A 51007-nucleotide genomic window follows, 5' to 3' on the forward strand; every position below is an offset into this window, starting at 1 on the left:
CGGTGGCAGGGACGTTGGGAGGCGTCACACCATGCTCGTACTGACACGAAAGTCCAACCAGAGCATCATGATCGGTGACGACATCGAGGTGTCGGTGCTGTCCATCATGGGCGAGAAGGTGCGCATCGGGATCCAGGCCCCACGGGACATCCCGGTGTTCCGCAAGGAGGTCTACCTCGAGATCCAGCAGGAGCGCAACGGCGCCGCCGCCTCCGAGGATCCCCGCGGCGAAGTCAACGAAGCGCTGCGCAAGCTCGGCACCGCAGCCGAGTAGCCCTCCAGGCCTCGCGAAAATCGCCGCCCGGCGATTCTTCGCAAGGTGATCGCCCCCTGGGCGATCACCCCATGAGCCGGCCCGCCCGGGCCCGCGAAAATCGCCGCCAGGCGATTCTTCGCAAGGTGATCGCCCCCTGGGCGATCACCCCATGACGTAGTACAGCGTCTCGAACATCGCGACGGTGACCAGCACCGCCGTGGCGACGAGGATGAGGACGAGCAGTCCGAAGCGCATCGAGCCGCGCTTGTGGGTCTTGTCCAGCTGGCGCTTGCGCGCGCGCACGACCGCCTCGCGGTGCAGGCGCTCGGCCCGATCGCGGTCCTGTTCCATCTCGTCGACGAAGGCCCGTTCCAGCTGGGCCAGGCTCTGACGCATGCGCATCGGTTCCCAGCCTACCTCTCGCAGGCGCTCCATAACCCTCGCCGGGCCCGCTGCGCGTCGCGCGCGAGCGCCCGAAAGCGTGCGGCGTAGCGCACGTTCGGGGCGATCCTCAGTGGCCGGGCGTACCCGCGGCGCACCAGCTCCGCGTTGACGAACACGCCGTCGGAGGCCCGGTAGACGTAGGCGAGCATCCGGCCGTAGCGGTCGCGCGCCTCGGCGTCGGCCACCAGTCGCACGGCGCGCCCGTCCACGAGCTGCTCGTTGGCCGCGGAGGCCTTCTTGCCGAAGCACTGGACCGGCGCGCGCGGCTTGACCGTCTCGGGCGTGTCCATCCCGATGTAGCGCACGCGCTCGGTCTTCCCGCCGAGGGCGACGAGGATCGTGTCCCCGTCGACCACGCGCAGCACGCGCGCGGTCTGGGTCGAGCCGGCGCGCGAGTCCGGCGAGCCGCCCGCACCGCGCCCGAGGCCGTAGCCGGCGGCGAGGAGGACGACGAGGATCCAGGGAAGAGCGCGACGCATCGGCCCGTGACCCTAGGTCGTGCGACGGGCGCGACGGGCGCGCCGTTGCAGCTCCGTGACGGCGCCTGCGCGGAGCTGCGCGGCGCCGTCACGGTGACGGCACGGTTAGGGGTGCCGTAGGCGGCCGGCGAGGCCGAGCCCACGACGGCCAGCCGTCGCCGCCGGAGGTGGGTCCCCAGTCGCGATAGCGACACGGTCTCCTACGCGATGGTCACGTCCGGCGACAGGTACACGTCCTGGATGGCGTGCAGCAGCTCGACGCCCTCGTCGAGCGGGCGCTGGAACGCCTTGCGCCCGCTGATGAGGCCCGTGCCGCCCGCGCGCTTGTTGATGACCGCGGTGCGGACGGCCTCGGCGAGGTCGGTCGCGCCCGAGGAGGCGCCGCCGCTGTTGATCAGCGGGGAGCGCCCCATGTAGCAGTTGATCAGCTGGTAGCGGGTGAGATCGATCGGGTGGTCGGTCGTGAGCTGCTCGTAGACCAGCTTGCTCGTCTTGCCGTACGCCCCGTTGAGCTTGTTCAGCGCCAGGTAGCCGCCGTTGGTCTCCGGCAGCTTCTGCTTGATGATGTCGGCCTGCAGCGTGACGCCCAGGTGATTGGCCTGGCCCGTCAGGTCGGCCGCCAGGTGGTAGTCGGTGTCGCCCTGCTTGAACGCGTTGTTGCGCAGGTAGCACCAGAGCACGGTGAACATGCCGAGGCGGTGCGCCTCCTCGAACGCCCGCGAGACCTCCACGATCTGCCGGTCGCTCTGCTCGGAGCCGAAGTAGATCGTCGCGCCGACGCCCACCGCGCCCATGTCCGCCGCCCGCTGGGCCGAGGCGAACATGATCTGGTCGGCGCCGTTGGGGTAGGTCAGCAGCTCGTTGTGGTTGAGCTTGACGATGAACGGCAGCCGGTCGGCGTACTTGCGGCTGACCGCGCCGAGGACGCCGACCGTCGAGGCGATGGCGTTGCACCCGCCCTCGACGGCGAGCTCGACGAGGTTCTCGGGATCGAAGTACTTCGGGTTGGGCGCGAAGCTCGCGCCGCCCGAGTGCTCGATGCCCTGGTCGACGGGCAGGATCGAGACGTAGCCCGTCCCGCCGAGGCGGCCGTGGTCGAACAGCCACTGCAGGTTGCGCAGGACGGTCGGCGACCGGTCGGTGATGCTGAAGACCCGGTCGACGAAGTCCGGCCCGGGAAGATGAAGCAGGGAAGCGTCGATGGTGGTGCTGCGATGCTGCAGCAGCGACTCGGCCTCATCGCCGAGCAGCTCCTCGAGACGCGATCCGCTGAGCACGTCGGTGGTCACGGTCTGTCCTCCAAAGGGGTCATGGCAGGGACTACCGATCATAGAGCCGGAGCCGTGGCGGGCTTGCCCCGCGACAGGGCGTCAAACCCCCGGTAGGGTGCGGCGGCAGATGGAGCATCACTTCACCGGGCCGAGTTACACGATCGGCATCGAGGAGGAGCTCATGATCGTCGACGGCGAGTCGTTCGAGCTCGTCAACGCGATCGAGTCCCTCCTGGAGGACGCGCGGGCTCCGTCGACGAAGTCGATCGACGGTGAGATCAAGCCCGAGCTCATGGAGTCCGTGCTGGAGATCGCCACCAACCCCGCGGCCAACACCGCCGAGGCCGGCGCGCAGCTCCGTGCGCTGCGCCGGCAGGTCCGCGACACCGCCGGGCAGCGCGGGCTCACCGTCGGCTCCGCCGGCACGCACCCGTTCGCCCTCTGGGAGGACCAGCGCATCGCCGCGCGGTCGCGCTACCGCGAGCTGGTCAGCGCGCTGCGCTTCGTCGCGCGCCAGGAGCTCATCTTCGGCCTGCATGTCCACGTCGGCCTCGACGACCCCGACAAGGCGATCCACGTCGCCAACGGGATGCGCGTGCACCTGCCGGTGCTGCTGGCCCTCAGCGCCAACTCGCCGTTCTGGCGCGGCGACGGGACCGGGATGGCCTCGACGCGCCTGCCGATCTTCCGCGCGTTCCCGCGCGTGGGCGTGCCGCCGTCCTACCGCGACTGGGCCGACTACGAGCGCCAGATCGAGTTCATGGTGTCCAGCGGCGTGATGGAGGACTACACCTACCTCTGGTACGACGTCCGCCCGCACCCGAACCTCGGCACCGTCGAGATCCGTGCGTGCGACGCGCAGACGCGCGTGGAGCACACGCTCGGCCTCGCGGCGCTCATCCAGGCGATGGTCAAGGAGCTGGCCGAGCACTACGAGGCCGGGACGCACCTCGGCGAGTACCCGTGGCAGATGCTCGACGAGAACCGCTGGCTGGCGGCGCGGCACGGGCTCGAGGGCGAGCTGGTCGACCTGCCCTCCAACGAGCGGATCGCGACCAAGGCGCTGGCGCGCCGGCTGGTCGACCGCCTGCGCGAGCACGCGCAGGACCTCGGGTCGGCCGACGACCTGGCGGGCGTCGACGACCTCCTGTCGCGCGGCAACGGCGCTGCACGCCAGCTCATCGTCTACGAGGCCAACCACGACCTGCGCGAGGTCATGGCCGAGATCGTCGCCGCCACGTCGGGCGACGGCGAGTCCTAGGCGAAGCCTCGCCCAGGGGGCTCGTTTCGCTGCGGGTACTCGCCCAGGGGCTCGTACCCGCGGTCCCCTAGGGACCCGGCCTCCTACTCGTCGTCTGCGGGTCGCGACCGCGCCTTCGCCGCCGCGGCGGCGAACGCCTCGCGCGCCACGCGCTGGCGCACGGCGAAGATCAGCTGGTCGAGTTCCGCCTCGACGCCGGCGTCGAGGTCGCAGAACGTGACCGCGGTCCCGCCGTCCACGGCGCGCACCGCGCGCGCCTGGCAGCACACCGCTTGCGGCAGCCCGGGCACGGTCAGCTCGACGGCCATCATCGATCCCGCCGCCGCGTGGTGGCCGGCGATCCGGATGCCGCCGGCGCTGACGTCGAGCGTCACGAGCGGCGCCGGGAAGCCGGTCCGGCGTCCGTGCTCGTCCAGCGGCGTCACGCGGACCGACAGGTCGGCGTTCAACCGCGGGCGCAGGCGGAGCGGCCGGACGCCCACATCGTCGGTGACCCAGAAGCGGTGCGTGCCCGGAATCGGGCCCGCGTCGGCCATGCCCGACAGCAGCACGGGGTGGCGCTCGGTGTCGAAGCTCAGCGTCGCGCGGGCCGGCAGCCCCAGCGCTGCGGCGTGTTCCGGGACCTCGGGCTCGAGCACGACGTCCCCGCCGCCGACGGCCACGACGCGGCACGTCGCACCGCCGTTGGAGGCGCGGAGATCGACGATCTGGAAGTCCCGAAGACGCCGCACGATCAGATGATCGGCCCGCGGCTCGCGCACTGGAGCTCTGGGGTCCTAGAATCGAGGTGAGATGGCCGGGACGCCCGACCTGTTCGTTGTCTGCAAGAAGTGCGGGTCGGAGGTCAGCCCGTACATCACCGAGTGCCCGTACTGCGGGACCCGGCTGCGCAAGCGAGCCCCGAAGATCGACCGCCGATCCGGCGAGGCGTCTCCGCGCGCGCCGCGCCGCGGGGTGCGCCCGACGCTCACGCCGCTGCGCACGAACGAGATCCCGGGCATCCGCGGCGACCCGATGGGCCGGCCGAACGCGACGTACCTGCTGCTCGCGCTGTCGCTCATCGGCTTCCTCGTCCTGCCGTTCGTCACCGACGCCGATCTGGCGCTCGCCTCGCTGAGCGGCGACGCCTGGAAGTACGTCACCTCGGCCTTCGTCTATCCGAACAGCTGGTATCAGCTCGCGGTGCTGCTGCCGCTCGGCATCGCGGGCTGGCGCCTCGAGCTGCGCCACGGGCCGGTGCTGGTGATCGCCCTGTTCCTGGCGTGCGGGATCGGCGGCAACGCGATCGCCGTGGCACTCGGCGCCAACGACCTGGTCTTCGGCGCCCCGGGCGCCGCGCTGGGCATGCTCGCCGCCTGGGCGCTGCCCGACATCCTGCGCGCCCGCCACGACGTCGAGCACGACGGCGATCTGCTCGGCGCCCTCGTCCTCGGCGTGATGGTCGCCGCGATGCCGGCCGTCGTGCCGGGCGCGAGCGCCGTGGCCAGCGCCGCCGGCCTGGTCCTCGGCGCCCTCGCCGGACTGATGCTGCTCCGGGGCACCGACACGCGCCGCTAGAAGGCCCGGTCTTCTAGGCTGCGTTCGAGTGCCCGCCCGCCGATTCACCGCTGAACAGGTCGACGCCGCCGTCGCGGCCCTGACCGACGACGCCGACCGCTTCACGCACGCGCAGGAGATCGTCACGCACGCCGCGCCGGGCCTGCAGCGCGTGCTCAACGAGGCGCTCGCGGCCGGCGGCTGGTTCGGCGAGGCGCACGAGGCCCAGGTGACCAGCGTCGCCGAGACCGAGGAGGGCCCGGCCCGCCTCAACGCGCTGCGCACGCTGATCGCCGAGGAGACGCGGCTGAGCATGCTCGTCGGCGTCGCGGTGGGGCTGGAGCTGGCACGAGAGCTGTACGACGTCGACCCCTCAGAGGAGAGCTCCTAGATGAAGATCACGTTCCTGGGCCACGCAGCGTTCGCGCTCGAGCACGACGGCAAGACCGCCCTCGTCGACCCGTTCCTCACCGGCAACCCGAAGGCGACGGCCACCGCCGACGAGGTCGCCGCCGACGCGATCTTCCTCACCCACGGCCACAGCGACCATCTCGGGGACACGGTCGCGATCGCCGAGCGCACCGGCGCGACGGTCGTCGCGATCGTCGAGCTGGCCGGCGAGCTGTCCGAAGCCGGGGTCGAGAACGTCATCGACCCCAACATCGGCGGCACGGCCGACCTCGGCTGGGCCACCGTCCGCCTCACGCCGGCGTGGCACACCTCGACGACGCCGGCCGGCACGGTCAACACGCCCGCGGGCCTCGTCATCGAGATGGGCGACAAGCGCATCTACTTCGTGGGCGACTCGGCGCTGTTCAGCGACCTGGCGCTGCCGGCCCTGCGGGGTCACATCGACCTGGCGGTCGTGCCCATCGGCGGCCACTACACGATGGATCGCTTCGACGCCGTCGTCGCGGCCGACCTGATCAAGGCCGACCAGATCATCCCCGACCACTACAACACGTTCCCGGCGATCGAGACCGACGCGCAGGCGTTCAAGACCGACGTGCAGAACGCCGGCTACGCCGAGGTCATCGTCCTCGATCCGGGGCAGGCGCACGAGCTATGACCCACGCGGTCGTGCTCATCGAGGCCGATCGCGACGCGCTCACGACGCTCGGCAGCGAGCTCGCCGGCCTGGACGGGGTGGCCGAGGCCTACTCGGTGACAGGCGAGTGGGACTTCGTCGCGATCGTCCGCGTGCCGCACCACGAGCAGCTGGCCGAGGTCATCACCGGCCAGCTGGTCAAGCTGTCGGGGGTGAGCCGCACGCAGACGATGGTCGCGTTCGAGGCCTTCTCCGAGCACGACCTCGAGTCGATGTTCTCGATCGGCCAGTGACACGCGCGGCGCTACGCGGCAGCCGCCGGCGCGCGACGCTGCTCGCCGGGCTCGCGCTTTCGCTGACGGCGGCTGCCTGCGGCGGCGACGAGCGCACGGCGACGGTGGTCGGCGAGCCTCCCGCGTCGGTGACCAGCGAGGCGCCGTCCTCGACGCCGGCGACCGTGCCGACGGCCACCACGCCGACGGCCCCGCCCGCGTCGACCACGACGACGCCCACGGCGACCGCCGGCGTCCCGTCCGGCGGCGAGCAGGCGCCCGACGACAACGGCGGCACGCCCGCCGGGGGCGAGCAGGCGCCCGGCGGCGCCGGCGACGAGGAGGCCGCGCGCGTGCCGGCGAGCTTCACGCTGACCGACGCCACGATCTCCCCGCCGCAGATCACGGTGCCGGCGTTCCTGGCGATCGACCTCGCGCTGTCGGCGAAGGGCGGCGCGCAGACCGTCACCGTCGCCGTGCCCGGGGCCGGGCGCATCGACGTCGCCGCCGGCGGCACCGCACGCAAGCAGCTCCCGGGCCTGAAGCCCGGCGACTACGCGGTCAGCACCGCGGCCGGCGGCAAGGCGACGCTGCACGTGGTCAGCGGGGGCGATCCGGGGCCGTAGGGACCGTCCTTCCGCGAGCGCCGGGGCGCGCCGCTCGGGCGCCACGCCGGTGCAGCCCTGGTTCGAGGGCGATGACGACGGATGCGGCCGGCGGCGACGGGGTCTCCGCGACGCCCGGGACGCGGGTCACGAGTGGCGTTCAGCTCAGGCGCTGGACGGGCTGCGCGGCGTGGTCCGGCGGCGATGACGACGAGGCGCCGGCGGGGGCGCCGGCCAGGTCGGTCTGCCGTCGGCGCCGTGAGGGGATCGTTCGGGCGTGAATCGCAGCTTCGCGAGGTCGCCGGCGCCCATGAACGAAACGCATGTCGGATCGACCCCGCATATGGGGGTCGATCGCGCACGGATCGCGCGGGACGCCGGGATCCGAAAACGCATGTCGGATCGACCCCGCATATGGGGGTCAATCGCGCACGGATCGCGCGGATGCCGGCGATCGCGGAGGACCGGCGGCTCGACTGGCCAGCCAGCCAGGACCGCGCTACGCTCACGCCTCCCACCGAGTGCAAGGAGCTGACCCGTGACCGAGCAGGCGACCAAGCGCACCGACCGCGACGACTTCCGCGAGACCAGCGACCCGGCGCTGGACGAGCGCGCCGATCGCGGGGAGGCGCCGCTGCTCGGCCCGCGCGAGCTCTACCTGCTGTGGGAGCGCCAGCACTGGGCGACGCAGGACCTCGACTTCACGCAGGACCGCATCGACTGGCACGAGCGCATCGGCGAGGAGGAGCGCTTCCAGCGCATGTACGGCCTCAGCTCGTTCTTCATCGGCGAGCAGCGCGTCCAGAGCGAGCTGGCGCCGCTGATGCGCGCCGTGCCCGACGAGGACATGCGCATCTTCCTCTCCACGCAGATCGCCGACGAGGCGCGCCACGTCGCGTTCTTCGATCGCTTCTACACCGAGGTCGGAGTGCTGGAGAGCACGTCGCTGCAGGCGCGCCTGGAGGAGACCTCCGCGCACGTCAACCCCGAGTTCACCGTGCTCTTCGACGAGATGCTCAAGGGCAAGGCGGACCGTCTGGCGGTCGCGCCCGACGACCTCGAGTGCGCCTGCGAGTTCGTCACGATCTACCACATGATCGTCGAGGGGATGCTCGCCCTCACCGGTCAGCACTTCATCATCGACTACAACGAGCAGCAGGGCACGCTGCCCGCCTTCGTGGAGGGGTTCACGAACGTCGCCCGCGACGAGCACCGCCACGTCGCGTTCGGCGCCTGGTTCCTGCGCCACATGGCGCGCCGCGACGACCGCTACCGCGAGGCGATCCAGCGCACGCTGACCGAGGTCGCCCCGGTCGCCGACGGCGTGCTCAAGCCCAAGTGGATGGGCGACGCGGGCGACGACGCCCCGACGCTGTTCGGCGTGTCGGTCGACGAGACCCGCGCGTTCGCGATGCAGGCGCTGTCGCGCCGGCTGAAGGTCATCGGGCTGCTGGCGACGTAGGCGCGCGCTCCAGGCGCTCGGAGCCCGTCGAGGCGCGCGTCACCAGCTGCGCGGGGATGACCTCGCGCAGCGTCTCCTGCGGGCCGTCGGCCGCGATCGCCTGCAGCAGGAAGCTGGTCGCCAGCTCGGCGGCCAGCTCGACGTCCCAGAACGTCGAGGTCAGCGGGGGCGCCAGCAGCCGCGACATCGGATGGTCGCCGAAGCCGGCCACGGCGACGTCGCCGGGGATCGAGAGCCCGAGCTCGGCGCACGCGACGTACACGCCGTAGGCGATCGACTCCGACAGGCAGAAGACGGCGGTCGGGCGGTCCTCGCCGCGCAGCAGCTCGAGCGCGAGGGGCATGGAGCCGTCGAGCGAGTAGGCGCAGGCGACGACGTCGCAGGCGATCCCCAGCGCGCGGGCCTGCTCGGCGACGACACGCTCGGCCTGGCGGTCTGGCGAGGTCGTGACGGCCCATGAGAGGACGGTGACGCGGCGGTGGCCGAGCGCCCCGAGGTGGCGCAGCGTCTCGGCGACGCCGCCGACGTTGTCGAAGACGACCTCGCCGGCGGGCGCGACGCCGGGCAGCGCGTCGCCGATGGTGACCGTCGGGGTCTGCTCGGCGATCGAGGCCCAGCCACCCGAGCTGGGGCCGATCGGCACGACGACGAGGCCGTCGACGCGCTGGTCGACGAGGCGCTTGGCCATCTCCAGCTCGCGCGCGGGCTCGCCGTCGGCGTCGGCGACCAGCGTGCTGCGATCGGCGGTGTACAGCGAGCGCTGGACCGCTCGCACCAGCTCCTGGTTCCAGAAGTCCGCGAGGCTGCCCACGAGCAGGCCGACGACGCCGGTCTCGCCCCCGGCCAGGGCGCGCGCGATGGGATCGGCCTCGTAGCCCAGCTCGTCGGCGGCGCGGCGCACGCGCTCCTCGGTCTCGGCCGAGACGTGCATGCCGCGCAGCGCGTAGCTCACCGCAGCTGGGGACAGGCCCGTGTGCTCGGCGAGCTGCCGGATCGTCGTGCGCTGCCTCGGTCGTTCGGCCACCGCGCAGAGCGTACCCCTCTGGACCGGCAGGCCCTTGACTTCGGACCCGCCAGGTGACATACCTCTGAACCGGTTCACTGAACCGGTTCAGTGAACCGCATCACTGCCCGGACACCTCCTCGATCCAGGACGCACCGCATGATCACGCCGCTGATGGCCGAGCTGACGCAGGACCTCTCCCGCTCCGAGCTCAACGCCCTCGTCACCGCCATCGCCGCCCAGCCCGACCGCTGGCGCCACCTCGTCCGCACCGAGGGCGAGGACCGCCACTACGAGGAGCTGTGGCGCGACGCGCACGTCGACATCTGGGTGATCTCGTGGATGAGCGGCAACGACACGGGCTTCCACGACCACGACGTCTCCCAGGGCGCCGTGGCGGTCGTCGCCGGCGAGCTGGTCGAGGAGCAGCTGCGCATCGACGGCACCTCGGCCCGCAGGCGCCATCGCGCCGGCGAGGCGTTCGACTTCGACGCCTCGCACGTCCATCGCGTCCTCCAGGACGCCGACGCGCCGGCGGTCTCGATCCACGCCTACTCGCCGCCGCTGTCGCGCATGGGCGCCTACACGGTCGCCGAAGACGGGCTGCTGCGCCGCGCGTCGATCTCCTACGTCGAGGAGCTGCGGCCCGCCGCCGCGGCGGCCTAGGACCGGGCCGGGGCCGTGCCGGGCGCCGGGATCGGCCGGTCCACCGCGCGCCGTCCGGTGCCCGGCGTGGTGGTCGACGGGCGCCTGGGGCTGGACGCGCTGTGGGCGATCGCGCACGGCGCCGCGCGGGTCGAGCTCGCGCCGCTGACGCTCGCGGCGGTGGCGCGCAACCGCGCGTCGCTGGAGGAGGCCGTGGCCGCGGGCGCGCCGGTCTACGGGCTGACGACGGCCGTCGGCGCGCTGGTCACCGAGCCGGCCGACGTGGGGCGGACGCAGGAGGCGGCGCGGTCACTGCTGCGCAGCCACGCGGCGGGGGTCGGGCGCGACCTGGCGCCGGAGCTCGTGCGCGCGGCGCTGGCGGCGCGGCTGAGCACGCTGGCGTGCGCGCACTCGGGCGTGCGCCCAGAGCTGCTGCTGGCCATCGCCGCGTTGCTCAACGCCGACGTGGTGCCGCGCGTGCCGGCCGGGTCGCTCGGGCCGGTGGGCGAGCTGGCGCCGGCGGCGCACGCCTACCTGCCGCTGATCGGCGAGGGCGAGGTCCGCGACGCGCGCGGGCGGGTGGTCCGCGGCGCCGCGGGCCTGCGCTCGGTCGGGCTCGCCCCGCTGCCGCTCGACGGGCGCGAGGCGCTCGCGCTGTTGTCGGGCACCTCGTTCCCGGCGGCGATCGCGGCGCTGGCCGCCGTGCGGGTGCGCCACGTGCTGGCGGCGGCCGACGTCGCGGCCGCGGTGGCCTTCGACGTCCTCGACGGAGCACTGCCGGCGCTCGACGCGCGCGTCCACGCGCTCCATCACCTGCCGGGCCAGGCGCGCTCGGCACAGCACCTCCGGACGATGCTCGCGGGGCGCGACCGGCCGGCGCACGCCGCGGCGCCCCTGCGCCTGCAGGATCCCTACTCGCTGCGGTGCGCGCCGCAGATCCACGGCGCCGCGCGGACGGCCGGGAGCTTCTTCGCCACGATCGTCGAGGGCGAGCTGACGTCGGTCACCGACAACCCGCTGGTCTTCGACGACCCCGCCGAGGTGCTGTCGTCGGGCAACTTCCACGCGCAGGCGCTGGCGATGGCCTGCGACACGATGCGCGCCGCGCTGGCCGACCTGGGCTCCGTCTCGGAGCGCCGCACCTACCGGCTGGTCTCGCCGAGCACCAACGGCGCGCTGCCGCCGTTCCTGACCGAGCACCCGGGCGCCAGCGGCTACATGATCCTGCAGTACACGGCCGCCGGCCTGGTGAGCGAGCTGCGCCTGCTGGCCCATCCGGTGGCGTGCGACAGCGTGGTCGTCTCCGACAACCAGGAGGATCATGCCTCCAATGCGATGCTCGCCGCCAACACGCTGATGGAGTCGCTGGACCGGATCGAGACGATCGTGGCCGCCGAGCTGGTGTGCGGATGCCAGGCGGTGGACCTGCGCGCGCGCCGCGACGGCGGCCACGCCGGGCACGGCACGCTCGCCGCCCACGCGGCGGTGCGCACGGTCGTGGCGCCGCTGGACTGCGACCGCCCGCCGGCCGGCGACGTCGCGGCGGTCGCCGAGCTGGTGGCCGCCGGCACGTTCACCGCGCTGCTGGACGAGCTCCTCGCCGCGGCGCCCGAACCCACGAGAGGACCCTGACCGATGTCGGTGACCCACGGACCGGCGCTGCGCTGCCGCGGATGGCAGCAGGAGGCCGCGCTGCGGATGCTGGAGAACAACCTCCATCCCGACGTCGCGGAGAACCCCGACCAGCTGGTGGTCTACGGCGGCATCGGCAAGGCGGCGCGCGACCACCGGTCGCTGGCGGCGATCAAGGACGTCCTCCTGCGGCTGGCCGGCGACGAGACGCTGCTCGTGCAGTCCGGCAAGCCGGTCGCGGTCTTCGAGACGCACGACCGCGCGCCGCGCGTGCTGATCGCCAACTCCAACCTCGTCGGCGACTGGGCGACGTGGGAGCACTTCCGCAAGCTGGACGCCGCCGGGCTGATGATGTACGGCCAGATGACCGCCGGGTCGTGGATCTACATCGGCAGCCAGGGGATCCTGCAGGGCACCTACGAGACGTTCGCCGCGGTCGCGCGCAAGCGCTTCGGCGGCACGCTCGCCGGGCGGCTCGTCGTCACCGCGGGCCTGGGCGGGATGGGCGGCGCCCAGCCGCTGGCGGTGACGATGAACGGCGGCGTGGCGCTGTGCCTCGAGGTGGACCGCCACCGGATCGAGCGGCGGATCGAGACGGGCTACCTGGACGAGCGCGCCGCCGACCTCGACGACGCGCTGGCGCGCTGCGCCGCCGCGGTCGCCGAGGGCCGGCCGCTGTCGATCGGCCTGCTCGGCAACGCCGCCGAGGTGCTGCCCGAGCTCGTGCGCCGCGGCGCGCCAGTAGACGTCGTCACCGACCAGACCAGCGCGCACGACCCGCTGATCGGCTACCTGCCGGCGGGGCTGACGATCGAGCAGGCAGACGTGCTGCGCGCGCGCGACCAGGACGAGTACCTGCGACGCGTCGGGGAGAGCGCCCTGAGGCACGTCGCGGCGATCCGCGACCTCCAGGCCGCGGGCGCCGAGGCGTTCGACTACGGCAACGCGCTGCGGGGCCTCGCTGCGGCGCACGGCGACGCCGACGCGTTCGCCTACCCCGGCTTCGTCCCGGCCTACATCCGGCCGCTGTTCTGCGAGGGCAAGGGGCCGTTTCGCTGGGCCGCGCTGTCGGGCGATCCCGCCGACATCCACGCCACCGACGCCGCGATCCTCGAGCTCTTCGGCGACCAGGAGCACATCGCGCGCTGGATCCGCCTGGCCCAGGAGCACGTCCGGTTCCAGGGGCTGCCGGCGCGCATCTGCTGGCTCGGGGCCGGGGAGCGGCATCTGGCCGGGCTGCGGTTCAACGAGATGGTGGCGTCGGGCGAGCTGCGCGCGCCGATCGTGATCGGGCGCGACCACCTCGACGCGGGCTCGGTCGCCTCGCCCGAGCGCGAGACCGAGGCGATGCTCGACGGCTCGGACGCCGTGGCCGACTGGCCGCTGCTCAACGCCATGATCAACGTCGCGACCGGCGCGTCGTGGGTGTCGATCCACCAGGGCGGCGGCGTCGGGATGGGCAAGTCGATCCACGCCGGCCAGGTGGTGGTGGCCGACGGCACCGTCGAGGGCGCCGAGCGGGTGCGCCGCGTGCTGACCGCCGATCCCGGCATGGGCGTCGCCCGTCACGTCGACGCCGGCTATCCCGAGGCGCAGGACGCCGCGCGGCGCCTCGGGCTGGACATCCCGATGCTGGACGCTCCCGCCGCGTGACGCCGCTGAGCATCGAGGGCGCCGCGCAGGTCGTGCGGCCGCCCGAGGACGGGTTGCCGTATCTGCGGCTGGATCGCGCGGCGCAGCTGCGGGTCGAGCCCGGCGACGTCGTGGCCGACGGTGGGCGGATCGTGGGGTTCGAGGCCGCGGCGGCCGGCGTGGGCGTGAGGCGCATCGACGCCTCGGGCTGCGCGATCGTCCCAGGGTTCGTGGACGCCCACACGCATCTGCCGTTCGCCGGGTGGCGCGCGGACGAGTACGCGATGAAGGTCGCGGGGCGGCCGTACGAGGAGATCGCGCGGGCGGGGGGCGGGATCGCGGCGTCGGCGCGGGCGTTCGCCGACGCCGGCGACGAGGAGGTGCTCGAGCAGGCCGAGCTGCTGGCCGCCGAGATGCTCGCGCACGGCACCACGACGTTCGAGGGCAAGTCCGGCTACGGGCTCAGCGAGGCCGGCGAGCTGCGCGCGCTGGCGCTGGCCGCCGAGCTCGGCGAGCGCGTGGTCCAGACGACGACCTCGACGGCGCTGCTGGCCCACGCGGTCCCGCCGGGCCGGGACGCGGACGGGTGGATGGACGCCGTCGAGGCGCTCGTGCCGCAGACGGTGGCGACCGCGCTGGACATCTACGTGGAGTCGGTGGCGTTCGGGCTCGAGCACCTCGAGCGCATGGGGGCGATCGCGGCGGCCAACGGCCGCGACCTGCGCGCGCACGTCGAGCAGTTCTCGACCATGCGCTCGGTGCCCGTCGCGCTGGCCGCCGGCGCGCGCTCGGTCGACCACCTCGCCTGCCTGCACCCCGACGACCTCGCGCCGCTGGCCGCCGCCGAGTGCGCCGCCGTGCTGCTGCCGGCCGCCGAGCTGCTGGGCGACGAGCGCGTCGCGCCGGGCCGGGCGCTGGCCGACGCCGGGGCGATCGGCGTGCTGGCCACCGACGCGAACCCCGGCACGTCGCCGGTCGTGTCGCTGCCGCTGATCGTCGGCCTGGCCGTGCGCCGCTACCGCTGGACCGTGCGCGAGGCGCTGGCCGCCATCACGCTCAACGCGGCGTGGGTGCTGCGGCTCGACGGCGAGTTGGGGTCCTTGGAGGTCGGCAAGCGCGCCGACGTCGTGCTCCTCGACGCCCCGATCGAGCACGTGCCCTACCGCCTGGGCCACAACCCGGTCGCGCTGGTCGTCGCCGGTGGCGAGGTCGTCCACGTCCGGCCCGACCAGGCGTGGCGGGTGCCGGCGTGAGCGCGGCGGCGGCGATCACCGCCGCCGACCTCGAGGCGCGGCTGAGCGGCCTGCGCTCCATCGGCCTGAGCGCGGCGGGCACCAACCGCCTGGCCTGGACGCCGGAGGACGCGGCGGCCGGCGCCTGGTTCTCCGCGCAGGCGGCGGGCCTGGGGCTGATCGTCTCGCGCGACGCGGCCGGCAACCGCTGGGCCGTCCCGGACCGTCCGGGTCCGTGGTGGGCGGTCGGCTCGCACACCGACAGCGTCCGCGACGGCGGCGCCTACGACGGCGCGCTCGGCGTGGCCGCGGCGTTCGCGATCGCCGCGGCGGCGAGGGTCCCGCTCGCGGTCGTCTCGTTCGCCGACGAGGAGGGCGCGCGCTTCAACACGCCGACCTTCGGCAGCCGCGCACTGGCCGGGACGCTCGACGTCGAGGACGTGCTCCGGCGCCGCGACGACGACGGCGTCCTGCTGGCCGCCGCCCTGCGCGACGCCGGCATCGATCCCGATGGCCTGGCCGCCGCGCCCCCCGCGCTGGGCGACCTGCGCGGCTTCGTCGAGCTGCACATCGACCAGTCGCGCGACGTGGCGGGCGAGGGCGCGCCCGCCGGGATCGTCACGGCGCTCGCCTCGCGCCTGCGCGCCCGGGTCACGTTCGACGGCGCCTCCGACCATGCCGGCACGACGCCGCCCGAGGACCGCCGCGACGCGCTCGCCGCCGCCGCGCGCCTCGTCGTCGCCGCCGACGAGCTGCGCGCCGCGGTCGACGCCGATCCGCCGATGCGCAGCACCGCGGGCCGCATCCTGGTGGCGCCCAACGCGCTGACGAGCATCCCCGCGCACGTCACGGTCTGGCTCGACGCCCGCGCCGCGGACCCGGCCGCGCTCGACGCGTGGCTCGCCGCGGTGAACGCCCGGGCGACCGAGCTGGCCGCCGGCACCGGCGTCGCGATCGCCGTGACGGTCGAGTCCCGCGGCGCGGGCGTGACGTTCGACGGCGACCTGCGCGCGCGCCTCCGGGCCGCCGCCGGCGACGCGCCGTGCCCCGACGTCCTCTGCTGGGCGGGCCACGACGCCGGCGTGCTCGCCCCGCGCCTGCCGGCCGCGATGGTCCTCGTGCGCAACCCGACCGGCGTCAGCCACGCCGCCGCCGAGCACGTCGACCTCGGCGACGCCGCGGCCGCCGCGACCCTGATCCTCTCCACCCTGGAGGGGCTGGTATGACCTCCGGCCGCCGCCGCGACGTCCCGGCCATGCCCAACGCCCACAGCCACGCGTTCCAGCTCGGGCTGCGCGGCGTGGGCGAGCGGCCGGCGCCCGCGGCGCATGCGCGGGACGACTTCTGGTCGTGGCGCACCGAAATGTTCCGGCTGGCGGGCGAGCAGACGCCGGAGTCGATGGCGGAGGGGGCCGAGCGGCTGTACGACGAGATGCGCGCCGCGGGGTACGGCGCCGTCGGCGAGTTCCACTACGTCCACCATCGGCCCGACGGCACGCCGTACCCCGAGAGCAACACCATGGCCTTGGCCGTCGCGGAGGCCGCGGTGGCCGCCGGGCTGGAGATCGTGCTGCTGCCCGCCGCCTACCACCGCGACGGCTGGGACGGAGCGGACCGCCCGCCGCAGGCCGGCCAGCGGCGCTTCTGCGATCCCGACGTCGCGACGTTCCTGAAGCGCGTGGACCGCCTGCGCGTCTGGGCCCAGCACCGGGCCGGCGTCCACGTCGGCATCGCCGCCCACAGCGTCCGCGCCGTGCCCGCCCCGTGGCTTGCGGCCATCGCCGCGTACGCCGACGCGCACGGCCTCGTCCGCCACGTCCACGCCCACGAGCAGCGCCGTGAGCTGGAGGAGTGCCGCGCCGAGCACGGCTGCACGCCGATCGAGCTGCTGGACCGGACCGGCTTCCTCGGCGAGCGGACGAGCATCGTCCACGGCATTCACGTGAGCGAGCGCGACGTCGAGCTGCTCGCGGCGTCGCGCTCCATCGTCGTCTCCTGCCCGACGACCGAGGGCAACCTCGGCGACGGCTACCTGCCCGCGATGGCCTACCGCGACGCGGGCGTGCGCCTCGCGATCGGCTCGGACTCGCAGGTGCGCGTCGACCCGTTCGAGGAGGCCCGCGAGCTGGAGACCGGCGCGCGCCGCGAGCGCCAGACCCGCTTCGGCCTGCTCTCGGCCTACGGCGACCTGTGGGCCGAGCTCGTCGCCAACGGCCGCGCCAGCCTCGGCCTCGACGGCAGCGAGCCGGCGACGATCGCCATCGACCTCGACCACCCGCAGCTCGCCGGCGTCGACCCGGCCGACCTGCCGCGCGCGCTGGTCACGAGCGCCTCGGCGGCCGTCGTCGCCGCCTAGACTGCTGCGTCGATGTCCGCCGTCCGCCCCGAGTTCGGTCCGACGCTGCCAGAGCTGCTCGGGCCGCGCGTGCGCCGGCTGCCGCGCCCCGTCCAGGTCGGGCTCGCCGCGCTGGGCGCGCTCGTCGTGCTGCTCGTGCTCTGGGCGCTCCTGCTGCGCGGCGGCGGCGTCAACGCCAAGCGCGCCGTCATCGTCCGCGCGCCGGTCGCCTTCAACTTCGTCTACCGCGCGCCGTTCTCCAAGGAGCAGCCCGCCGCGGGCGAGCTGGCGCGCGTGGGATCCAGGGAGCAGTCGTTCTCCGTCCGCGAGCTGACGCTGCCGGCCTACCGGGGCGACGCCGCGGGGTTCCTGCCGCTCTACGCCGCCCAGCAGCAGGCCGCGATGGAGCGCCAGTTCCCCGAGTTCCGCTGGCGCACCGACGGCCGCGCGAACATCAACAAGCAGCAGGGCTACGAGATCGTCTTCCAGTACCGGCGCTCCGACGGCGCCCTCGGCTACGGCCGCCGCGTCCTCCTGCTGCCGAGCGTCACCGCGCGCCGGGGCGCCGACATCTGGGTGCTGGCCAAGCGCTCGCCGGCGATCGTCCGCGCCGACGACGTCGGCAAGAACGGCGGGCTGAAGACCTCGCTGCGCTCGTTCCGGTTCGGCACCGAGCGCCCCTGAGCGGGCCGCGGTCCGGCCGCGTGCGCGCGCCTACGGAGTGACCGGGCCCGCGGGCGCGGTGGAGGACGCGGCGGGCGTGGTCGCCGGCGCGTCGGCCGGGGGCGCGGGATCGGCGGGCGCCGGATCGGCCGTGGACGGCGCGCCGGGTGACGGCGCCGGGTCGGCCGGCGGCGGCGTGCTCTCCGACGGCGCCGGGCCGGCCGCGGGGGGCGGCTGAGACGCCTCGGGTGGCGCCGGCGCGACCGCGGCCAGCGGCGCGCTGACGGCCGGCGCGGTGCTTCCGGCCGGAACGGGCTGGTCGGGCAGGCGGGTGTTGTCGTAGCCCTCCTGCGGCGTCGCGGGCACCGTGGTCGAGGCCGGCGTCGTGGCGCTCGCCGTGTCGGTCACGGCCGGGACGGCCGAGGACGGCGCAGCGGCCGGGCGGTCGGCGGCCTTGGCCTTCGCCGCCGCGCGGGAGCCGGCGGGCTCGACGGCCGGAGAGGGCTGCGGCGTGGAGCGCACGGCCGTGGGAGCGGGCGCGACCGGCGGCATCACGGCGCGCACCGGGGCGACCTGCACGGCCGCCGCGGCCTGGCGGTCCAGGCGGCGGTGCTTGACGTGGTCCACCTCGACCGCGCCCGTCGTGACGATCGCCACGGCGGCCAGGCCGGCGGCGGTCTTCGTCGCCACGGCCCCGACGCCGGCCGACAGCGCCGAGCCGGCGGTCGCGCCGCCGACCGTCGCGCCACCGGTCGCCGCGGCGCCGCCGGCGGCCGCGCCACCGGCGCCCTGAGCCAGCAGGAACTTCTTGAAGAGCAGGAGGGGCCCGACCGGGAACACCGCGGCCAGCGCCTTGTTGGTCTGCTTGAGCTGCTTCTTGAACGCCGCACAGCGCGTGCAGCTGCGCACGTGGCGGCGCACGGGCGCGCTCACGCGCGTCAGGCCCTCGGCCCACTCGCCGAGCTCGCCGCGGACCTCTTCGCACGTCAGGCGCCGGGCCTCGGCGGCCTCGGCCAGCGAGACGCGCGCTCGGACGAGCAGCGACTTGACCGACGGGACGGTGGTCTCCATCGCCTCGGCGATCTGCTCGTAGCTCAGCGCGTCGATCTCGCGCAGCAGCAGCGCGGTGCGCTGGGTCTCGGCCAGCGTCTGCACGTCCGCGACGAGCTGGCGGAAGTCCTCGCGGTCGTCGACCTTGTCAGCCGTCGTGGTGCCGTGGTCGGCGAGGTGGACGTCCATCGAGTCCACGCCGATCGCGGTCTGCTTGCGCAGGTGGTTCAGGCAGCGGTTGCGGGCGATCCGGTACAGCCACGGCCGGACGTTGATCGGGCGGTCGTCGGACAGCATCGCGTTGAACGCGGCGGCGAAGACCTCCTGCAGGACGTCCTCGGCGTCCTCGCGGGACGGCAGCATGTGCCGGCAGAACGCGAGCAGCCGCGACTGGTAGCGCGCGACGAGGGCCTCGTAGGCCGCCTGGTTGCCGCGCCGGGTGAGCACGACCAAGCGCTCGTCGCCCTGCAGGCGCAGCAGCGGTGTGGGGCCACGGAGACCGGCGGCCCCGGAGTGTCTGAGTGCGGAGGCTTCCACGCGTGTTCGGCGGGGTGCGAGCTCGCCGTACGTTGAAACGGCGGGCGAGCCGCGAAGTTGCGGTTCGGCGACAGTGTGCCAAACCGGCGGCTAGGCTCCGCAAGGCCGCGCCCGGGTGGTGGAACTGGTCAGACACGGCCGGCTTAAACCCGGCTGCCCGCAAGGGCATGGGGGTTCGAGTCCCTCCCCGGGCATCCCGGCTCGGGCTTCCGAGCCGGGTAGTCCCACGTCCGGGACGCGCGCTAGGCGACTGGCGCGTCGCGGACCGCGCCGGGCGCCAGCGCGTCGAGGAACGCGTCGGCGATGTCGCGGTCGCCCGTGACCTCCAGCTCCGTACGGGACGCGTCGGGGCCCAGGGCCTCGACCCAGGCGCGCTCCGGTCCGGCGATCCGCGCGTCGGCCTCGGGGGCCGACCGCTCCGCCAGGTCGACGTGGCCGTGACGCGACGTCAGCACGTAGCGTTTCATGTCGCCCGCGCGGCGGACGACCGTGACCTCGACCATGCCGTCGACGTCCTCGGGCATCGTCAGGCCCGGCACGCTGCGCAGGATCGCGCCGATGTCGACGGACTCGTCGGGGCGCGGGGGCGACCAGGCCCACCGGGAGCCCCAGCGGGCGAGCGCTCCGACGACCGGGAGCAGGTCCCGGGCGCGCTCGGTGAGCTCGTAGTCGACGCGGGGCGGGACCTCGCGGTAGCGCTGGCGAGTGAGCAGGCCGTCGGCGACCATGCGATTCAGGCGCGACCGCAGCTGCTCGGTGGAGATCCCCGGAAGGACCCGCTGAAGCTCGACGAATCGGCGCGGCCCGGCGACCAGGTCGCGGACGATCAGCAACGTCCACTTGTCGCCCACGAGGTCGAGTGCGCGCGCGTCCGGCGCCCACTGGTTGTACGGGTGCCGCTTGGGGGGTGGAACGGAGGGAATGGCTGCCTCCCGTGAGACCGCATCGATTGGGGACGGAGCCCTCAGCCACCTCAGAGCATACTCGCGTCCGCACCCGGACGCGCCGTTTTTTGGCTGAGATGGACGCGCGTTGGAACGCCGGCCGGTGGATCGGGCGGCTCAACGACTCCGTCCGTCTCCGGACGCCGGTGCAACGGCGCCCTCACGCTCGGATGTGGTGCGATGCCAGCCCGGCAGGGCGCCTTTCGGCGTCCTGCAAGTGGCGCATAGACGTTCGCTGCGTCAGGATCGAGACCGTGCAGCGCACCCTGCTCAACTGGGCTTTTCGCCGCTTCGGCCCCCGTTATCCGCGGGTCGCCATCGCGCTGCTGTTCCAGGTTGCTTTCCTCGTGGTCGCCGGCGGGGTGTGGCTGCTGGACCTGTATGTGGACCTGAGCCGGGCGCAGCTCTGGCGGATCCTCGCGGTGGCCGAGGTCGCGGTGCTCGTCGAGAACGCGCTGGCGATCGGCGTGGTCTGGCGGATGCTGCGCCCCGCGGACGCGTGGCTGAAGGGCGACCGCTCGGCGCACGCGGCGGCCGAGGCGTGGCGTGCGCTGGCCGGAATGCCGCTCGCCTTCGTGCGCTGGGGCCGGGCGGTGCCGTTCGTCCTCAACGTGGTCCCGATCGCGGCGTTCCTGACCGTCGAGCTCGACGCGCCGTTCTGGCCCTCGTTCTTCATCCTCGCGGCGGGCTGCTCGGTCGTCCTGCTCTACAGCGTGTTCCTGCGCTTCTTCGGGCTGGAGCTCGTGCTGCGCCCGGTGCTCGAGGAGGTCTCCTGCGATCTTCCCGACGGCCCCGGCGTGGCGCGCATCAGCGTCCCGCTGAAGTGGAAGCTGCTGATCGCGCTGCCGGCGATCAACATCGTCAGCGGCGTCACCGTCGTCGGCTTCGCCTCGCCGCAGGACGCGGGCCTCGGCCAGCTCGGCTTCGGCGTCCTGGTGACCATCGGCGTCGCGTTCACCGTCTCGCTCGAGCTGTCGCTGCTGCTGCTGCGCTCGGTCCTGCAGCCGATCCAGGATCTCCAGCACGGGACCGCGCGGGTCGCCCAGGGCGACTTCTCGGTGCGCGTGCCGGTGCTCGGCTCCGACGAGACTGGGCGCTTGGCCGGGTCGTTCAACCAGATGGTGTCGGGGCTCGCGGAGCGCGAGCGGCTGCGCGAGGCGTTCGGCGCCTTCGTCGACCCCGACGTCGCCGAGCGCGTGCTCAACGAGGGCACGTCGCTGGAGGGCGAGGAGGTCGAGGTGACGATCCTCTTCCTCGACATCCGCGGCTTCACCGGGTTCGCGGAGCGGGAGGGCCCCCGCGAGGCGGTCGCCCGGCTCAACGAGCTCTACGAGCTGATCGTCCCCGTGCTCGTCCGCCACGGCGGCAACGCCAACAAATTCGTCGGCGACGGCCTGCTCGGCGTCTTCGGCGCGCCGGAGAAGCTGACAGACCACGCCGACCGCGCGGTCGCCGCCGCGCTCGACATCGCCCAACGCGTGCGCGAGCACTACGGCGAGCGGTTGCGCATCGGCATCGGGCTGAACTCCGGCCACGTCGTCGCCGGCACGATCGGCGGCGGCGGGCGCGTCGAGTTCACCGTGATCGGCGACGTGGTCAACACGGCCGCGCGCGTCGAGGAGGCGACCCGCCTCACCGGCGACGACGTGCTGCTGACCGAGGCGACGCTCGACCGGCTGGAGAACGAGCACGGTGGGTTCGTCGCGCGCGGCGAGGCCGCGCTGAAGGGCAAGAAGACGCGCGTCGCGCTCCACGCCCCGCTGGCCGCCGCGGCCAGCCGGTCGGCGCTCCGGGCGATCTAGGCGAAGCCTCGCCCAGGGGGCGAGTTTCGCTGCGGGTGCTCGCCCAGAGGCTCGCACGCCGCGGTCATCTGAGGCTCAGACGTTCACGAGGCCCGCGAGGATCTGCTCGTCGAACGCGTCCTCCTGGCCGAGCGCGGCCGCCGCGGCGGGCGCCAGCATCGGATAGACCGCGTCCTGCTCGTCGGCCAGGGCCTTGAAGCGGCGCGTCGGGAGGCTCTCCTCCTCCGCCGGCGGATCCTTCTCGAGACGATCGTCCACGGGACTCCTCACTCTCCTCGGTGCGTTCCCACCAGTTCTACGCTCCTGACCCGGGGGCGCAACCCGCATGTCTGCTCGTGACACCCGGTCGGGTGCGTCTTGGAGGAAGCCTCTGAAGACCTGACGGTGCGTCGTACGCGAGGATGGTGTCCATGAGCATCGAGACGGAAGCGGCCACGCGGCTGCACGGCGGCCGGCTGATCGCCCGGCGGTTGAAGGCCCACGGCGTGACGAAGCTGTTCACGCTGTCGGGCGGCCACATCTTCTCCATCTACGACGGTTGCCGGGCCGAGGGCATCGACATCGTCGACGTCCGCCACGAGTCGGCCGCGGCGTTCGCCGGCGAGGGCTGGGCGAAGGTGACGCGCGAGCCGGGCGTCGCGGCGCTGACCGCGGGTCCGGGCGTGACCAACGGGATGAGCGCGATCGCCTCGGCGCAGCAGTCAGGCTCGCCGATGCTCGTGCTCGGCGGCCGCGCGCCGGCGATGCGCTGGGGCATGGGCTCGCTGCAGGAGATCGACCACGTGCCGTTCGTGGCGCCGCTGACCAAGACGGCCGCCACGGCCGCGTCGCCCGACGAGATCCCGCAGCTGGTCGACGACGCGCTCGCCGCCGCGATGCGCCCCCACTCCGGCCCGACGTTCCTGGACTTCCCGATGGACCACGTCTTCTCCGAGGGCGAGGACACGGGTATCGAAGGCGCGCTGCACGACCCGCGCTCCGAGCCGGTCGCCGAGGGCGTCGAGCGCGTGCGCGCGCTGCTGGACCGCGCCGAGCGGCCGGTGATCATGGCCGGCACGAACCTGTACTGGGGCCGCGGCGAGGTCGCGCTGCTGGAGCTGGCCGAGCGCCGGGGGATCCCGGTCTACCTCAACGGCCAGGCGCGCGGCTGCGTGCCGGCCGACCATCCGCTGTTCTTCTCGCGAGCGCGCGGGGAGGGCCTGAAGGGCGCCGACCTCGCGCTGGTCATCGGCGTGCCCATGGACTTCCGCCTCGGGTTCGGCGGCTCGTTCGGCGAGGACACCGAGATCGTGGCGGTCGACCGGGCCGAGCCGGTCCGGGTGCATCCCCGCCCGGTCGCCGCCGAGCTGTACGGCGGGATCGACGCGACGCTGCGCGCGCTGATCGGCGACGGCCGTGACACCGGCGACTGGGTCGCGCACCTGCGCGGCAAGGAGACCGAGAAGCGCGAGGCCGAACGCGCCGAGCTCGACGACGGCCGCGCGCCGCTGCACCCGATGCGGCTGTACCGCGAGCTCGGCGAGATGCTCGACCGCAACGCGATCGTCATCGGCGACGGCGGCGACTTCGTGTCCTACGCCGGCCGCGTGATCGACACCTACGAGCCCGGCTGCTGGCTCGACCCGGGCCCGTTCGGCTGCCTCGGCACCGGCCCCGGCTACGCGCTGGCCGCCAAGCTGGCGCATCCCGACCGCCAGGTCGTCCTGCTCGTCGGCGACGGCGCCTTCGGCTTCAGCGGCATGGAGTTCGACACGCTCGCGCGCCACGGCGTGAACATCGTCGCGGTGATGGGCAACAACGGCATCTGGGCGCTGGAGAAGCACCCGATGGAGTTCCTGTACGGGTACTCGGTGGCCGCCGAGCTGCGTCCGGAGACGCGCTACGACCAGGTCGTCGAGGCGCTGGGCGGCCACGGCGAGCTGGTCCGCACGCCGGAGGATCTCAAGCCGGCGCTGGCACGCGCGTTCGAAGCGGGCGCGCCGGCACTCGTCAACGTGCTCACGGATCCCGACGTCATCTATCCGCGCAAATCGAACCTGGCATAGGCGGGCCGATGGACCGTTCTTCGGCAAGAAGAAGGGCAGTACTTTCCGGTGCGCTGATAGGCCACCAGAAAGTCGGAAGCCGCCTACGAGAGGCGGCTTCCAAACTCGGCCCCGACAGGACGGGCAGGGGTACGTGCCATGCGGGGGCCTGATTGTTAGGCCCGAACGGCGGGAGGCGCCGATTCGATGCGGCTTCGTTCGGACCTATGTGCCGAGACGGCAGGAGAACGAGCCTGTTCGGCACGTACACCCTTCGACCCGACACCCAGCAGTATCCGGGGGGCTCGAACCACCCACAATCAGACACCCGTCCAGGTGCGTTCCGAGAAGTGGGGATGCGAGGTACAACCTGCCGTGCGGCAGACGGGGAGACGCAGTCCATCGGGCAACGTCCAACCCGGGTCGTAAGCGGCCGGGGCGGGCGCGCTCCTCAGCCCTCGCCCGTCCCGCCGCCAACTGTCCCGACGCGTGCTCGGGGACACGGGCCGGACGCCCGTGCGAGTGCATCAGCAGGAGCAGTGCAGCGAGTTGCAGGGCATCAGGCGGAGGCGGCGGGCCGGTCCAGCGCCGCTCCCCGCAGGATGTCGTGCTCGGAGACCTCGACCTCGTCGAGGCGAAACGCGCGCATCGCCTCGATCAGGAGCACGAGGCCGGCGACGATCGCCGGCGCCCGGTCGGGGTGCAGGCCGATGACCTCTCGCCGTCGAGCCTCGGTCATCCCGGCGAGCCGGGGCAGGAGCATCTCGAGCTGCGCGCGCAGGAGGCGGAAGCCATGGACGCGCGCGGGGTCGTAGGGATCGAGCTCCTGGAGGATCGCCGCGGCCGAGGTGGCGGTGCCGGCCACGGCGATGCCGGCCTCGACGCCGTTGCGGATCTCGGGCGGCACGGTGGCGGTGAAGATCTCCTGCGCCTCGGCGGCGAGGGCCTGCAGCTCGCTGGACCGGGGCGGATCGCCGCGCAGGAACCGCTCGGTCTGGCGGACGACGCCGGCCTGGGTCGAGACGTGGAAGTCGACCTGTCGATCGTGGCCGACGACGAGCTCGGTGGAGCCGCCGCCGACGTCGAGGACGACGAGACGGCGGTGGTCACCCGGGCGGTCGCTGGTGGCGCCGCGGAAGGTGAGCCGCGCCTCCTCGTCGCCCGTGATCGTGTGGGCGTCGAGGCCGAAGCGGTCGCGGACCTCCTGCGTGAACGCGGCGCCGTTGCGGGCGTCGCGGACGGCGCTGGTGAGGACGGCGGTGGTGGCCGTGACGTCGTGGGCGTCGATGTCGTCCCGGTAGGCGGCGAGGGCGGCGAAGACGCGGTCCATCGCCTCGGGCGCGAGCGTGGCGGTGTGGTCGACGCCCTGGCCGAGGCGCGTGATCGTCGTGCGGCGCTCGAGCTCGGTGATCGTGCCGTCCGGCGCGACGTCGGCGATCAGCAGGCGGGTCGAGTTGGTCCCGATGTCGACGACCGCGCGGCGCATCGGCGTACTCAGGCCGGGTGGGGCATCGGGCGCCCGTCGAGGCCTGCGAGGAGGTTGTCGACGGCCATCGCCGCCATGCGGGAGCGGGCGGTGGTGGTGGCCGAGCCGATGTGCGGGACGACGAGGAGGTTGGGCGCGGTCAGCAGCGGGTCGTCGGCGGGGAGCGGCTCGGGGTCGGTGACGTCGAGCGCGGCGCCGGCGAGCCGGTGGTCCTCGAGGGCGCTCCTGAGCGCCCCCTGGTCGACGAGGCCGCCGCGACCGGTGTTGACGAGGATCGCGGTAGGCTTCATCGCGGCGAGGGCCGCGGCGTCGATGACGTGGCGGGTCTGCGGCGTCAGCGGCGCGTGCAGGGAGACGAAGTCGGCTTGTTGTAGGGCTTGGTGGAGGTCGTCGTCGCGACCGACCGTGATGACGTTCATCGCGAAGCCGGCGGCGCGGTCGGCGACGGCCCGCCCGATGCGCCCGGGGCCGACGATGACGAGCGTCGCGCCGTGGACGTCGGCGCCGAGCCAGCCCCGGGCCTCCCAGGTGCGCCAGCGGCCGCTCTGCACCGCGGCGTTGGCCTCGACGATGCGGCGGGCGGCGGCGAGCAGGAGGGCGAAGGCGAGGTCGGCGGTGGCGTCGGTGAGGACGTCCGGGGTGACTCCGACCTGGATGTCGCGCCGGGCGGCAGCCTCCAGGTCGATGTTGTCGGAGCCGACGGCGTAGTTGGCGATCGCCCGCAGGCCGGTGGCGGCATCGAGGAGCTGCTGGTCGACGCGGTCGCTGAGCATCGTCAGCAGGCCCTGCGCGTTGGCCGTGCGCTCACGCAGCTCGGTGGGGTGGGGCGGCAGGTTGTCCTCCCACACGTCGACGTCGTGACCGGCGGCCGCCAGCCGGTCGAGGGCGTCGCCGGCCAGGGCGCGGGTGACGAAGACGTGGGCCATGGGATCCGTGATGCTGCCATGCCGCGGCGACGCGGCCGCGAGCGCCCGCGGGCCCTACGCTCCCGGGCATGTTCATCGGCACGGCGCGCACCGGCGACCCCGAGGCGCCCGAGATCGTGCCGAGCGCGCACTGCGTGGCGCGCTACCGCGAGCGGATGCCGGTGCGGGTGCCGGGGATCGACGAGGTCGCCCGTTCGCTGATGGAGGCCTTGGAGTCGGCCGACGTGACGCGGTGGCCTCCGGGATGGGCGGTGACCGATCGCCCCGCGCCACTGTGGGCGATCTCAGGCGACCTCGCCTTTCCACTGGCCCGCACGGACGTTCCCGGGCGCTGGCTGGCGGTGACCTGCCTCCGCCGCTCCCAGGCGTCAGGCCGTTAACACCATGCCGGGTCCGTCCGACCCCGTTCAGCTATAGTTCGCTGTCCGCCGCGGGGTGGAGCAGTCTGGTAGCTCGTCGGGCTCATAACCCGAAGGTCGCAGGTTCGAATCCTGCCCCCGCTACTACGAAGACCCCTCTCGCCAGGGGGTTTTCGTGCTTAAGGAGACGGCTCGGCGGGCGGGCGTGGTCTCGTTTTGGGACTCAGTTGTCGGTGGAAACGCTACCTGCGCGCCGGACGGAGCGGAGCGCCACGTCCGCTCTCGAACCCGCCGGGGGCGAGTTCCCGGTCCTCGGGTCCTACAGGGTTCGGAGAGGTCTCTCTCCGACAACTGAAAAAGCGCCCCCGCGCCGCGCGAACGGCCGGGGGCATGGCCCAAGGAGCACTACCTCCATGAGCAGCCCGGACGCTATCCCGTCCCGGGGCGACGTTGTCGTCGTCCCTGACTATCTGCGCGACATGCCCAATCCGGCATTTGCGCCTAACCGCCTCGGCGGCCGGCCGTTGACCGACGACCTCGACGCGACGGAGGCCCGGCGATGAAGGTCACCGGAACGGGCAACCCCGCGTCGCTGACGTTGCGCCTGCGCGAGCGCGAGATCGTCGGCCTGAAGGAGGAGCTCGGTCACCGGGCGGCGGTCGCCGACGACGCGGCGACGAGCCCGGCCGTGCAGACCACGGCAAGCGATGGCCGCCCCGGTCCCGACAACATCCTGGCGACGGTGACGGCGATGCTGGATCAGCTCGCCGCGACCAAGGCCAACGAGCAGGGCCGCGTCGTGGTGTCGGGCCCGACCTGGCTGCTGGCACCCGCGATTCGCGGAGCGACCGCCGAAGCCGCCGAGCAGCTCGTCTCGGTACTGCGGCGGTTCACGCGCGACGGCGACGCTACGCCCGAGGAGCTTCGCGACGCGATCTCTGCCGCGTCGGCCTGGAGCGAGACGCTGATGGGCTCCGAGCACGTTCAGAACCACGGGCTTCCGGGCTGATTCGACCCACGCCGACACCTCGCGCGTGCGTCCCACGGGGACGGCGCGCGGCGTGCCGGCTCGGCCCCAGTCGCCGATGCATAACTCGTCGGGTGGAACCTCAGAGATCGAGTCCGACGTCGTCAAGACCGGCGGGCTCAAGAGACGGAGCCGCGGCTGGTGCGTCGCGCCCGAGCAGCGCCACCGCCTCGCGCGCCCACGCCTCGCGGGCACGGAAGGACGCGGGACGACCGCCCAGCCCGCGGCGAGACGGCATGTCCGGGTCAAGCACAGCAACGCGGGCATCGGCAGGGTCGATCCGGGCCGGCGCTTCGTGATCGACGCTCAGAGCTGACACGTTCAGATCGGGAGACGCGGCGATCGTCTCGGCCCGGCTCGACCACCGCTCCAGCGCTTCTTCCTGCCGTGCGATGTCCTTCTCGATCGCCGCGCGGCGCGAGCGCCGCAGGCGTCCAAGTTCGGCCTGCTCGGCTCGCATCGCTTCGATCCGTCGTCGAGCCGCTTCGATCTCCCGCTGGGCGCCGTCGCGGACCTGCTGGGCTCGACCGCCCACGGCCCGGTGGGCGACATCGAGCGCGAGCTCCTTGCGGCGGCTAGGCGAGAGCATCGCGACCACGTCGTCGGCCACCGCGTCCCGATCGGGTTCGAGGCCGGGCAGTGCACGTTCGACCGAGCCGGGGGAGACGACGTAGAAGCGAGCCTCGGCGCGATGACGGCTCAGCGCGGTGTAGCCCCATTCGCGGTAGAGCTCGTCGGAGCCCAGGACGAACGAGCGGTCGACCGTCGCGCCCTGGGCGGCGTGTGCGGTCAAGGCATAGGCATGGTCAAGCCAGCCATCGTCCAGATAGGACGCGTCGAGGTCGCGTCCGCTCCCGTCCGCCGTGCGCAACGAGACCGTCCGGCGCTCCAGGTCAACACCAACAACTTCAGCGCGGGTGCCGTTGACGACGCCCGCCCGACGGTCGTTGCGACGCGCGATCACGCGGTCGCCGACCGCGAACGCTCGCCTGTCGGTCGTCAGCTCCTCCTCGCCGAGTCGGCCGTCGCGGTACATGCGCTCGCGCGCCAGCCCGTTGAGATCGGCGACGTCAGAACGCCGGTGGGCGATCATGACCGCGTCACCGGCATCGGGTCGACGGGCCGCCTCCCACCAGTCCTCGACCAACGTCGCACGCAGCTCGTCGGCGGTCGGCCGGGCGACGAGGCGCCCGTGATCGCGATACGCCTCGCTCCTTGCCTGGACCTCGCCCTGGCGCAGTTGCGCGAGAGCCGCGCGATCCCACGCCTCTGCCTGGCGATGGACCTGGTGCAGCTCGATCGCTCCGAGGTCTCGCGCGAGTCGGCGGAACGCGCCCCCGGCATCGATCTCCGGAAGCTGGCGGTCGTCGCCGACCAGGACGAGCTTGGACTCCGTGTCGGCGGCGTGCTGTGCGAGCCGGTCGATCGTGCGCGAGCCGACCATGCCAGCCTCGTCGACGACCAGCACCGAACACGGAGCAAGGCCATTGCCTTGGTCGATGTCGACGAGCAGCCGGGCGATCGTCGTGCTGTCGATGCCCGCGAGCGATTCCATCTCGACGGCAGCTCGCGCGGCCAGCGCGCACCCGAAGACGCGCACTCCGTCGGCTTCCCAAGCGTCTCGCGCGGCGGTGAGGCCTCGCGTCTTCCCGGTGCCCGCCGCCGCCCGTACGACCTGCACGCCATCGCCGGAGGTCGTCAGCGAACGCGCCATCGCGGCCTGCTCGTCGGCGACATCGCTCCGGGTCGCGAGCCGATCGTCAACCCTGGCCTCATCCAGCTGGGCGACTCCCGTGCCCTGACGGCGAGCGGCATCGGTCACGACTCGGTCCTCAATCGCCATCATCTCGGGCGTCGAGTACCGGGTGCCACCGAGCTGCGGTCGGCTCCCGTCCTGTTCAAGCTGGATGGCGTGCGGGGACGCCAGCCAGCGGTCGGCCAGGGCTTCGAGCCGCTCGACTCTTGCACCCTCGCGGTGTGCCTCGGCCCAGTCACGGAGGACGTCGCGGCGGTCGAAGGTCGACGCGTTCTCGGTGATCCCGCCGGGCGCGCCCAGGTGTTCGGCAACGGCGCGAAGGTCCGGCTGGAGCGCCGGGCCGGGAGTCCGGCGATCGAGGACGAGATCGAGCGCACGACGATCGAGGCCGAGCTCTGCCGCGCGGGCGCGCCACTCCTGTCGGAGCCGGTCGGTCGGCACGTTGTAGTCCTTGGCCCGGCGGGTCTCCAACGCGGCGACCTCCGCTGCGCGAGCCGACCGAGCGCCCAGTTGGGCGAGGCGTTCTCGGATCTCCTGGCTGCGGCGGGAGAAATGCTTGAGCACGTGGTCGTCGATGCCGCTGATCTCGGCGGCGCCGTTGCGAACCGGCTCCCATTCGACGCCAAGCTTCTCGGTGAGGCTCCTGCGCAGCGCCGCCTGGTAGAGTAAGCCAGCGGTGCGCTGATGGGCGTAGAGGGCGCGCCCGTCGAGCGCGGTCTCCCGGCCCTCAGCGTTGGTCGCGTTGGAAACGACGGCGTGGGTGTGCAACTGCGGATCGCCGGCACGCGAGGTCCGATGACGGAACGCCGCGACCGTGAGGCCGTCGCCGCGGAGCAGATTCCTGCCGTCCGCACCGCGGCGCGTCCAGGCGGCGTGGCGTTCGAGATAGCCGAGCGCTTCTCGGACCGCCTCGTCATGTGCGTCTCGGACGACGGGGGAGACGGTTCGGTCACCGATGCCGTAGACGACCGAGACCGACTTCGGGGCGGAGAACGTCAAGTCATAGGCCAAGACGGTCTTCGGTCTGGTGGCGGTCGTGCTGGGCTCGGTGAGGAGATTGAGGAACTGCTCGTCCTCGACGCCGCCGGTCAGGCCTCGACCTTGGGCGCCGCGGCCTTCCCACTGCCCTTGGGCCTCGCCGTCGCCGGTGTAGTAGTCGTCCTTGCCGGTGGCGACGTTGTCGATGTAGTAGCGCGGATCACCCGCGCCGCCGCCCACTTTGCCGATGGAGAGCACGCCCCTTTGTCGACGAGACGGCCGGATCCCCCTCGGGTGCATTCGCAGAATGCAGGTGTGTGCCGGTCCTGGTGGTGGGGGCCATCGGAACCGTGAGGGTGCTGCTCCAGTCGTGGTCGCGGACGAGTCGCAGGTGGCTGCGCGACTTGGTGATGTGGCGGTTGAACTCAGCACTCGTCAGAGCTATACCGCGTCGGCGCGAGGTCGGCCCTCAGCGATTCGAAGGACATGACCGGGATGGGCGACGCGCCGAGGACATGAGGGGCCAGGACCTCGATGTCGGTGATCAAGCGGCCGTCGATCGTCCAGTCGTCGGCAGAGGCCGCTTCGCCTCCGAGCCATTCGATGACTGCCGCGAGGTGGTGCCGGACCCAGGCGATGCGTTCGATATGGATCGCGAGCTTGGATTTCTTGGTGCGCCCGTGGGCGAAGGTGTAGTCGATCTCGTTCTTGAGTTCGCTCGGGGTGCGCGCGCCGTCCAAGTCCTTGCACTCGAGGATTAGGAGATGCCGCTGTGCCAGATCCGCCGCCAGGACATCGATGTCACCGATCGCCTCGGTGCGTCCGTCCGCGAGCGTCCGGACGAGCTGTTCCGAGCCGACCTTGAAGACGCCGGTCCGGGTGGTTAGGCCACGGGCCCGACAGAGGTCGGCCACGCGATCGTTGAACGCTGCGGTCTCCGTCTGGCGCAACTGCGACATGAACTGCTTCATTGGCAATGTGCGCGCCCTGAGTCGTTCGGTCGTGACAAGCTGAAACAGGTATCCACCGGCCACCCATGCCTGTCGCATGCCCCAGACGATTTCTGGCTCGCCCTCCGTCCGGCGCAAGAGCAGCGGTTTGCGGAGGTAGGAGAGACCGCGGTTGAACAGCCACGGGTAGACGTCGTTGCTTGTAAACGGCTTGGGTGGCTTGAGGAATGCTGAGCGCGGAGCGAGCGTGAGGAGGTCCAGCGCTTGCTCCACGCGGTCGGGGTTCCACTGCAGTGCCGCCACCAGTTCGGCCGCAAGCGAACATCGGCGTTCGACCGCCACATCCTCGCTGCGGATCTGCGCGGCGTTGACGAGTTCGGCGAAGAAGTGCCCCAGCTCGGTCAGGGTAAATCCGAACTCTGCCTCGGCCGCGACGTCTGCCGCATCCGCGAAGGCGGGGCGCTCGCCTGATCGGCGGTCCCAGTGCGAGGCGAACGACGCGGCGGTCTGACGTGCGATGACCGGTACTCGCGCCCGCAGGTAGCTCTGTTGGCCGGCGTGGTAGGCGCCATCGCGGCTCACGCCGAGACGTTCCGAGCCGAGGACGCTCACGTCGAAGTCGTCGAGCTCATAGTTCAGGACGTCGGAGATCATCCCTCGATTGACGATCTCTCCGGCGTGGGCGGTGAGCCGATCGAGGACGTCGATCGACATGGGGCGAAGCCCGGCGGGCGGACACGTCGCGACGTACTCGATCAGGAAGCGGAGGGAGACCGCGGTTGAGTTGACCTCAGGCAGCTCTTCGATCATGTCCTCTAACAACTTGGTCTCTGCGAAGCAGGCTATGCGTGAGCCGAGGGTGCGCTCCTGCAACGCGTTGCGGTGGACGAGCGCTTCATGGCGGATGACGAGCCCCTCCAACAGACCGGCCGGGTCCAGCTCGGCGACGGTCGATGTCAGGCGGTCGAAGTGGATCGCCACCGCGGCGTTGAGCGCAGGGACGCGCGCATCTCGCTTTAGGGGGCCGACCGGTGCGGCGAGCTGGGGCAGCAGCACGGCGGACATCTCGTCGAGCGCGTCGCTGACGTCAGGATCTTGCCGGAGACGCATCCGGGGAAGGGTCCCCTCGCGGAGCGGGGGTCGGTCTCCGGTCTGGAAGACGTTGATCTTCTTCTTGGGACCCAAAGGGGCGTGGCGGTCGATGGCGGCTTCTACCTCACCGTCGTCGAGTCCAGATCCTCCTTCCTCGCGGTCGAGTTGGGAGATGGCGCGGAGGACACCCTCCATCAACTCGCGCTCCGCGGCGTTGTCCGGTGCGTCCATGCGCGCGGCCATCGCGGGGAGTACCGTCACCGTCGCTGTGCGTTCGCCGCTGACCTCGACTCGCGCAACGGGACCGCTCGCACCGGGGACGGCCAAGGGCGCCCATTGATCGGGATCAGAGATGACGACGTCGATCGTCAGCATGTCGTCGTTGAGCCACACGCACTCTGGCAGGGAGGGTCCGACCTGCCAGAGCCAATAGGCGATGCAGTCGACCATCGCGACGCTGGCGAACCGGTGGGCGCTGTTGGAGAACGCCTTCTCGCCGAGGACCCACCAGGCACCCGACGCCAACTCCACGACCAGTCGTGGCCGTTCGGGATCGCCGAGGAACGGGACGTAGATCGGGATGTCCCGGTCCGCGTGGAGCAGCGCGACCTGCTCGACGGCGTCATCTGGAGTCCGGACTGCGTGGACGTCGGTCGTTCGCGCGACCTCTTCTCGGATCGCCCGACCGTAACTCGGATCGACCGAGACGAATGTCGGTCGCGCCTCGTCGTCGAGGTAGAACGAGCGGCTGTTGCCGCGCCACATCTCGTACTCGTCGATTGTGTCGAACGCCATCACCCGCGTGGATCGGCGGAGTCGGTCGCCGGCTCGGGCGAACTTCAGGAGGTCGAGCTGGTCCGGGCCCAGCATCGAGATCGTGTTGAAGGATTCGCCGGTGATGATGAGCTTGGGCGAGTCGCAGGGTGTCGGCAGGTCCGGCAGTCCAAAGACCATGGAGCGACCAACTCCGGCCAGGAGCACGACGTGCAGGAATCCGTTGGCGCGGGCGTTGTTCGCGCCGTAGGTGTACATCTGCTCGACCGCGGTCAGACGCGCGAGTAGGCCCGACGGGGCGAGGTTCGGTGACCATTGCCCGCGGGGATCGTTCGTGTCGTACTCGTCGAGGTCGTCGGCAACCACGACGACGTGGGCAAGTTTGTCCCGGTCGATCGAGAACACGAGGCTGTGCGCAGGCGTGTCCTGAGAAGGAGCGATCTCGCGAACGGGGTGCCAGTCCATCCGCTGCGCGCCCGCCGCGACATGGGACACCGCGCGCGCTGTGATGACCTCGCCGAGGGTCCGCTCGACATCTGCGTCGATTGCCATCGCTATCAACGAGTGGGTCGCGGCGACTGACAGAGCGTGTGGCCACGCGATCACGTACCGGTCGTCGCGCCGGAGGATCGGCGTTCGCTCAAGCGGATCCTGTCGCTGCGTTTCGGGCGGAAGCGGCCCTTCTGCGAGGTCGTGAACGAGGGGGTCCAACACGCTCGCAGAACAACCGAGGATCCGCTCGAGCTCTCGGCGCTGAAGCGAGCAGTGCGACGAGAGCTCAGCTAGTTCGTCAGCGGGCGGAACGGCAAGCGGATGCTGCGGACCAGCGACCGCATAGCGTGTCAGCTCTGCCGCGCTGCACAAGCTGTCGCCGAGCAAAAGTACGGCCTGCGCCAGGTCCAGAGCGCGTCTCTGGAACGCGGCAGCTTCATCCCGCCAGACACCGAGCGCGATCGCGTCGAGGAGGACCTGGAGCCCGGGCACTACGCCGGGTTCGCCGCCGGCCGCGAGTAGATACGAGCCTCCGTGGAACTGCGCCGGCTGTGTCCAGAGTCCTTCGGGCGGGTCCCACTGGCCGGCCGGCGCTATCGATGGAAGGTCACGGACCCAACGGCTCCATCGGTTCCCGTCGACCCGCGTGCGTCCGTCCTGGTGATCGTGCTGGAGAACGTAGGAGCACAGCGCGTGGAGGCTAGGAGCCGAAGCCCAGTTCTCGGCCGACATGCTGAGCGCAGCGCACCCGGCGGCGACATCCAACGGGTCGTGCCGGCGGAGATCGCTTCGCAGGGTCGAGGCCTTGGACACGGCGCCAGTTCTATAGCGCCGCCAGGATGGCAACTCCGATCTCCGGCTGGCTCGCTGGCGTCGTTGGTGGCGTGTCTGTCAGAGAAACGCGTTGGACAGAGGCCGCCCTGGTGGGTCGGCCTTCCGGTCCGGTGCATGCCACTATCGCGTTGTGGATGAGCTGCTCGTATCCCCAGGCCGAAACGATCCGTGCTGGTGCGGCAGTATGAACAAGTACAAGTCGTGTCATGGACGCGGACCGCAGTTCGGTCCGGGCGCGGCGCTCCCCAGCGACGACCCCGAGGACGGTTCGATCTGGATCGCTCCAGATACTGCGCTCGCTCCCGAGGCGATCCAGGACATGATGCGAAACCTCCGCGGCGCGCCGATCAATGCCCCGTCGTCCGAGCCTGAGCAACGACCTCGCAGGATCAACGCGTTCTCGCAGACGCTTGCTGAGGCGGCGGTCGGCGCACCGCCGTTAACGCTCAAGGAAATCGCCGCGGAGCGCGTGGGCGGGATAGACGCCCTCGGCCTGGGCTCCGAGGACGTCACATACCTGAGATCGCGGCTCGCCGACTTCAGTCCGGAGGCTCACGAGGAGCTTCTCGGCGTCATCTTCCGCGCGGCGAAGTCGACCCTGGATCGACTGCGACATGACGCGACGCTCGTCGACGCGCCCACTGCGTTGTGGGCGCGGAGCGGCGACGCCCGACGGCTGGCCGGGCAGACGCTCCTGTGGGCTGACCACTACTTGGTCGCCGACCGCGTGGCGGCACACTTCCTCGACTGTCCCGAGAGAGGGCGTCTCGCCGGTGCAGCCGAGGGCCTCGCCGCAGAGGCACAACTTCGCCCGCTGCTGCAAGCCGGAGCGGTGGCGCTGGTACCCGAGGAAGCGGCTGAGGTGCTGGTCGCGGAGGAGGCCTACGCGACGACCGACGAGAGCCTCGCCCAGGAGGCCTTCGTGGTTTGGGTGATGTCGCAGCTGCAGATCAGTGGCCCGACCGAGCGCGAGGTGGTCTTCGTCAATGCCCTCGACGCGCACGACCTGGGGGAGATGTTCTTTCACGCTCGGATCGACGAAGCCAATGACGATGGCAGGTTCACGACGAGCATGCTCCGGCGTCGGTACGACCCCGCCTACGACTACAAGCCGTGGATCGCTCAGGTGCGGCGACAGGTGGCCGCGCATCGAATCCAGCAACTCAACTTCGATCTTGCCGTCGCCGAGACGCTTGGCGGCCAGCTACTCGCAACGTCACTCTTCGACGCGCGTCTGCTCGGTCGGCTTGGTCGTGACGCCGCCACGCCCCAGCACCTGATCTGGGCTGACGTGCCAATGCTGCCCACAGCTGATCCGGACACGCTGGTTCGCATCGCTGCCGAGGACGAGCTCGTCGAAGCGCTCAGACGAACCGTGCGACGCGGCATGGCTGCTGCTGCAGGACCTTCTGGCCAAACGGCCGCTGTCGAGATCGCCGCGCAGCTGCGCGAAGACGCCGCGCAGCTAGAACGGACGATCCGGCGGGACCAGATCTGGAAGCTGGCAGGGCCCGCGGCGGCCGGCGTCGCAGGCCTCGGGCTCGGGGCCGTAGTCGGTCCGCTCGGCTTCGCCGCGGCGGCGCTTGGAATGGCTGGCGCCGTGTCGCCTCTGATCGCCGACCGAAGGGCGAGGAGGGAGCAGGCGGCCTACGCCGTACACATCGCCGATCGCGTGCGGCGTCGGCGGTCCTAGTCTTGGCTGGAGCCGCTCCCATTTGGCTGTCGGTACCGCCGCGCCAAAGCCCGAGCCAGCGGCGATACGCTCACCCCATGACCCGAGTTTCGGCCAACGTTTCGGCCAAAGCAGGGAATTTCGCCTCCGCGAGCTTGGACGCCCAAACGCAGAAGGCCCCGCAAATGCAAGGCCTTCCCGGCCTTCCAGGATGGGCGCGGCGGGTTTCGAACCTGCGACCTCTCGCGGGAAGGACGAAGGCGATCAGGGCAATAGGCCGGAATGCCCGAGGGCTGCAGGGCGCCCAGCTGTTTGGGAGCTCCGCGGATTCAGCTCGATTGACGCCAGTATCGGCGCATATCGGCGCTAGCGATCGGCTGGTACCCATGTCCGGGTCAAAGCTCGTTCAGTCACGAGAATTAGAACTCTGTCCGAAGCCGTCGCCACTTGGCACTGCGACCGCTGCCGATCCTCTCGATGATTCCGGCGTCGCGAAGCTCAGCGAACACCTTGTTGATGTATGAGTCGCTGGCTCCGGCTGCAGCTTGGCGTACCTCTCCGACCGTGAATTCGCTGGAGACCGACGAACGGATGTACTGCTCGATTGAGGCTCGTTTCGCACCACGGCCGCCCACAACTCCAACTCGCTCTTCGAACTCGTTGTAGGCGGCCGCGACAACGCCTAGGAAGTAGTTCAGCCATGGGCCCAGGTCGTGCTCGCCTTGATGCCACCCGTGACCAGCCGCCTGTAAGGCTTCGTAGTAGGTCTCTTTGCTCTCGTTGATAAGACGCTCGAGGCTGATGAAGCGGCCCACTTCGTAGCCGGATTGGTAGAGCGCCAACAACGTGAGGAGCCGACTCATCCGGCCATTGCCGTCCCGAAAGGGATGGATGGCTAGGAAGTCGAAGATGTACGCTCCGATCAGCAGCAGAGGATGGTGCTGATGACCGTCGCGGGCGGACAAGAAAGAGGCGTGAAGCTCGTTCATGGCGTCTGGCGTATCGACGGCAGAGACCGTCCGGAAGCGGAGCATTTCCGTTCCGTCCTGCTCTTGTTCGGTGATCGAGTTGTCGACACTCTTCCAACGGCCCGCCGGCACACCGGTGAACTGGTAGAGATCGCGGTGGAGTTGCTCGACAACAGTGGGCCTGAATGGGATCGCCTCGGCACTCGAATGGATCGTGTCGAGTACGGCCCGATACCCGGCGATCTCCGCTTCGGATCGGTTCTCTGGAGTGGTCTTGTCAGCGACCAGCGCTCGGATGCGTTTGGGCGGCGCAGTGATCCGCTCAATGGCATTCGAAGCCTCGGTGCTCTGGATGCGAGCGATCTCGGTGAGAGTCTTGAGAGACTGCGGATGCTGGCTACGGAAGACCTGCTCACGCCCCCGTGCGGTATCAATATCGCCCAGAGCGAGTGCCATGGGTCCGGGGACAAGGCCGATCTGGGTCGGGAGGCTTCGGAACGAATGCATAAAGAAGGCCCAGAGTCAATATCGCACTCTGTCCGACGAATCTAGCACTCTCGAGCACGTCAGTAGAGGATTAGTCGTGCTCGTCGCGCTTCTTCTAATCTCGCACTCAGGGCCTCGAATAGCCCACTCTCGGCCGATGACTGCGGGAACTGTGTGCTTTCCCGCACGAGGTCGGCCAAAGCTTGCGCGAGAACAGCTAGACGCATGCGCGCGATACCAGCTCACCGCGTTCGATGCTCTCACGTACGTCCGGATGGCTAAGTCGTCGCTTCCATGTCGACGACGTTGGCGTGACGTGCGCGAACTACTGACCAAACTCCGGGCGCCGGACCCGCCGGTGTCGACCTTAGCCAGCGTCGTGTGGGGGCGACGGTGCTGGTCCCCTAGAGCATGGACTGTAGGTCGTCGGTCGTCACCGATTCGGCGCGCAGTACCCATGCAGCGGCATAGAGGAGGCCGGCTGCATCTGCGGCCGCGGGAAACAGTTCTTCCGGCGTCGGGGTTTCACGCAGCCGCACGCTGGCGCGCTCCCACAGCGCATTCAGGGCCGGGAAATCGATGCCATGGGCTGCCGCCAATGCCTCGATGTCGGGCTGGCACGACTCGAGCGCTTGCAACGCTGCGGTAGCCCCGCCGTTCAGCAGTTCCTCTGGCGACTCATCAAGTCTCTCAGCGGCGGTGAGCAGATCGGCCGAGCACGATGTCATGAGGGTCTCCTGCTGGGAACGGGATCGGGATCCTACATCGCGGCGAAGATTGCGCTGGCGACGGCAGTCTGGGCGAGGGCGGCCGCGTGAGGGACCTCGACGAGTCGCTGCCGCCGCGCCTGCCAGATCCCAACCGTGGTGAAGACCCCGGAGGGGTAGAGGATCTGGAGCGCGTGAGCGAACGCGCAGGCCATCACCGGGGCGATGGCCGGTTTGAAATCTGGGCCGTCCCACAAGACAACGCGACCCGCAAGAGCTGCCCCATCGTCCAGGACAACGTCCAGGCGAGCTGACACGGAGTCGCCTTGCAGGCTGACGACAGCCTTCGCGTCGAGCGCTTTCATCTGCCGGCCGTCAGCGGCATCATGCTTGATGTACCAATCGAACCCGTCGATGACAGCACGGGCTCCGCTCGCCATGCTGTTGTTCTCGTGCGCGGTCCACTGTCCAACCTTGGACTGACCGAGGTAGATCCTCGCTGGCGCCGAGCCGCTCGAGTGCAACATTCGTACGGCCGCGCGGGCGCAGGTGGTCGGCACGGTCATGAACGCGGGAGGCGGCGCATCGCCCGGTCCGGGGCTCTTGTATCCAGGCTGTCGACACGCTCGACTCAATTGATGTGCATTGAGCACTGCGCGACTGGATGTCAAACGGACCGCCGATAGCAAGCGTTCATCGGTGGGAGCCCATACGCGGTTCGGTCAATCGCTCAACTCGAGCCCAGTAGGTCGCTCGCCGCGCCCTCCGGCCATCCCTCCGGCCATCCCAACCGCCGGCCCCGCCGCGAACGCCCGCTCCATCATCTGCCGCTCCTCTGAGCGCGGCGCGTAGTCGGCGTAGATCAACGTGGTCTTGTAATCCCGGTGGCCCATCCACTCCTGCAGCGTCCGAAGCGGCACACCCGACGCTGCAGCCTGGGTGCCGAAGGTGTGGCGCAGGTCGTGGAAGCGCACCGGCCGAACTCCGGCGGCCGCGAGCGTGGCTTTGAACCGCTTGCGCAGCTTCGACGCGTCGAGGACGGAGCCCAGCTCCGGATGGCCGAAGACGAGGTCGTCGTCTGCCTGATGCTGCGATGAGATGAACAGCCGGTCCAACGCTCCGGCAGTGCGGCTGATCATCGGGACGGCGCGGCTGGAGCGACGCGACTTGGGCGTGCCCCAGTGGCCTCGCGTGTAGTTGCGGCGCACGCGGATGACGCCCGCGGTCCAGTCGACGTCGCGCCAGCGCAAGGCCACCAACTCGCCCTGACGCAGACCGCATGTGGCGGCCACGAGGAACAGCGGGTAGTCGACCCGTCCGAACTCGGGATCGGCGACCGCCCGCAGCAGCGCTTCGAGCTCCTCGTGGGTCAGGAACCGGATGTCGGGGTCGCTGTCGGGCGTGCGCGGTCGGTCGACGGCGGCGACCGGGTTGGCGTTGGTCCAGCCCTTCTTCATGGCGTGTCGGAACACGCCGTGCAGGAAGGTCAGCTGCTTCCCGACCGTCTTGCTCGCCAGACCCTCACGCTGCTTGGCGATGAGGTAGTCGGCGACCAACTGGGTATCGATGCGCTGCAGCGATCGGCCCGCGAAGAACGGGACAAGGTGCTTGCGCAACATGATGGTGTAGTCCTGGAGCGTCGTAGGCCGGCGATTCATCACCTGGTCGAGGTGGACGAGGTAGCGCTCGCCGGCGGTCTGCAGGTCGACGCGCTCGCCGACCGGGACGACGCGGACCTCGGCGTCGATGAGCTTCTGCAGAGCTCGCTCGGCGCCGGTCTTGGTCAACCCGGTCGATTCGCCGGCGCGGCGCTTTGGTCCGAGCTTGCGCTTGACCTGTCGGCCGCCGACGTAGAAGCGCCCGTAGTAGATCTCGCGGCCGTACTTGTCGGTGCGCGTCTCCAGCGAGCCGGTCCCATGGGCGCGGCGAGGCGAGCTGCTCATCGTGCCGGCCCCCGCTCGTGATCCTCGATCCAGCGCTCGACGGCGCTGAGCTTGAACCGGCGATAGCGGCCCACGCGGACGTGCGGGAATCGCCCGGCGCGGGTCTCGGCGTAGATCCAGCTCGGGTCGACCTCGAGCAGCTCGGCGACCTGCTGCGCGGTCATCAGCCGGTTCGCGGACGACGGCTCGGAGTGATGCTGGGCGGCGTGATCAGACATGACGCTTCTCAGTCGACGAGGACGCCCGACACCCCTCGTACGACCTGCTCAGTTCGCGACTCGATCGTGGTCTCGACATGACGAGATCTCCTCTGTCGTGAGACCACGCCGGCCGCATGAGAACGGGCTTTCAGCCTGAGAAGGCCTATAACAGCTCGCTCATAACCCGAAGGTCGCAGGTTCGAATCCTGCCCCCGCTACTTGCGAAAGGCCCTGCATGCAGGGCCTTTCGTCGTTTAAGCGCGCGCGTTCATCTGAGTTCGTGGTTCCAATATGGTTCCAATTGGGGCGAGGGTGGAGGCGCTTGCCGCGCGACATAGTGGTGGTGATGGCGCGTCGCTCCTACGGAACTGGGCAGCTGTTCGTCCGGGCCGACAGCAACGGTCGCGAGACCTGGTACGGCTCCTGGCGGGTCGGCGGCCGGCGGGTCAAGCGGCGGGTGGGCTTGAAGCGTCGGCCGTCGACGTCAGATGGGCTGACGCGCACGCAGGCCGAGGCGGAGCTGCGGCGGCTGATGGGCACCGAGGTGGTGCTGGCCGGCCCGGCGCGCAAGACGATCGAGGAGGCCGGCGCGCTGTATGTCGAGCACCTCGAGCACGTCATGGAGCGCAAGCGCACGACGATCCACGACTACCGCGGCTACCTGCGCCGCCACCTCGTCCCGTTCTTCGGCGCGCGGCCGATGGACAAGATCGACCGCGCGTTCGTCGAGAACTACCTGCTGGCCAAGAAGCGCGACGGCCTGTCGTCCAAGACAGTGTGCAACCACCTCAACTTCCTGCACGGCCTGTGGTCGTTTGCGATCAAGCGCGAGTGGGCGCTGAAGAACCCGGTCGCGCTCGTCGACCGTCCGCGGATGCCGCGCTTCAAGGAGCGGCGGATCCAGTTCCTCACGCGCGAGGAGCTCGACGCGGTCGTGCGAGCGGTGCCCGGCGATGTGTTGGGGTCGGTCGAGGCGCCGCTCTATCTGACCGCCGCGATGACGGGGCTGCGTCAAGGCGAGTTGATTGCCTTGCGGTGGATCGACGTCGACTGGAGCGCGTCGCGGATCCGGGTCGCTGACTCGTACGTGCGCGGCGCGTTTGACTCGCCCAAGAACCATCGTGGCCGCTCGGTGCCGATGGCCGACCGGCTGGCGGGGGAGCTGGAGCGCCACTTTCAGGCGTCGCGGTGGCGGGCGGAGAATGACCTGGTCTTCGCGCATCCGGTCACAGGGCATGTGGTGGACTCGTCGAAGCTGCGCAAGCGCTTCTACGTCGCTTTGGAGCGCGCGGGCGTGCACCCGATCACCTTCCATGGTCTGCGCCACACGTTCGGGACGCAGATGGCCGCGGCCGGCGCGCCGATGCGCGCGATCCAGGAGTGGATGGGCCACGCCGACATCTCGACGACCGAGATCTACTCGCACTACGCGCCGGACCCGACGGGTGGCGTGATGTTCGCGCAGAAGGCGTTCGGGGACCCGGTGGGGGCGCTGCCGGGCGAGGCGGCGCCGTTGCCAGGGTTCTGATCACGGCCCGGGGTGGTACGAGCAGCGACGAAACGTTGATGTTCGTACGCCTTGACTCTGCGTACAAAGGTCGACAAAATGTCGCTGTTCGTACGATGCCCGGTCTCCGCTACACCCAACTCGCACAACGCGCAGCCGAGAGCTACGGCTACCTCAGCGGCGAGGACGCTCGAGGGCTCGGCGTGCCCATGGGGACGCTCAACGCGCTGGCGCGTCGCGGACAGCTGGAACGCGTCGAGCACGGGATCTACCGCGTCCCGCTGATCCCGACCAGTCCGCTGGACGAGTACATGTTGGCCACGCTCTGGCCGGGCGGCCACGGGCGCATCTCCCATGAGTCCGCGCTGGGGCTCTATGACATGAGCGACGCCAACCCCGCGAAGATCCACATCACGGTGCCGGCGTCCTACCGGACGCATCGCGACGTCCCCGCGCTGTACGTCCTGCACCACGAGGACCTCGACCCGGCCGATGAGGCCAACTTCGAAGGCATCCCGGTGGTCTCGCCGGCCAAGGCCATCCGTCAGGCTCACGCCGGGCACATCCGTCGTTCGCTGCTGGAGCAGGCGATCGACGATGGCGTGCGTGGCGGTTGGCTGCGCGGCCGACAGGCCGATGAGCTGCGGGCCGAGATCAGCGACGGGGTCAAGCGGTGACGTCGAAGGCTCCGGGCGACCGGTCGCACCTGGAACGCCTGGTTCGAGCGGTCAGCCTCGGAACAGGGCATCGCTGCCGGGGTTCTGATCACGTCGCGCGATCAAGTCAGCCCCGTCGCTGCCGACTACCAAGTCCACCATCGCTACCATGTCAACATTCTTGACAAGGTCGACCCCGAGGGGCTAGCTTCGTCCAGAAGGAGCTGTCTGAGATGAGCACGCTGTTGCAGGTTCGCGAAGCCGCCCGAGTGCTGGGCGTCCATGAGAACACCTTGCGCCGCTGGGAGCAGCGAGGACTGATCACGGCCGTCCGTCTGCCGAGTGGTGTGCGCCGGTTCCGCCCCGAGGACATCGAGGGCCTGCGCGAGCAGATGTTCAGCGGCTTTGCTCCGCTGACCGTCGACGACGATGTCGTCGACGTGCGCGCCACGTCTGTGGACTGAGACCGCCGATACGGCGGGTAGCGTCCGGCCGCGCATGGGTCCCGGTGAGCACCGACCGCACGACGAGCAGTACTGGCAACAGCCGTGGGCAACGCAGCTATTTGCCGGAGACCTCTTCGAGGCCGTGCCCTTCGGTGACCAGCCGACGCACATCGTGTCGGCCGATGGCGAAGACGGCGCGACCAAGCACTACGTCGGCGAGATGGCGTTCGGTTATGGCCTGCTGACGACGCCGACCTGCGACATGACCGATCAGCGCGAAGGCGGCGCAGTCAGTCATCCGTTCCGCGTCCTCGTCCCGGTAGTCCCGCTCGACCAGGTGCTCGCCGGCGCGTCCGACGTGGAGCGCAACCTCGGGCTCCTGCGCGGGCGCGATGCGCTCACGGCCTATCTCTACCTACCCGCGCTCGCCGGCGTGCTCGACGAGGAGCACGTCGCCTGCCTGTTTCGCCCGTCGCTCGTCTCTGACGAGTTGCTGCGCGAACCACCGCGGCGCGTCGCCCAGCTGCAGCCCGAGGCGCGCCGGCACCTGAAGGTCAAGCTGGCCGCGTACTGGGGAAGAGTTCGTGTCCTCGCCCAGGACCTGCCGCTGCACGAACGCGGCGAAGAGGAGCTGCGAGCGGAAGCGTGGCCGCCGAGTCCGTACGACCCGCCGGAGCTGACCACGTCGTTCTGAGGCGACTTGGTTCGGCTCAGCTCAGAACGCGAGCCGTTCCAATTTGGTCCTGCGCTCAGGGTCGCGTGCGCTGCTCGCCGACCCAGCGCTCGAGGTCGGACCGCAGGAACCGGACGTGCTTGCCGATCCGCACGCACGGGAGGTGGCCGCTGCGGGCGGCGTCGGCGACCCAGGAGGGGCGGACCGAGAGGATCTTGGCGGCCTGGGCGGCGGTGAGCAGCGGCTCGCGCAGATCGATGGGGTTGACGTCGAGGCTGAGCTGCTTGGCCATCGTGGGCTCCGGTTCGGTGGACTTCTGCTTAGTCGACCGAGCCACCGAAACCCCCTTCCCCGAATGCCGCGCTGCTGGTCGCCGCTCGGGCTAGGATCCGCGCCCATGCTTCCCGAGCGCGACGTGGCGGCGATCAAGTCCTACTGCGAGCAGCGCAACGATCCAAAGACCAGCGACCAGCTGCGCGTCGAAGCCCACGTCGAGCCGACGACGGTGACGATCGTCGAGCGCCAGGCTCCGTGGACGCCGGACATCGGGCCGGAGTGGACCACCGTCAACGTCGCGCGCTTGCGCTACACGGCGACAAAGCGCGAGTGGACGCTGCAGTGCGCCGACAGCAACGGGCGCTGGAGTCGGTATGAGTACACCAACCCGGGGGCGCGGGTCGACGTGCTGCTCAACGAGATCGATCGCGATCCGACCGGCATCTTCTGGGGCTAGTTGCGCCTGGCCGATGGCCGCAGAGGCCGGCTGAGCGGCTCAGGCTGGCGGGAACGCCCCGGCGAGAACGCGGGCCATGGCGTCGATCTGCGCGGTGGTGAACGGCCCGCTCGCATTGAGCCGCTTGGCCAACGCCTTGCGGTAGAGCAGCAGATGCGAGCGGATCTTGGTGGTGCCCAGGCCGAGCATCGGCAGGTCGGCCTTCGTGAAGCAGAACACGCCTTGGATCGGCCATGACTGTGCCGCGTCGCCGAGGGCACTCTCAACCGCGGCGACCTGGCGATCGAGACCGTCGACGCGCTTCGTGCGGTCGCGGCCGTCGGCCAACAGCTTGGGCTTGCCGAGGAGCGGCGTGGAGACGCTGACCTTGCCCTTCCAGTCCTTCGCGTCGATGACGAAGATGCCGTTGGGAGAGATGGCGAGGTGATCTATGTTGCCGCGTCCGCGGGGCATCCGGCGGTCGTGCAGCAGCACCGTCGGGCCGTCCGACGTCCGGGCCTCGAGGGACCCGGCTACGGCGGCCTCGCCCCGAGCGCCGCGGAGGAAAGCCTGCTCGTGCTGGGGCTCGTCGCGGAGCGCGAGCAGCAGCCCGCCGATGTGGGGATGGGCTTGGCGCGTCTGCTCGCGGTTGTGCTTGCGCCGGGCGTGCTCGCGCAGGGCGCTGGCGCCCGGGACGCCGCGGTCCATCGGCTGCTGCGGCGCTGGCGTGGGAGTCGGAGCCGGGCGGGTGGGCGGGACTAGGCAGTTGAGGCAGGTGACGGCGCGAGCGTTGGCATCCCAGTGGGCTCGGGTTCCCGCGGTGAGCTCGGTGCCACAGTGCGCGCACTGGTCGGGGCGTCGCAGCGCCAGGATCCGCGAAGGCATGCTCACTTATTCGGTGCCGGCTGATCGGCGCTTGACCGGTCGTTCGTCTAGACGGCGACCGGGCAGCGTGTAGGCGTGGGCCGGGTACCTAGAGCTCGAGGCCGAGGTCGTCCATCGATGGCTCCATCGAGGACACGTGATCAAGCGGCGTATCGCGCGTGACCAGCAGCGCCGCCTCGCGCATCCACGCCTCGCGCGCGGCAAAGCTGGTCGGGCGATCGCCGAGAATGTCGCTCACTCGGTTGCTTGGGTCGAGCATCGCCGTTCGGGCTGCGTGACGGTCAAGCGTGCTGGGTGTCGCGACATCTGGATCCGGTAACCGGAGCGGCACCGTGGGAGTCACCTCGTCGGCCAGGGTCGACCATCGCTCGATCGCCGCACGCTGCTGGTGGATGTCCCGCTCGATGGCTGCCCGCCGCGAGCGGCGCAACCGGCTCAAGCCGTCGTGCTCAGCCTGCATGTCGGCGATGCGCTGCTCAGTCATCGCGACCTCGTCGAGGGCGACGACCGTCCGTGCGACCCCGCCGCGCACCAGTACGTCCAAGGCCATGTCCTTGGTTCGGCTGGGCGAGAGCGTCGCAACGACGTCCTGGTGGAGGTCATCGGGCTCAGCCTCCAGCCCGGGCAGCGCGCGCTCGACCGACCCGGGGGAGACGACGTAGAACCGGGCCTGGTCGCGGTGGCGGCTGAGCGCCGCATAGCCCCACTCGCGGTAGAGCTCGTCGGAGCCCAGCACGAAGGAGCGGTCGACGGTCGCGCCCTGGGCGGCGTGGGCGGTCAGGGCGTAGCCGTGCTCGAGCCAGCCCTCGTCGAGGTAGCTGCCCTCGAGGCGAAGCTCGGCGTCGCGTGCGGTGCGGACCGTGAGCGTGCGTTGTTCTCGGTCGATGCGTACAACTTCACCGCGGGTGCCGTTGACGACGCCGACGCGTCGGTCGTTGCGTCGCGCGATCACGCGGTCGCCGACGGAGAACGACCGATCGCCGGCCGCGAGCTCTTCCTCGCCGAGCTGGCCGTCGCGGTGCATCCGCGCGTGCGCCAGGGCGTTGAGCTCGGCGACGTCGCTGCGTCGGTGGGCGATCATCACCGCGTCCTGCTCGCCGGTCCGCGCCGCCTCCCACCAGTCATCGACGAGCGCGGCGCGCAGCTCGCGGGCGGTGGGGCGGGCGACGATGCGCCCGTGGTCGCGGTAGGCGTCGGCCCACGCGCGGACGTCGCCGTCGCGCAGCTCGGCGAGCGCGTCGCGGTCCCAGTCGGCGTGTGGTCGGCGGACCTGGTGCAGCTCGATCGCACCAAGGTGTTCGGCCAAGCCGCGGAACGCGCCGCCGGCGTCGATCTCGGGTAGCTGGCGGTCGTCGCCGACGAGGACGAGCTTGGCTTCGGTCTCAGCAGCGTGGCGGGCGAGCCGATCGATCGTGCGCGAGCAGACCATCCCGGCCTCGTCGACGATCAGCACCGAGCCCGACGCAAGGCCATGTCCTTGGTCGATGTCGCGCAGGACCGAGGCGATGGTGGCGCTGTCGATCCCGGCGAGGTTCTCGAGCTCCAGCGCGGCGCGGGCCGACAGCGCGGTGCCGAAGACGCGGACGTCGTTTGCTTCCCAGAGCTCGCGTGCGGCGGCCAGGGCATGGGTCTTGCCGGTGCCTGCGGCGGCGCGGACGACCTCGACGCCCTGGCCCGTAGTCGTCAGGCGGGCGGCCATCGCGGCCTGCTCGCCGCTGAGGTCGGGTCGCGTGTCGAGCGCTGCGGTGGCGGCGGCCGGCTCGACGCGCGCCACACCCGCTCGACGCCGTTCGGCCGCGTTGGCGATCAGTCGTTGCTCGAGCGCGAGCATCTCCGGCGTCGAATAGCGCGCGCCGCCCAGATGCGCGCGACCGCCGTCGTCCTCCAGGCGCACCGCGCAATCGGAGGCCAGCCAGCGGTCGGTGAGCTGTTCCAGGCGCTGGACCTCGGCGCCGTCGCGGTGCGCGACGGCCCACGCCCGCAGCACGTCGCGGCGGTCAAACGTCGAGGCCTGCTCGGTCAGACCACCCGGAGCCGTCAGCTCGTCGCCGGTCGCCGCGAGATCGGGTTGCCGCGCCGGCCGCGGGCGGTGGTGGTCGAGGAAAGCGTTGATTGCCTCGGGCCCGAAGTGCAGGGCGGAGGCGCGTGTGCGCCACTGCTCGCGCAGGCTCGGCCCGTCGACGTCGTGGCGTTTGGCGCGTCGGGTGTCCAGGGCGGCGATCTCGGCGGCGCGCCGCGAGCGTCCACCGGTCTCGGCGAGCCGCTCGACGATCTCGGCTCGTCGTTGGGAGAAGTGCTCGAGAACCCGCTCGTCGATGCCACGGATCTCGGCGATGCCCTTCTTCGCCGGCTCCCACTCCACACCCAGCGCCTCGGTGAGCCGGCGACGGAGCGCGGCCTCGTAGAGGTAGCCGGCGGTCCGCGCGTGCGCGTACAACGCGCGGCCGTCGAGCGTTGTGGCGCGCCCCTCGGCCATCGTGGCATTGGCGATCACCGCGTGGGTATGCAGCTGCGGATCGCCGGCGCGCGAGCTCCGATGCCGAAACGCGGCCACCTTCAAGCCCTCGCCGCGCAGCACGCGATGTCCGCCGCTACCGCGACGCGTCCACGTCGCGTGGCGCTCGACATAGCCCAACGCCTCCTCGACCGCCGGGTCGTGCGCTTCGCGGACGACCGGCGCCAAAGTCCGGTCGCCTACACCGAACAGGACAGAAACCGACTTGGGCGCGGAGAACGTCAAGTCATACGCCAACACCTTCCGGGGGTTCGCGGTCTCCGACGAGAGCAACGCCAGGAACTGCTCATCGTCGACCGTCCCGTGAACGCCTGCTGCTGCGGCGCCACTGCCCAGCCACCCACCGGGCGACTCGCCGCGACCGGAGTAGTAGTCCTCCTTGCCCCGGGCGACGTTGTCGATGTAGTAGCGCGGATCGCCGGCTCCGCCGCCGACCTTGCCGATGGACAGCACATCCCTTAGTCGACGAGGCGCCGGCACGCCCCTCGGGCGATCGCACACCGTGCAACTGCGTGCCGGGCTGTTGTGCGGGTGTTACTGGGACCTGGATCGCGGAGCAAGGAGGTGGGCGCCTGTGGTCACGCGAGCTGCTGCCCTGTGCTCCTGACTGCAGAGCTGCTGGAGGTAGTGGCTGGGGATGGTGCGCTGTGGGCGGTGTCCTAGTTGAAGAGGTCGACAGGCTGAGCCCAGCGCTAGGACGTCAACGGCACCGACGCGTTCGCGTCCGTCTCGCGTCCGTCTCGCGGCCTTCTCGGCGCCGAGGACGACTGGTGGCCCCGTCGTGGGCAGAAGCCGCCCGAGGAGGGTCTGCAAAAGCCGCGATGCAGACGCCGAAGAGGACCAGCGGGGCACCGAAGAACAGCCCGCGCAAGCAGAGGTGGGGCATCGATGCGGTGAAGAAGCCGGCACAAGAGTCCCTCGTTGAGCCAGCGGCCGAGCTCGGCAGCACCTCGTGCGACGCCGCCGGCGTTGAGCGCGAGGACAACCGCCATCGCTGCGACGCGCATCAGCCAGTCGTCCCGATCATCGGCCCGGCAAGTCATCGGCAGCTCGCCACCGTCACCCGCCCGAACAACATAGTGGGGCCCTACACCTAGTCGCGCGTCGCGCCGCGTTACGGTGCGCCGTGTGTTCGACGAGCACCTCAGCCGCCAGCACCGCCTGAGCTACGCCACCCGCGGGCCGGAGAGCTCATCAGGGCTCCTGACCCATCGACGTCGAAGTCCACGGCTCAACGTTTGCTACTCCTTTGCCGGAATGCGGTCGCGCCGGTCTCATCTGAGATCGGGCGACCCCCGATTGGTTCAGTCCGATCCGCGACACGTGAGTCGTCGGCTCTGCGACGAGAGCGGTAGAGGCTCGCTGGTCTGCGCTGCGTTAGCCGACTCCACCATGATGGCTGCAGGCGCCTGATCGGCCAATGGAGTCGGAGTAGGTGCCGTCGGCGCACTGGCCGACCGAACCCTGGCCGTTGCCGAAGTCCTCGGTCGTCGGTGCGCCGTTGTAGGTCCCGTCGTGGTCGGAGTAGTCGCTCTCGTCAACGGGCGGGGAGCTGTCGTAGGAGGAGTCGGGTGTGCCGTTTGGGCTCGACGAATCGGGTGAGCTGTAGGTCTGGTCGGAGGTTCCCGATCCCGTCTGACTACCGATGGGAGGGTCGCACGTGTCTTCGGTCGGTGTGACCGCGCGCGAGCGGCAGAAGGCTTCGGCCTGCGTATCGGTGTAAAGGTCGACTGAGGCACGCGAGAAGCGGACGGAGCCGCCGTCCTCTGCTCGGCAGGTCACGGTGAGGCTGGCGGCGCAGGTCATCGCGTAGCGGCGGTGCGTCACCGGGCTGTATGCGCGAAAGCCGTCGTCGCCCTGCTCGAGCGCACGCCAGAATCCGTAGAAGACGTTCTCAGCGAAAGCGCAGCTGGTCGTGCCGACCCGCGCCTTGATGTTGGTGTCGCAGTTCTTCCATACGTTGCGAGGCTTGTGGCGCGTAGCGGAGCGCGTGGTCGAGGTCGACGCGCTTGCCGGCGCCGTGACGGCGGGTGCAGCGGCTGGCACCGTCCGATTCACGGTGACCGTCGCGTTGTTCGCGGTAGCTCCGCATCCGGCGATACTGACTGCAGCGGCGGCCGCGGCCCAAACTCTTACGAGTTGCCGAGATGCCATTGGTAGCTGAACTTCTCGAAGTTCACGGTGGCTGTGAAGCCGTAGCCCTCGATCGTGCCGTCGTCGTTCTTCTTGTTATAGGCCAAGCAGGAGTAGCGGCCGGTCCGCGCGTCGAGGTTTGAGGCGTTGCCGCCGCCGACCGGATCGCACTGGGTGCCGTAGATCGGTCCGTCGAGGTAGCCGTCGGCTACGCGTCCGCGGGCGTCCTTTGTGATGGCCTTGCGCAGGTCGCTCACGAGCGATCGCCGGATGCTGCGCGTCGCGGCATCCTTGGCCTCTTGTGCGCGGCGTTCGGCCGCGGCTACGCGGTCGGCGGCGATCTGGGCCAGGCGGGCCCGACGCTGAGCATCGGCGCGACGATGCGCCGCGGCGGCGAGCTCGCGCTGATGCTTCTCGTCGGTGTTGTGCTTGGTGATTAGGGCGGCGGCCGTTCCACCACCGCCGAGCACGAGGAGCGCCACTAAGCCTCGATCCACCGATCTGACGTGAGTGTCGGTGTTGTTGGGGTTCTTGGGCGGTCGCGGTGACCGGTTGTGGCCGCGTTGCGGTCTCGGTGATGGGGTTGAGGGGTGGGCGGGGCGTGGCGTCGGTGTCGGCGGCCCGGGTGCGGGCAGGCCGAAGCCGGCGGTGAGGCGTCGGTGGTCGTCGCGGGCCCCGGGCCGGGTCAGGCGGGTGG

Annotated in this window: 49 protein-coding genes and 2 tRNA genes; 29 read left to right on the plus strand and 22 right to left on the minus strand. The window is 71.1% G+C overall.

What is annotated here, in order from left to right; all coding sequences use genetic code 11:
• The first annotated feature begins 31 nt into the window (after positions 1 to 31).
• Positions 32 to 274 carry a carbon storage regulator CsrA gene (csrA, locus tag VK501_RS22695; RefSeq protein ID WP_324341516.1) on the plus strand — a complete coding sequence of 81 codons (243 nt, stop codon included), beginning with the start codon at positions 32 to 34 and terminating at the stop codon, positions 272 to 274.
• 144 nt (positions 275 to 418) lie between these two features.
• Here csrA and VK501_RS22700 read toward each other — a convergent pair whose 3' ends face one another.
• From VK501_RS22700 to VK501_RS22710, 3 genes are all read right to left on the minus strand, one after another.
• Positions 419 to 658, minus strand: a complete 240-nt coding sequence (locus VK501_RS22700) for a hypothetical protein (RefSeq protein ID WP_324341518.1) — start codon at positions 656 to 658, stop codon at positions 419 to 421.
• A gap of 11 nt (positions 659 to 669) precedes the next feature.
• Complete coding sequence (locus VK501_RS22705; RefSeq protein WP_324341520.1) at positions 670 to 1179, minus strand: thermonuclease family protein; 510 nt, start codon at positions 1177 to 1179, stop codon at positions 670 to 672.
• A 200-nt stretch (positions 1180 to 1379) separates the two neighbouring features.
• Positions 1380 to 2468, minus strand: a complete 1089-nt coding sequence (locus VK501_RS22710) for a class I fructose-bisphosphate aldolase (RefSeq protein ID WP_324341522.1) — start codon at positions 2466 to 2468, stop codon at positions 1380 to 1382.
• A 109-nt stretch (positions 2469 to 2577) separates the two neighbouring features.
• On the opposite strand from VK501_RS22710, the gene VK501_RS22715 reads away from it, so the two are divergent.
• The gene (locus tag VK501_RS22715; RefSeq protein ID WP_324341524.1) at positions 2578 to 3711 is read left to right on the plus strand and encodes a carboxylate-amine ligase; all 1134 of its coding nucleotides are present in this window, start codon (positions 2578 to 2580) and stop codon (positions 3709 to 3711) included.
• Between the two features lie 83 nt (positions 3712 to 3794).
• On the opposite strand, the gene VK501_RS22720 is transcribed toward VK501_RS22715, so the two are convergent.
• A complete protein-coding gene (locus VK501_RS22720; RefSeq protein WP_324341526.1) occupies positions 3795 to 4442 on the minus strand; it encodes a PilZ domain-containing protein in 648 nt (215 codons plus the stop codon).
• A 61-nt stretch (positions 4443 to 4503) separates the two neighbouring features.
• On the opposite strand from VK501_RS22720, the gene VK501_RS22725 reads away from it, so the two are divergent.
• The 6 genes from VK501_RS22725 (at position 4504) to VK501_RS22750 (ending at position 8634) form a co-directional block, all read left to right on the plus strand.
• On the plus strand, positions 4504 to 5268 hold the full coding sequence (locus tag VK501_RS22725) for a rhomboid family intramembrane serine protease (protein WP_324341528.1): 765 nt from the start codon (positions 4504 to 4506) through the stop codon (positions 5266 to 5268).
• Between the two features lie 28 nt (positions 5269 to 5296).
• A complete protein-coding gene (locus VK501_RS22730) occupies positions 5297 to 5638 on the plus strand; it encodes a hypothetical protein (protein ID WP_324341531.1) in 342 nt (113 codons plus the stop codon).
• The gene (locus tag VK501_RS22735; protein WP_324341533.1) at positions 5639 to 6316 is read left to right on the plus strand and encodes a metal-dependent hydrolase; all 678 of its coding nucleotides are present in this window, start codon (positions 5639 to 5641) and stop codon (positions 6314 to 6316) included. It abuts the gene before it with no gap.
• Entirely contained in the window at positions 6313 to 6588 is a 276-nt protein-coding gene (locus tag VK501_RS22740; protein ID WP_324341535.1) for an Lrp/AsnC ligand binding domain-containing protein, read from the plus strand. Before VK501_RS22735 ends, VK501_RS22740 begins: the two co-directional genes overlap by 4 nt.
• Complete coding sequence (locus VK501_RS22745) at positions 6585 to 7193, plus strand: hypothetical protein (RefSeq protein ID WP_324341536.1); 609 nt, start codon at positions 6585 to 6587, stop codon at positions 7191 to 7193. Before VK501_RS22740 ends, VK501_RS22745 begins: the two co-directional genes overlap by 4 nt.
• A gap of 517 nt (positions 7194 to 7710) precedes the next feature.
• The gene (locus VK501_RS22750) at positions 7711 to 8634 is read left to right on the plus strand and encodes a ribonucleotide-diphosphate reductase subunit beta (protein ID WP_324341538.1); all 924 of its coding nucleotides are present in this window, start codon (positions 7711 to 7713) and stop codon (positions 8632 to 8634) included.
• Here the strand turns inward: VK501_RS22750 and VK501_RS22755 are convergent.
• Positions 8612 to 9658 (minus strand): LacI family DNA-binding transcriptional regulator, encoded by a 1047-nt coding sequence (locus tag VK501_RS22755; RefSeq protein WP_324341541.1) that lies wholly within the window; start codon positions 9656 to 9658, stop codon positions 8612 to 8614. The genes VK501_RS22750 and VK501_RS22755 overlap by 23 nt on opposite strands.
• Positions 9659 to 9796: 138 nt before the next feature.
• Between VK501_RS22755 and VK501_RS22760 the strand changes: the two genes are divergently transcribed.
• From VK501_RS22760 to VK501_RS22790, 7 genes are read left to right on the plus strand one after another with little or no spacing between them, the layout of a single operon-like run.
• Complete coding sequence (locus VK501_RS22760; protein WP_324341543.1) at positions 9797 to 10303, plus strand: cysteine dioxygenase family protein; 507 nt, start codon at positions 9797 to 9799, stop codon at positions 10301 to 10303.
• A 15-nt stretch (positions 10304 to 10318) separates the two neighbouring features.
• Positions 10319 to 11914, plus strand: coding sequence for an aromatic amino acid ammonia-lyase (locus tag VK501_RS22765; protein WP_324341545.1), 1596 nt, complete (start codon positions 10319 to 10321; stop codon positions 11912 to 11914).
• Between the two features lie 3 nt (positions 11915 to 11917).
• A complete protein-coding gene (hutU, locus tag VK501_RS22770) occupies positions 11918 to 13567 on the plus strand; it encodes a urocanate hydratase (protein ID WP_324341547.1) in 1650 nt (549 codons plus the stop codon).
• The gene (hutI, locus tag VK501_RS22775; RefSeq protein ID WP_324341549.1) at positions 13564 to 14799 is read left to right on the plus strand and encodes an imidazolonepropionase; all 1236 of its coding nucleotides are present in this window, start codon (positions 13564 to 13566) and stop codon (positions 14797 to 14799) included. Before hutU ends, hutI begins: the two co-directional genes overlap by 4 nt.
• Positions 14796 to 16004: a hydantoinase/carbamoylase family amidase gene (locus VK501_RS22780; protein ID WP_324341550.1), complete on the plus strand. Its 1209-nt coding sequence runs from the start codon at positions 14796 to 14798 to the stop codon at positions 16002 to 16004. Before hutI ends, VK501_RS22780 begins: the two co-directional genes overlap by 4 nt.
• Positions 16001 to 17134, plus strand: coding sequence for a formimidoylglutamate deiminase (locus VK501_RS22785; protein WP_324341552.1), 1134 nt, complete (start codon positions 16001 to 16003; stop codon positions 17132 to 17134). Before VK501_RS22780 ends, VK501_RS22785 begins: the two co-directional genes overlap by 4 nt.
• Positions 17135 to 17146: 12 nt before the next feature.
• Positions 17147 to 17797 (plus strand): hypothetical protein, encoded by a 651-nt coding sequence (locus VK501_RS22790; protein ID WP_324341554.1) that lies wholly within the window; start codon positions 17147 to 17149, stop codon positions 17795 to 17797.
• Between the two features lie 30 nt (positions 17798 to 17827).
• Here VK501_RS22790 and VK501_RS22795 read toward each other — a convergent pair whose 3' ends face one another.
• Positions 17828 to 19363: a sigma-70 family RNA polymerase sigma factor gene (locus VK501_RS22795; protein ID WP_324341557.1), complete on the minus strand. Its 1536-nt coding sequence runs from the start codon at positions 19361 to 19363 to the stop codon at positions 17828 to 17830.
• A gap of 109 nt (positions 19364 to 19472) precedes the next feature.
• Here VK501_RS22795 and VK501_RS22800 point away from each other — a divergent pair.
• Positions 19473 to 19557 (plus strand) — tRNA-Leu (locus VK501_RS22800).
• Between the two features lie 48 nt (positions 19558 to 19605).
• Here VK501_RS22800 and VK501_RS22805 read toward each other — a convergent pair.
• Positions 19606 to 20214, minus strand: a complete 609-nt coding sequence (locus VK501_RS22805) for a helix-turn-helix domain-containing protein (RefSeq protein ID WP_324341559.1) — start codon at positions 20212 to 20214, stop codon at positions 19606 to 19608.
• 347 nt (positions 20215 to 20561) lie between these two features.
• Here VK501_RS22805 and VK501_RS22810 point away from each other — a divergent pair, with 347 nt between their 5' ends.
• Positions 20562 to 22109, plus strand: coding sequence for an adenylate/guanylate cyclase domain-containing protein (locus VK501_RS22810; RefSeq protein WP_324341561.1), 1548 nt, complete (start codon positions 20562 to 20564; stop codon positions 22107 to 22109).
• A 75-nt stretch (positions 22110 to 22184) separates the two neighbouring features.
• Here the strand turns inward: VK501_RS22810 and VK501_RS22815 are convergent, their stop codons facing one another.
• Entirely contained in the window at positions 22185 to 22367 is a 183-nt protein-coding gene (locus VK501_RS22815; RefSeq protein ID WP_324341563.1) for a hypothetical protein, read from the minus strand.
• Between the two features lie 152 nt (positions 22368 to 22519).
• On the opposite strand from VK501_RS22815, the gene VK501_RS22820 reads away from it, so the two are divergent.
• Positions 22520 to 24154, plus strand: a complete 1635-nt coding sequence (locus VK501_RS22820; RefSeq protein ID WP_324341565.1) for an acetolactate synthase — start codon at positions 22520 to 22522, stop codon at positions 24152 to 24154.
• A 538-nt stretch (positions 24155 to 24692) separates the two neighbouring features.
• On the opposite strand, the gene VK501_RS22825 is transcribed toward VK501_RS22820, so the two are convergent.
• Positions 24693 to 25619 (minus strand): Ppx/GppA family phosphatase, encoded by a 927-nt coding sequence (locus VK501_RS22825; RefSeq protein WP_324341567.1) that lies wholly within the window; start codon positions 25617 to 25619, stop codon positions 24693 to 24695.
• An 8-nt stretch (positions 25620 to 25627) separates the two neighbouring features.
• A complete protein-coding gene (locus VK501_RS22830) occupies positions 25628 to 26545 on the minus strand; it encodes a D-glycerate dehydrogenase (RefSeq protein WP_324341569.1) in 918 nt (305 codons plus the stop codon).
• A gap of 68 nt (positions 26546 to 26613) precedes the next feature.
• On the opposite strand from VK501_RS22830, the gene VK501_RS22835 reads away from it, so the two are divergent.
• From VK501_RS22835 to VK501_RS22850, 4 genes are all read left to right on the plus strand, one after another.
• Positions 26614 to 26925, plus strand: coding sequence for a hypothetical protein (locus VK501_RS22835; protein ID WP_324341571.1), 312 nt, complete (start codon positions 26614 to 26616; stop codon positions 26923 to 26925).
• A gap of 49 nt (positions 26926 to 26974) precedes the next feature.
• Positions 26975 to 27048, plus strand: a tRNA-Met gene (locus tag VK501_RS22840).
• A gap of 269 nt (positions 27049 to 27317) precedes the next feature.
• Positions 27318 to 27467: a hypothetical protein gene (locus tag VK501_RS22845; RefSeq protein WP_324341573.1), complete on the plus strand. Its 150-nt coding sequence runs from the start codon at positions 27318 to 27320 to the stop codon at positions 27465 to 27467.
• Positions 27464 to 27913, plus strand: a complete 450-nt coding sequence (locus VK501_RS22850) for a hypothetical protein (RefSeq protein ID WP_324341574.1) — start codon at positions 27464 to 27466, stop codon at positions 27911 to 27913. Before VK501_RS22845 ends, VK501_RS22850 begins: the two co-directional genes overlap by 4 nt.
• Positions 27914 to 28013: 100 nt before the next feature.
• On the opposite strand, the gene mobF (VK501_RS22855) is transcribed toward VK501_RS22850, so the two are convergent.
• Complete coding sequence (mobF, locus tag VK501_RS22855) at positions 28014 to 30923, minus strand: MobF family relaxase (protein ID WP_324341576.1); 2910 nt, start codon at positions 30921 to 30923, stop codon at positions 28014 to 28016.
• A 167-nt stretch (positions 30924 to 31090) separates the two neighbouring features.
• Positions 31091 to 34786, minus strand: a complete 3696-nt coding sequence (locus VK501_RS22860; protein WP_324341578.1) for a hypothetical protein — start codon at positions 34784 to 34786, stop codon at positions 31091 to 31093.
• 151 nt (positions 34787 to 34937) lie between these two features.
• Here VK501_RS22860 and VK501_RS22865 point away from each other — a divergent pair, with 151 nt between their 5' ends.
• A complete protein-coding gene (locus VK501_RS22865) occupies positions 34938 to 36500 on the plus strand; it encodes an SEC-C domain-containing protein (RefSeq protein ID WP_324341580.1) in 1563 nt (520 codons plus the stop codon).
• Between the two features lie 398 nt (positions 36501 to 36898).
• Here the strand turns inward: VK501_RS22865 and VK501_RS22870 are convergent, their stop codons facing one another.
• From VK501_RS22870 to VK501_RS22890, 5 genes are all read right to left on the minus strand, one after another.
• Positions 36899 to 37903 (minus strand): Fic family protein, encoded by a 1005-nt coding sequence (locus VK501_RS22870; protein WP_324341582.1) that lies wholly within the window; start codon positions 37901 to 37903, stop codon positions 36899 to 36901.
• 434 nt (positions 37904 to 38337) lie between these two features.
• Positions 38338 to 38661: a hypothetical protein gene (locus VK501_RS22875; RefSeq protein WP_324341584.1), complete on the minus strand. Its 324-nt coding sequence runs from the start codon at positions 38659 to 38661 to the stop codon at positions 38338 to 38340.
• A 32-nt stretch (positions 38662 to 38693) separates the two neighbouring features.
• Positions 38694 to 39206 carry a hypothetical protein gene (locus VK501_RS22880; protein ID WP_324341586.1) on the minus strand — a complete coding sequence of 171 codons (513 nt, stop codon included), beginning with the start codon at positions 39204 to 39206 and terminating at the stop codon, positions 38694 to 38696.
• Positions 39207 to 39362: 156 nt separating this feature from the next.
• Positions 39363 to 40583 carry a site-specific integrase gene (locus tag VK501_RS22885; RefSeq protein ID WP_324341588.1) on the minus strand — a complete coding sequence of 407 codons (1221 nt, stop codon included), beginning with the start codon at positions 40581 to 40583 and terminating at the stop codon, positions 39363 to 39365.
• On the minus strand, positions 40580 to 40801 hold the full coding sequence (locus VK501_RS22890; protein ID WP_324341590.1) for a helix-turn-helix domain-containing protein: 222 nt from the start codon (positions 40799 to 40801) through the stop codon (positions 40580 to 40582). Before VK501_RS22890 ends, VK501_RS22885 begins: the two co-directional genes overlap by 4 nt.
• 328 nt (positions 40802 to 41129) lie before the next feature.
• On the opposite strand from VK501_RS22890, the gene VK501_RS22895 reads away from it, so the two are divergent.
• The 4 genes from VK501_RS22895 (at position 41130) to VK501_RS22910 (ending at position 44086) form a co-directional block, all read left to right on the plus strand.
• Positions 41130 to 42311 carry a tyrosine-type recombinase/integrase gene (locus VK501_RS22895; protein WP_324341592.1) on the plus strand — a complete coding sequence of 394 codons (1182 nt, stop codon included), beginning with the start codon at positions 41130 to 41132 and terminating at the stop codon, positions 42309 to 42311.
• A 95-nt stretch (positions 42312 to 42406) separates the two neighbouring features.
• Entirely contained in the window at positions 42407 to 42967 is a 561-nt protein-coding gene (locus VK501_RS22900) for a type IV toxin-antitoxin system AbiEi family antitoxin domain-containing protein (protein ID WP_324341594.1), read from the plus strand.
• A 212-nt stretch (positions 42968 to 43179) separates the two neighbouring features.
• Positions 43180 to 43410, plus strand: coding sequence for a MerR family DNA-binding transcriptional regulator (locus VK501_RS22905; RefSeq protein WP_324341596.1), 231 nt, complete (start codon positions 43180 to 43182; stop codon positions 43408 to 43410).
• Positions 43376 to 44086 carry a hypothetical protein gene (locus VK501_RS22910; RefSeq protein WP_324341598.1) on the plus strand — a complete coding sequence of 237 codons (711 nt, stop codon included), beginning with the start codon at positions 43376 to 43378 and terminating at the stop codon, positions 44084 to 44086. The genes VK501_RS22905 and VK501_RS22910 overlap by 35 nt, the downstream gene beginning before the upstream one ends.
• 55 nt (positions 44087 to 44141) lie before the next feature.
• On the opposite strand, the gene VK501_RS22915 is transcribed toward VK501_RS22910, so the two are convergent.
• Positions 44142 to 44357, minus strand: coding sequence for a helix-turn-helix domain-containing protein (locus tag VK501_RS22915; RefSeq protein WP_324341600.1), 216 nt, complete (start codon positions 44355 to 44357; stop codon positions 44142 to 44144).
• 105 nt (positions 44358 to 44462) lie between these two features.
• On the opposite strand from VK501_RS22915, the gene VK501_RS22920 reads away from it, so the two are divergent.
• A complete protein-coding gene (locus tag VK501_RS22920; protein WP_324341602.1) occupies positions 44463 to 44798 on the plus strand; it encodes a DUF3024 domain-containing protein in 336 nt (111 codons plus the stop codon).
• 39 nt (positions 44799 to 44837) lie between these two features.
• On the opposite strand, the gene VK501_RS22925 is transcribed toward VK501_RS22920, so the two are convergent.
• Together VK501_RS22925 and mobF (VK501_RS22930) are read right to left on the minus strand one after the other, a co-directional pair.
• Positions 44838 to 45485 (minus strand): nuclease-related domain-containing protein, encoded by a 648-nt coding sequence (locus tag VK501_RS22925; protein WP_324341604.1) that lies wholly within the window; start codon positions 45483 to 45485, stop codon positions 44838 to 44840.
• 265 nt (positions 45486 to 45750) lie between these two features.
• The gene (gene mobF, locus VK501_RS22930) at positions 45751 to 48630 is read right to left on the minus strand and encodes a MobF family relaxase (protein ID WP_324341606.1); all 2880 of its coding nucleotides are present in this window, start codon (positions 48628 to 48630) and stop codon (positions 45751 to 45753) included.
• A 368-nt stretch (positions 48631 to 48998) separates the two neighbouring features.
• Between mobF (VK501_RS22930) and VK501_RS22935 the strand changes: the two genes are divergently transcribed.
• The gene (locus VK501_RS22935; protein WP_324341607.1) at positions 48999 to 49274 is read left to right on the plus strand and encodes a hypothetical protein; all 276 of its coding nucleotides are present in this window, start codon (positions 48999 to 49001) and stop codon (positions 49272 to 49274) included.
• 280 nt (positions 49275 to 49554) lie between these two features.
• Here the strand turns inward: VK501_RS22935 and VK501_RS22940 are convergent, their stop codons facing one another.
• Both VK501_RS22940 and VK501_RS22945 read right to left on the minus strand, forming a co-directional pair.
• Positions 49555 to 50223 (minus strand): DUF3761 domain-containing protein, encoded by a 669-nt coding sequence (locus VK501_RS22940; protein ID WP_324341609.1) that lies wholly within the window; start codon positions 50221 to 50223, stop codon positions 49555 to 49557.
• Between the two features lie 86 nt (positions 50224 to 50309).
• Positions 50310 to 51007, minus strand: a 698-nt coding sequence (locus VK501_RS22945; protein WP_324341611.1) for a hypothetical protein, incomplete at its 5' end; no start/stop codon positions are given.

Origin of the sequence: Baekduia sp., assembly GCF_035318805.1 — a bacterium.
Lineage (GTDB): Bacteria > Actinomycetota > Thermoleophilia > Solirubrobacterales > Solirubrobacteraceae > Baekduia.

What these genes read in the sequence shown, in the direction of transcription:
- VK501_RS22760 (WP_324341543.1), top strand. Translation starts at nt 9,797, where the DNA reads ATGATCACGCCGCTGATGGCCGAGCTGACGCAGGACCTCTCCCGCTCC.
- VK501_RS22935 (WP_324341607.1), top strand. Translation starts at nt 48,999, where the DNA reads ATGCAGACGCCGAAGAGGACCAGCGGGGCACCGAAGAACAGCCCGCGC.
- VK501_RS22820 (WP_324341565.1), top strand. Translation starts at nt 22,520, where the DNA reads ATGAGCATCGAGACGGAAGCGGCCACGCGGCTGCACGGCGGCCGGCTG.
- VK501_RS22705 (WP_324341520.1), bottom strand. Translation starts at nt 1,179, where the DNA reads ATGCGTCGCGCTCTTCCCTGGATCCTCGTCGTCCTCCTCGCCGCCGGC.
- VK501_RS22725 (WP_324341528.1), top strand. Translation starts at nt 4,504, where the DNA reads ATGGCCGGGACGCCCGACCTGTTCGTTGTCTGCAAGAAGTGCGGGTCG.
- VK501_RS22835 (WP_324341571.1), top strand. Translation starts at nt 26,614, where the DNA reads ATGTTCATCGGCACGGCGCGCACCGGCGACCCCGAGGCGCCCGAGATC.
- VK501_RS22825 (WP_324341567.1), bottom strand. Translation starts at nt 25,619, where the DNA reads ATGCGCCGCGCGGTCGTCGACATCGGGACCAACTCGACCCGCCTGCTG.
- VK501_RS22890 (WP_324341590.1), bottom strand. Translation starts at nt 40,801, where the DNA reads ATGTCTGATCACGCCGCCCAGCATCACTCCGAGCCGTCGTCCGCGAAC.
- VK501_RS22880 (WP_324341586.1), bottom strand. Translation starts at nt 39,206, where the DNA reads ATGACCGTGCCGACCACCTGCGCCCGCGCGGCCGTACGAATGTTGCAC.
- csrA (WP_324341516.1), top strand. Translation starts at nt 32, where the DNA reads ATGCTCGTACTGACACGAAAGTCCAACCAGAGCATCATGATCGGTGAC.
- VK501_RS22885 (WP_324341588.1), bottom strand. Translation starts at nt 40,583, where the DNA reads ATGAGCAGCTCGCCTCGCCGCGCCCATGGGACCGGCTCGCTGGAGACG.
- VK501_RS22870 (WP_324341582.1), bottom strand. Translation starts at nt 37,903, where the DNA reads ATGGCACTCGCTCTGGGCGATATTGATACCGCACGGGGGCGTGAGCAG.
- VK501_RS22845 (WP_324341573.1), top strand. Translation starts at nt 27,318, where the DNA reads ATGAGCAGCCCGGACGCTATCCCGTCCCGGGGCGACGTTGTCGTCGTC.
- VK501_RS22700 (WP_324341518.1), bottom strand. Translation starts at nt 658, where the DNA reads ATGCGCATGCGTCAGAGCCTGGCCCAGCTGGAACGGGCCTTCGTCGAC.
- VK501_RS22740 (WP_324341535.1), top strand. Translation starts at nt 6,313, where the DNA reads ATGACCCACGCGGTCGTGCTCATCGAGGCCGATCGCGACGCGCTCACG.
- VK501_RS22895 (WP_324341592.1), top strand. Translation starts at nt 41,130, where the DNA reads ATGGCGCGTCGCTCCTACGGAACTGGGCAGCTGTTCGTCCGGGCCGAC.
- VK501_RS22790 (WP_324341554.1), top strand. Translation starts at nt 17,147, where the DNA reads ATGTCCGCCGTCCGCCCCGAGTTCGGTCCGACGCTGCCAGAGCTGCTC.
- VK501_RS22850 (WP_324341574.1), top strand. Translation starts at nt 27,464, where the DNA reads ATGAAGGTCACCGGAACGGGCAACCCCGCGTCGCTGACGTTGCGCCTG.
- VK501_RS22715 (WP_324341524.1), top strand. Translation starts at nt 2,578, where the DNA reads ATGGAGCATCACTTCACCGGGCCGAGTTACACGATCGGCATCGAGGAG.
- VK501_RS22900 (WP_324341594.1), top strand. Translation starts at nt 42,407, where the DNA reads ATGCCCGGTCTCCGCTACACCCAACTCGCACAACGCGCAGCCGAGAGC.
- VK501_RS22915 (WP_324341600.1), bottom strand. Translation starts at nt 44,357, where the DNA reads ATGGCCAAGCAGCTCAGCCTCGACGTCAACCCCATCGATCTGCGCGAG.
- hutU (WP_324341547.1), top strand. Translation starts at nt 11,918, where the DNA reads ATGTCGGTGACCCACGGACCGGCGCTGCGCTGCCGCGGATGGCAGCAG.
- VK501_RS22920 (WP_324341602.1), top strand. Translation starts at nt 44,463, where the DNA reads ATGCTTCCCGAGCGCGACGTGGCGGCGATCAAGTCCTACTGCGAGCAG.
- VK501_RS22905 (WP_324341596.1), top strand. Translation starts at nt 43,180, where the DNA reads ATGAGCACGCTGTTGCAGGTTCGCGAAGCCGCCCGAGTGCTGGGCGTC.
- VK501_RS22910 (WP_324341598.1), top strand. Translation starts at nt 43,376, where the DNA reads ATGTCGTCGACGTGCGCGCCACGTCTGTGGACTGAGACCGCCGATACG.
- VK501_RS22735 (WP_324341533.1), top strand. Translation starts at nt 5,639, where the DNA reads ATGAAGATCACGTTCCTGGGCCACGCAGCGTTCGCGCTCGAGCACGAC.
- VK501_RS22925 (WP_324341604.1), bottom strand. Translation starts at nt 45,485, where the DNA reads ATGGACCGCGGCGTCCCGGGCGCCAGCGCCCTGCGCGAGCACGCCCGG.
- VK501_RS22830 (WP_324341569.1), bottom strand. Translation starts at nt 26,545, where the DNA reads ATGGCCCACGTCTTCGTCACCCGCGCCCTGGCCGGCGACGCCCTCGAC.
- VK501_RS22785 (WP_324341552.1), top strand. Translation starts at nt 16,001, where the DNA reads ATGACCTCCGGCCGCCGCCGCGACGTCCCGGCCATGCCCAACGCCCAC.
- VK501_RS22875 (WP_324341584.1), bottom strand. Translation starts at nt 38,661, where the DNA reads ATGACATCGTGCTCGGCCGATCTGCTCACCGCCGCTGAGAGACTTGAT.